The following is a 55,996-nucleotide window of genomic DNA, read 5'->3' as shown; positions in this document are numbered from 1 at the left end:
CGGCCGCGCCCAGATCGTGGACATCACGGAGACCGGTCGCCGGGCGCTTGAGGCGCACCTGCGCCAGGACGCCGAACACCTCGCCGCCCGGCTGGCCGGGCTGGACGAGGCCCGGGCGCGCCGCACCCGCGAGGACCTGTCCAGTCTCACGGACCTTCTGACGCGGTCGCTGGGCACCGGCCGGGAGAGCACACCGCCCGCTGCCCGGGAGACTGAGTCCCACACCCCACCCCCGCAACCCGCCGCACCGGTGTCCCCGGAGCGCGGAGAGGAGACCCGCTCGTGACAGCCACCCAGGACCCGGGCCGCCCCGCCCGCACCGCCCGCACCCCCGACCAGGAGCACCGCGACGTCCTGCGGGCCCTGACCGGAATCCTCGCCGCGTTCTTCATGGCGATGGTCACCCTGACCATCATCGGCACCGCCCTGCCCGTCATCATGGCGGATCTCGGCGGGGACCAGACCGCGCTGTCGTGGACGGTCACGGGCACGCTGCTCGCCAACGCCGTCACCACCCCGGTGTGGGGCAAGCTGGCCGACCTCTTCGACAAGAAGAAGCTGCTGCTGGGCGCCATCGCCATCTTCGTGGTCGGCTCGGCGGTCGCGGGTCTCGCCGGCTCGATCACCATGCTCGTGGTGGCCCGCGTGATCCAGGGCGTGGGCATGGGAGGTCTCACGGCGCTGTCCCAGACCATCCTGGGAGCGATCATCGCCCCGCGCGAGCGGGGGCGCTACGCGGGGTACATGGGGGCCGTGATGGCCGTGGCCACGTCCGTGGGGCCGCTGCTGGGCGGGCTGATCGTGGACGCCTTCGGCTGGCGCTGGTGCTTCCTGATCCCCGTGCCGCTGTCCGTCCTCGCGGCGGTGCTGATCGTGCGCACGCTGCACGTGCCGGAGGTCCGGCGCGAGCAGACACCCAAGGTGGACGTGCTGGGCATGGCCCTGCTCGCGGTGGCCACCTCCGGGCTGCTGCTGTGGGTTTCCTTTGCGGGCAAGCTCTTCGAGTGGGGGGCGTGGCAGTCGATCGCGCTGATCGTGGTGACCGTGCTCGGCACCGTGGCGTTCGTGGCCGTGGAGCGGCGCGCGAGCGAGCCCGCCATGCCGCTGAACGTGATCACGGAGCGCACCACCGTGCTCGCGATCATCGCCGCGATCGCCACCGGCGGTGCCATGTTCGCCTCCACCACCTACCTGGGCCAGTACTTCCAGCTTGGCCAGGGCTACACGCCCACCGAGTCCGGCCTGCTCATGCTCCCGCAGGTGGTCGGCTCGTTCCTGGGGTCCATGGTCGCGGGGCAGCTGATCACCCGCTTCGGCCGGTGGAAGCGCGTGCTGATCGTGGGCGGCATGGTGCTCTCCACGGGCCTGTTCCTCGCCTCGCAGCTGAACCACACCACGCCGGCGTGGCTCGTGGGGGTGTTCATCTGCCTCGTGGGCCTGGGCGTGGGCACGCTGAACCAGAACCTCGTGCTCGCGGTGCAGAACACCGTGGGGCTCAAGGACATGGGTGCGGCGTCCTCGGCCGTGGCCTTCTTTCGCACCGTGGGCGGCGCCGTGGCCGTCTCGCTCTTCGGCGCGCTGCTCACCCGTCACCTCTCCACGCAGATGACGGCCTTCGCCGCCGAGCACGGCATGGACTCCTCCGCCACGCCGGACGCCGCCTCGATGGACCTCGCGGGCCTGCCGCCCGCCGTGCTGGAAGCGATCCGCGAGGCCTACGGCACGGGCACCGGTCTGCTCTTCCTGGTGGCGGGTATCGCGTCCCTGGTCACCCTGGCGTGCGTGCTGCTCATGGTGGAGGTCCCGCTGCGGGCCACGGTGGACGTGGCCGAGGTGGACCCGGAGACCGGGCAGATCACGGTGGTCCAGCGCCGCATGGACCCGGTTGCGGCCGCCGGGCTGCGCATGCAGCACGCCGAGACGGGGCAGATCCCCGTGGTCGACGCGCGCGCCTCCGGCCTGCGCCGCTCCGCCCACGAGCGCCGGGGCGAGGAGGCCCTGTCGCCCCGCGGTTCGCACGCGGCGGCTCCTGCGACGACGGGCCCCTCGGACCCCTCGGTTTCCGCTGCGGTGGCCAGCAGTGCCGACGACGACGCCGCGCAGCCGGACGGGCAGGCGGGGTCGCCTGAGCACGGGGCGCCCGAGTACGGGTCCCCGGATCACGGGTCGCCTGAGCAGAGCTCGTCCGGGCGCGGCCGCCACCGCGCCTGACGCGGGGCCGCCAAGAGTGTCGGAGGCAGCGACTAGAGTTGCAGCCGTGTCAGAGCGAACCCCTTCATCCGATGCCCAGTCCACGTCCGTGCTCGCCGAGCGCACGGCACACGAGCACGCGCCGAAGACCCGTGCCTCCGGGGTCTCGGACCTCACGGAGATCGTGGTGCAGGGGGCGCGCGAGCACAACCTGAAGAACGTGGACCTCACCATCCCGCGGGACTCCATGGTCGTGTTCACGGGCCTGTCCGGGTCCGGGAAGTCCTCGCTCGCGTTCGACACCATCTTCGCGGAGGGTCAGCGGCGCTACGTCGAGTCCCTGTCCTCCTACGCGCGCATGTTCCTGGGGCGCGTGGACAAGCCGGACGTGGACTTCATCGAGGGGCTCTCCCCGGCGGTGTCCATCGACCAGAAGTCCACCTCCCGCAACCCGCGCTCCACGGTGGGCACCATCACCGAGATCTACGACTACATGCGTCTGCTGTGGGCGCGCATCGGCCACCCGCACTGCCCCGTGTGCGGGGAGCCCATCACCAAGCAGACCCCGCAGCAGATCGTGGACCAGCTGCTCGAGCTGCCCGACCGCACCCGTTTCATGGTGCTCGCACCCGTGGTCAAGGGCCGCAAGGGCGAGTTCCAGGACCTGTTCCAGCAGCTGAGCCAGCAGGGCTACGCGCGCGCCGTCGTGGACGGCGAGACCGTCCAGCTGGAGGACGCTCCCAAGCTGAAGAAGCAGTACAAGCACACCATCGACGTCGTGGTGGACCGCCTGACCGCCAAGCCGGACGCCCGGCAGCGGCTCACGGACTCCGTGGAGACCGCCCTGAACCTGGCCTCCGGGCGCGTGGTGGTGGAGCTCGTGACCCGAGAGGGGGAGGAGTCCCCGTGGGCGGATGCCCGGCGCACGTTCTCCGAGCACCTCGCGTGCCCCAACGAGCACCCGCTGCAGACGGACGAGATCGAACCCCGCTCCTTCTCCTTCAACGCGCCCTTCGGCGCGTGCCCCGAGTGCGACGGCATCGGCTCGCGGCTCGAGGTGGACGAGGACCTCGTGGTCCCGAACCCGGACCTCTCCCTCGTGGAGGGTGCCATTGCACCGTGGTCCCTCGGCAAGGCCACGAGCGACTACTGGAACCGGCTGCTGGCCGGGCTCGGCGAGGAGGTCGGCTTCGACCTCGTCACGCCCTGGAAGGACCTTCCGACCAAGGCGCGCAAGGCGATCCTGCACGGCAAGGACTACAAGGTCACCGTGGCCTACAAGAACAGGTGGGGCCGCGAGCGGCGCTACACCCAGGGCTTCGAGGGGGTCTTCGGCTACATCAAGCGCAAGCACGAGGAGACCGAGTCGGACCACGCCAAGGACCGCTACGAGCAGTACATGCGGCAGGTGGCCTGCCCCGAGTGCGGGGGCGCGCGGCTGAACCCCACGATCCTCGGCGTGACCGTGGGCGGGAAGAACATCGCGGAGGCCACCCGGCTGCCCATGCGGGACTCCCTGACCTTCTTCGAGCAGCTGGAGCTGGACAGCCGCGAGGCGAAGATCGGCGACCAAGTGCTCAAGGAGATCGTGGCGCGCCTGACGTTCCTGATCGACGTCGGGCTGGACTACCTCAACCTCGAGCGCGCCGCGGCCACCCTCTCCGGCGGAGAGGCGCAGCGGATCCGGCTGGCCACGCAGATCGGCGCCGGGCTCGTGGGCGTGCTCTACGTCCTGGACGAGCCCTCCATCGGCCTGCACCAGCGGGACAACCGGCGCCTGATCGACACCCTGCTGCGGCTGCGGGACATGGGCAACACGCTCATCGTGGTGGAGCACGACGAGGACACCATGCGCGAGGCCGACTGGGTCGTGGACGTGGGACCCGGCGCCGGCGTGCACGGCGGTGACGTGGTGCACTCCGGCACCTACGACGAGCTGCTGCACAACCGGGAGTCCATCACCGCGGACTACCTCACCGGGCGCAGGCTCATCGAGGTGCCCCGGAAGCGCCGCCCGATCGACCCCAAGCGCAAGCTGACGGTGGTCGGGGCGCGCGAGAACAACCTGCAGAACCTCACGGTGGACTTCCCCCTGGGGGTCTTCGTGGCCGTCACGGGTGTCTCCGGCTCCGGGAAGTCCACGCTCGTCAACGACATCCTCTACACGAGCCTGGCCAACCAGCTCAACGGTGCCAAGCAGGTGCCGGGTCGCCACCGGCGCATCGACGGGCTGGAGCACCTGGACAAGGTGGTGCACGTGGACCAGAGCCCCATCGGGCGCACCCCGCGCTCCAACCCCGCCACGTACACGGGGGTCTTCGACCGGATCCGCAAGCTCTTCGCGGAGACCCAGGAGGCCAAGGTCCGCGGCTACCAGCAGGGCCGGTTCTCCTTCAACGTCAAGGGCGGGCGCTGCGAGGCGTGCTCCGGTGACGGCACGCTGAAGATCGAGATGAACTTCCTGCCGGACGTCTACGTTCCGTGCGAGGTGTGCAAGGGGGCCCGATACAACCGCGAGACCCTCGAGGTGCACTACAAGGGCAAGAACATCGCCGAGGTGCTGGACATGCCCATCGAGGAGGCGGCCGAGTTCTTCGCCCCGTTCACCGCGATCGCGCGCTACCTCAACACCCTCGTGGAGGTGGGCCTGGGCTACGTGCGCCTGGGCCAGCCTGCCACCACCCTCTCCGGTGGCGAGGCCCAGCGCGTGAAGCTCGCCGCGGAGCTGCAGAAGCGCTCCAACGGGCGCACCATCTACGTCCTGGACGAGCCCACCACGGGTCTGCACTTCGAGGACATCCGCAAGCTGCTGATGGTGCTGCAGAGCCTCGTGGACAAGGGCAACAGCGTCATGACCATCGAGCACAACCTGGACGTCGTGAAGTCCGCGGACTGGATCGTGGACCTCGGCCCCAACGGCGGCTCGGGCGGTGGCACGGTCGTGGCCGAGGGGACCCCGGAGCAGGTGGCCCGCAACGAGGACAGCTACACGGGCCAGTTCCTGCGCGAGGTGCTCGAGAGCTCCGCCGCGAGGGAAGCCGCCCACGAGGCGGGCGAGCCGGCCACGCGGGAGATGGCGACGTCGGGGGAGCGGGCGTGAGCCCGCAGCGGCCCGTGGTGCTGTGGGACCTGGACGGCACCGTCCTGGACCCCGCCGGGGCCATCACGGACGGCATCGCGGAGGCGCTGTGGACGTGTGGGTTCGACGTCCCGGAGAACCTCGAACGCTTCGTCGGACCGCCCATCGGGGAGTCCCTGCGGCGCTACACCGACGTCCCGGAGGATCAGATCCGACAGGTGGTCTCCGTCTACCGGGCCGGCTACCTCACCGAGGGCCTCGAGCGCACGCGCCTCTACCCCGGGATCCGGGAGGTGCTCGACACCCTCGCGCAGCGGGGCGTGCGGCAGGCCGTCGCCACGCAGAAGCCCGAGCGCATCGCGACCACCGTGGTCGAGCGCTTCGACCTCGCCGGGTACTTCGAGACCGTCTCCGGCGCTGCGGACGACCTCGCCGGTCCCGGTGCGGGTGCGGGGAACGGCCCCGGTGCCGCGAACGCGCCCGGACCCCTGCACGACAAGCCCGCGATCATCGGCGAGGCCCTGCGCAGGCTCGGGGCGCTGCCCCCCGACCCCACCCGCACGGTCATGGTGGGGGACCGCAGCTACGACGCGGACGGCGCACGCAGCCACGGCATCGACTGCGTGGGCGCGCTGTGGGGCTTCGCTCAGCCCGGCGAGCTGGAGGGCGAATGTGCCGCACTCGCCCACGAGCCCGGTGATTTGGCACACTTGCTCCTGCCATACACGGAGCAGTAGGGAGCGCGAGCGATGATCACCAAGTACGACGTGACCAAGGCCACGGTGGCCCGGACCCTCAAGCTGCTTTGCCGACCGGTGATCACGGGCGTGGACCGGCTCCCCGAGACGGGGCCCGTCATCATCGCCTCCAACCACCTCACCTTCCTGGACTCGGTCATCATCTCCGCGTTCATGCCGCGCCGCGTGAAGTTCATCGCGAAGGCCGAGTACGTGAACAGCCCGGGGATCAAGGGCTGCCTGATGCGTCAGGCCTTCGAGTTCATCGACATCATCCCGGTGGCCCGCGGGCTGCAGAGCGAGTCCGTGGCCGCGCTGCAGCCGGCGGTCGAGCACCTGCAGCAGGGCCGGGTCTTCGGGATCTACCCGGAGGGCACCCGCTCCCGGGACGGCTACCTCTACCGGGGCCACTCCGGCGTCGCCTACCTCGCCCTGCTCACGGGCGCTCCCGTGGTGCCGGTGGGCATGATCGGCACCCAGCGGCTGCAGCCCCCGGGGGCCACGATGATCCGCCCCGCCAAGTTCGAGATGCACGTGGGGGAGCCCATCACCGTGCCCGCCGCCGGCATGCGCCAGACCGGGCGGATGCGCAAGGATCTCGTGGCCCAGGTGATGGACACCATCGCCGGGCTCTCGGGCCAGCCCCGCAAGGACGTCTACAACGTGTCGCCGTCGGCGCAGAGGGACCTGGGGAATGGCTGATCCGGCAAGCTACAGGCCGGCACGACAGGACATCCCCACCAATCCGGGCGTCTACCGCTTCCGGGACGAGCACGGCCGCGTCATCTACGTGGGCAAGGCCAAGAACCTGCGCAACCGCCTGTCCTCGTACTTCGCGCCGCTGAACCAGCTCGCGCCCAAGACGCGGGCCATGGTGACCACGGCCGCCGCGGTGCAGTGGACCGTGGTGGGCTCCGAGTTCGAGTCCCTGCAGCTCGAGTACACGTGGATCAAGGAGTTCGCGCCGCGGTTCAACATCGCCTACCGGGACGACAAGTCCTACCCGTACCTGGCCGTGACGATGTCCGAGGACGTCCCGCGCGCCATGGTCACCCGGGGGGAGAAGAAGCCGGGCAACCGCTACTTCGGCCCCTACTCCCAGGCGTGGGCCATCCGCGACACCCTGGACGCGCTGCTGCGGGTGTTCCCCGTGCGCACGTGCACCAAGGGCGTGTTCCAGCGGGCCGAGCGCAGCGGCCGGCCGTGCCTGCTGGGCTACATCGACAAGTGCTCCGCACCCTGCGTGGGGGAGATCTCCCGGGAGGACCACCGGGAGCTCGCTGACGACCTCTGCCGGTTCATGGCCGGGCACGCCAAGCCGTACATCCGCGAGCTGACCCGCCAGATGAACGAGGCCGCCGAGCGCATGGACTTCGAGACGGCCGCGGCCCGGCGGGACGACGTCGCCGCCCTGGAGCGCGCGTTCGAGCGCAACACGGTGGTTCTGCCGGACAGCACGGACGCGGACTTCTTCGCGATCGCCGAGGACGAGCTCGAGGCCGCCGTGCAGGTGTTCTACGTGCGCGGCGGGCGCATCCGTGGCCAGCGTGGGTGGGTCACAGAGAAGGTCGAGGACGTGACGACCGCCGAGCTGATGACCAACCTGCTGCAGCAGGTCTACGGGGAGGCGCAGTCCGGGCTCGCGCAGCCCGCCCGGACCCGGCGCAGGAGTGCCGCCCAGGGCAGCGAGGACGTGGTGGGCCAGCACCGCAGGACCTCCGAGCTCGCCTACCGCCAGGACACCATCCCGCGCACCGTCTACGTGTCCGCGGAGCCGGACGAGACGGACGAGCTGCGCGGGTGGCTGAGCGAGCTGCGCGGCTCGCACGTGAGCATCCAGCGGCCCCAGCGGGGGGAGAAGGCGCAGCTGCTGGAGACCGTGGCGGAGAACGCCCGGCAGGCGCTGGCGCTGCACAAGTCCCGCCGCGCGGGAGACCTCACCACCCGGTCCGCCTCCCTGCAGCAGCTACAGGAGGCGCTCGGGCTGCCGGACGCGCTCATGCGCATCGAGTGCTACGACATCTCCCACGTCCAGGGCACCAATGTTGTCGCGTCCATGGTCGTGTTCGAGGACGGACTGCCCCGCAAGTCCGAGTACCGCAAGTTCTCGATCACCGGTGACGCCGCCCGGGACGACACCGCCTCCATGTACGACGTGATCCACCGCCGGTTCTCCCGCCACGTGGAGCAGCAGCGCCGCGCCGAGGAGAAGGGCGTGAGCACGGGGGAGGTCGAGGCGGACACGGAGGACGCGACGTCGCGCGCGTTCGCCTACCCGCCCAACCTCGTGATCGTGGACGGCGGCCCGCCTCAGGTGGCCGCCGCCCAGCGGGCACTGGACGACCTCGGCGTCACGGACGTGCACGTGGTGGGCCTGGCCAAGCGCCTGGAGGAGGTCTGGGTGCCGGACGACGAGTTCCCCGTGATCCTGCCGCGCGCCTCCGAGGGGCTGTTCCTGATGCAGCGGGTCCGGGACGAGGCCCACCGCTTCGCGATCACGTTCCACCGCCAGAAACGCTCCAAGGCCATGACGGTTTCCGCACTGGACGAGATCCCGGGGCTGGGCCCGGCCAAGCAGAAGGCACTTCTCAAGCACTTCGGCTCGGTCAAGAAGCTGCGGGCGGCCTCCGCGGAGGAGATCCTCGAGGTCAACGGCTTCGGCCCCGCGCTGGCGGTGAAGGTCGCGGAGGCCCTGGGCGGCCGGGAGTCCGCCGTCCGCGAGCCCGTGATCGATACGGAGACCGGAGAGCTGCTCGACTGACGTGAAACTGGTCTACCCTGGGGGGAACCTTGCAGTCGGCAGATCAGGCGGTCCTTCACCCCATGAGCACCCCACCCCCGGATGCCGCACACCACGCGCTGGAGCCGGTGAAGCCTCCCACGACGGAGCTGCTCATCGTCACCGGGATGTCGGGCGCGGGCCGTTCCACGGCCGCGAACGCACTGGAGGACCTGGGCTGGTACGTGGTGGACAACCTGCCGCCACAGATGCTCGGCACTCTCGCGGACCTGGCGTGCCGCGCCCCGCAGACCCTGCCCAAGCTGGCGGTCGTGATCGACGTGCGCGGCAAGGCCCTGTTCAACGACATGAAGGAGACCTTGGCCGCGCTGGAGACCTCAGGCGTCGAGTTCTCGGTGCTCTACCTCGAGGCATCGGACGAGGTGCTGGTCTCGCGCTACGAGCACCAGCGCCGGCCCCACCCCCTGCAGGGCGGCGGGCGGATCCTGGACGGGATCAGGGCGGAGCGGGAGACGCTGAAGGACCTGCGCGAGACGGCGGACTCGGTGCTGGATACCTCCTCGTTCAACGTGCACGCCCTGACCCGGGCCGTGGCGGACATGTTCTCCACGAGCGGGCCCGTGGTGCTGCGCCTGACCGTGATGAGCTTCGGCTTCAAGTACGGGGTGCCCGCGGACGCGAACTTCGTGGCGGACGTGCGGTTCATCCCCAACCCGCACTGGGTCCCCGCGCTGCGCCCCCGTACGGGCAAGGATCCCGAGGTGCGGGACTACGTCTTCGGCAACGAGGGCGCCCAGACCTTCGTGGACCGCTTCGTGGCCATGCTCGAACCGGTCTTCGCGGGCTACCGCACCGAGAGCAAGCACTACGCGACCATCGCCATCGGCTGCACGGGCGGCAAGCACCGCTCGGTCGCGATCACCGAGGAGGTCGCCCGGAGGCTTGGCAAGTCCCCGAGGGTGACTGTGAACATCCAGCACCGGGACATGGGCCGCGAATAGTCCCGCCCCCTGACATGACGGATCCCATGAGCACATTTCCTTCGACGGGTGCGTTGCCCCGGCTGCCGCTGAGCAGCCGCCGCGACGTGGATCCCTACCACTCCCTGGACCCCTCCGCGCGAGAATCCCTCACGGACGCGGACTCCGTGGTCGCCCTGGGCGGTGGCCACGGTCTCTCCGCGAGCCTCTCGGCCCTGCGGCTGCTGGCGCCGGCTCTCACGGCGGTCGTCACGGTCGCGGACGACGGTGGATCCTCCGGCCGGCTGCGCGATGACCTCGGCGTGCTGCCCCCCGGTGACCTCCGGATGGCGCTGGCCGCCCTGTGCGACGACTCCCAGTGGGGCCGCACGTGGAGCGACGTCATGCAGCACCGCTTCAGCGTCGAGCAGCACCCCGACGAGGGGCTCGACAACCACGCCCTCGGCAATCTGCTCATCGTGACGCTGTGGGAGCTTCTCGGGGACCCCGTGGAAGGTCTGCGCTGGGCCGGCGCGCTGCTCGGCGCCCGCGGCCAGGTGCTGCCCATGAGCTGCGAGCCGCTCGTGATCGAGGGAGATGTCTCCCCGGGCAGCAGCCCGACGACGGCGTGCCCCCCTGAGAGGATCGTGCGAACCGTCACCGGCCAGTCCCGGCTGGCCAAGGAGGCGGACGTGTGCAACGTGCGGCTCAGCCCGGCGGACGCCCCGGCGTGCCCGGAGGCCGTCTCCGCGATCGAGGAGGCGGCGTGGGTGGTGCTCGGTCCCGGTTCGTGGCACACCTCGGTGCTGCCTCACCTGCTGCTGCCCGAGCTGCGGGACGCGATCTGCGCGTCCCCGGCCAAGCGTCTCGTCACGCTCAACCTCTCGCGGGACTCCGAGACCCTCAGCATGGGCTCGGGAGACCAGCTGCGCGTGCTTCAGCGCTACGCGCCCGAGCTGCGCCTCGACGTCGTCCTCGCGGACCCCTCGGCGGCCGAGTCGCCCAAGGACGTCGAGGCCGCGGCCGCCCAGCTGGGAGCGGAGGTGCACTGGGACTCCCTGCGGGAGAAGAACGGCAGCTCCGCGCACAACCCCTTCAAACTGGCGGCCGCCTACCAGCAGATCATGAACGCGCGGGGCTGACGGCCCCGTACCCCTCCGTCCACCTAGCGTCAAGGAGATCGTCCGTCATGGCATTGACCGCCTCGGTCAAGGAAGAACTCGCCCATCTGCAGGTCCGCAAGTCGGCCGTGCGCGCCGCGGAGCTCTCCGCCCTGCTGCGCTTCGCGGGTGGTCTGCACATTGTGGGCGGACGGATCGTTGTGGAGGCGGAGCTCGACACCGAGTCCGTGGCCCGGCGCACGGCCCGGACCGTGGGAGAGGTCTTCGGCCACGACTGCGAGCTCGGCGTGATCAGCGGCGGGGGGCTGCGCCGCGACCGCACCTGGGTGGTGCGGGTGGCCAAGGACGGTGAGGCCCTCGCCCGTCGCACGGGTCTGCTGGACGCCCACGGGCGCCCGGTGCGGGGACTGCCGCCCACGGTGGTCAACGGCAGCGTGGAGGAGTCCGCCGCCGTGATCCGAGGAGCGTTCCTGGCCCACGGCTCGCTCACGGAGCCGGGGCGGGCGGCCGCCATGGAGTTCACATGCCCGGGTCCAGAGGCGGCACTTGCGCTCGTGGGCTCGGCCCGGCGCCTGGACGTGCTCGCCAAGGCGCGGCAGGTCCGCGGAGTGGACCGGGTGGTCGTGCGCGACGGCGACACCATTGCGGCGCTGCTCACCCGTCTGGGTGCCCATCGGGCCCTGCTGCAGTGGGAGGACCGCCGCATGCGCAAGGAGGTGAGGGCCACGGCGAACCGGCTCGCCAACTTCGACGACGCCAACCTGCGCCGTTCCGCCCAGGCCGCCGTCACCGCGGGCGCCAAGGTCGAGCGCGCCCTCGCCATCCTGGGCGACGAGGCGCCCGAGCACCTGCGTGCCGCGGGTCGGCTGCGGGTGGCCAACAAGCAGGCGAGTTTGGACGAACTAGGCAGGCTGTCCGAGCCCCCGCTGACCAAGGACGCGATCGCGGGGCGGATCCGACGCCTGCTCGCCATGGCTGACCGCCGCGCGGAGGAGCTCGGCGTGGCCACCACGTCCGAGTTCGCGGCCCACGCGAGTGCGGAGCACGCCGAGCAGACGGACCCGGCCCGGTCCAACGCCTGACTGGCGGCCTCTTGGCGGGTCCGACCTCATGTGGGTTTGTGTGGGGTCAGGTGAATGAGACGTGAAAACTCGGTTTTGCCACTGTCGCAGCGGCCCGGATCCCGGTAGAATAGAGCCGAAAGACCAGGCGGGACCGCCCGACGGGCGGCCACCGCGGTGTGGGAATGAGACCGATTGGTTTCGATCCAACATCACGGTAGCGCGGCCATGACGACCGCGGCCTGCCGCACCACGACACAGAGGAGATCGCAGTGACAGTCAAGGTTGGCATCAACGGTTTCGGGCGCATCGGCCGCAACTTCGCGCGGGCGCTGTACAGCCACCACGGCCACGACATCGAGCTGGTCGCGGTGAACGACCTCACCGATCCCGAGACGCTCAAGCACCTCTTCGAGTTCGACTCCGTGATGGGCCGTCTCGCCACGGACGTTTCCCTGGACGGGGACGTCATGACGGTGGACGGCCACAAGGTCAAGTTCCTGGCCGAGCCTGACCCCTCCAAGCTGCCCTGGGGCGAGCTCGGCGTGGACATCGTGATCGAGTCCACCGGTCGCTTCACCACCGGTCCCAAGGCCAAGGCGCACCTGGACGCGGGCGCCAAGAAGGTCGTCCTGTCTGCCCCGGGCAAGGAGGTTGACGGCACCTTCGTCTACGGCGTGAACCAGGAATCCTACGACCCCGAGACCATGAACATCGTCTCGGCCGCCTCCTGCACCACCAACTGCCTGGCGCCGCTGGCCAAGGTTCTCAACGACGAGTTCGGCATCGAGCGCGGCCTGATGACCACCATCCACGCCTACACGGGTGACCAGCGCCTGCACGACGCCCCCCACAAGGATCTGCGCCGTGCCCGCGCGGCCGCGCTGAACCTCATTCCCACGACCACCGGTGCCGCAGCCGCTGTGGGCCTCGTGCTCCCGGAGCTCAAGGGCAAGCTGGACGGCTTCGCCGTCCGCGTGCCGGTCCCCACGGGCTCGCTCGTGGACCTCACCGTGGACGTGCGCGAGGACGTCACGGTCGAGGCCGTGAACGCCGCCGTGAAGAAGGCTGCGGAGGGCCCGTTCAAGGGCATCATCGAGTACTCGGAAGAGGCGCTGGTCTCCAAGGACATCGAGGGCTACGACGTCTCCACGGTGTTCGACGCGCCGCTGACCAAGGTCATCGACAACGAGGTCAAGGTCATCGCCTGGTACGACAACGAGTGGGGCTACACCATCCGCCTGGTGGACTTCGTCTCGTACGTGGCCGATAAGCTCTGAGTCAGACCGTTCAGTGGCGCCGGTGCCCCGAGGGTGCCGGCGCCACTGTCGTCAGATCGTGATCACCCCAGGGAAAGGATGACAGACATGGCCAAGTCGCTCGACGATCTCATTGCCGAGGGGGTCTCGGGGCGCCGAGTTCTCGTGCGCTCGGATCTCAACGTTCCGCTCGACGGCTCCACGGTGACGGACGACGGACGCGTGCGCGCGTCCCTGCCCGTCCTCAGCAAGCTCGCGGAGGCTGGTGCGCGCGTCATCGTCATGGCGCACCTGGGACGGCCCAAGGGAACCGTGGACCCGAGGTACTCCATCAAGCCCGCCGCTGACCGGCTGGCCAAGCTCTCCGAGGCACCCGTAGTCGTCGCCACTGACGTGGTCGGCGAAGACGCGAAGGCCAAGTCGGACGCGCTCGAGGACGGCCAGATCCTGGTGCTCGAGAACGTCCGCTTCGACCCGCGCGAGACCTCCAAGGACGACGCCGAGCGGCAGCAGTTCGCCAAGGAGCTCGCCGCGCTGACCGGTGAGAACGGCGCGTACGTGGACGACGCTTTCGGCGCCGTGCACCGCAAGCACGCCTCCGTGTACGACATCGCGTACGAGCTGCCGAGCTACCTGGGTGATCTGGTGAAGACGGAAGTGGACGTGCTGAGCAAGGTCATCTCGGACCCAGAGCGCCCGTTCGTGGTGGTCATGGGCGGCTCCAAGGTCTCCGACAAGCTCGCTGTGATCGACAACCTGATCGGCAAGGCGGACTCGTTGCTGATCGGCGGCGGCATGGTCTTCACCTTCCTCGCCGCGCAGGGTCACGCCGTGGGTTCGTCACTGCTGGAGAAGGACCAGATCGACACCGTCAAGGGTTACCTGGACCGGGCGGAGGCGGCCGGCACAGAGATCGTGCTGCCCGTGGACGTCGTCTACGCCGCGAACTTCTCGGAGGACGCTGAGCACGAGGTGCGCCCCGTGGCGGACATCGAGGGCGGCTCCATCGGCGACTCCGGCCTGGGCCTGGACATCGGGCCCGAGTCCGCAAAGATCTTCGCGGAGAAGATCGCCGCGGCGAAGACTGTGTTCTGGAACGGCCCGGTGGGCGTGTTCGAGATGGCCCCGTTCGCCAACGGCACCAAGGCCGTGGCGCAGGCGCTGGCCACGTCCGACGCCATGAGCGTGATCGGCGGCGGCGACTCCGCCTCCGCCGTGCGCAACCTGGGCTACCGGGACGAGCAGTTCGGCCACATCTCCACAGGCGGCGGCGCCTCCCTGGAATTCATCGAGGGCAAGCAGCTTCCGGGCGTGGTGGCCCTCGGCGCGTGAGCGCCCCACAAAGCACCAGCCATCCGAGCGAAGGAGTCTCAGCATGACCACGCAGACCAACGGAGTTTTCGACCGGACGCCCGTGATCGCGGGCAACTGGAAGATGAACATGGACCACACGCAGGGCATCGCGCTGGTCCAGAAGCTCGCGTGGACGCTCAAGGACGCCAAGCACGACTACTCCCGTGCGGAGGTGGTGGTCTTCCCGCCGTTCACGGACCTGCGATCGGTGCAGTCCCTGGTGGAGGGGGACGGCCTGCAGATCAAGTACGGGGCACAGGACCTCTCCGACCAGGACAAGGGGGCCTACACGGGCGACGTCTCCGGTGAGTTCCTCGCCAAGCTCGGCTGCAGCTACGTACTGGTGGGCCACTCCGAGCGACGCCTCATCCACCACGAGACGAACGAGCAGTGCCGGGACAAGATCCGTGCCGCGATCCGACACGGCCTCACCCCCATGCTGTGCGTGGGGGAGGGGCTCGAGGAGCGCCAGGCCGGGCGTCACGTGGAGTACACGCTTGAGCAGCTGCGCGGCAGCCTCGCGGAGCTGACCGCCGGCGAACTCGAAGGCCTCGTGGTGGCCTACGAGCCCGTGTGGGCCATTGGCACCGGTGAGGTCGCCGGCCCCGAGGACGCGCAGGAGATGGCGAAGGCCGTGCGTGCGGAGCTCGAGAGCCTCTACGGCGCGGAGTTCGCGCGCGCCACCCGTGTGCTCTACGGCGGCTCGGTGAAGTCCTCGAACGTGGCCTCCATCATGGCGGGTCCGGACGTGGACGGTGCCCTCGTGGGCGGTGCCAGCCTCGATGCGGAGGAGTTTGCTAAGATTGCACGGTTCGAGCAGCACCTGGTCACCGATCAGTGATGTCGCGTCAGCTTTCGGTCGGCGCGTTGCTCACCCCCAGTTCTATGTGAATCGAGGCATTTCGTGGAGATCCTCCTGATCGCCCTCCAGGCGGTCATCGTGGTCACGAGCATCCTGTGCATCATGTTCGTCCTGCTCAACAAGGGCAAAGGCGGTGGTCTGTCGGACATGTTCGGCGGCGGAATGACACAGTCCTTGAACACCTCCGGTGCGGCGCAGAAGAACGTCGTGCGCATCACCACCGTGCTGGCGATCATCTGGGTGCTGGCCATCGTCGGCTACGCGCTGGTCCTCCGGTTCAACCCGGTGGCCTGAGCAGGCGCTCCACGGCATCCACCACGCAGCGCCACGTCACAACCAGCAGGCACTGGCACAGAGCGAAGGCCCGGACCGTCACGGTCCGGGCCTTCGTCGTGGCCAACACGGGTCCCCTGCTCAGTCCTCGGACTGCGCGGACGATCCGTCCGGGTCCTCCGGTACCCCCGGCAGCGCGTCCTCGGTGACGAGCCACAGGGTCTCCTGAGTGCCACGGACCGCGCTGCCCGGCGCCTCCACCGGCGTGACACCGGCACGGCGGATGCTCGCCAGGGCGTCAGCCTTGGGAGCGCCGGAGACGAGCAGCCAGACCTTGTGCGCGGAGTTGATCGCGGGCAGGGACATCGTCACACGCTCGGGCGGGGGCTTGGGGGAGTCGGCGACCGCGAACACGGTCGCGTCGGTGCGCAGCACGTCCTTCCGCCCCGGGAACAGGGACGCCACGTGCGTGTCCGGACCCAGGCTCAGGAGGGCGACGTCCACGTACGGCAGGTCCCCGGTCGAGCCCTCGGCCTCCGCGGCCGCTGCAAGCTCCGCGCGATAGTCGGCCGCGGCCTCGTCGGCGGTGCTGATCTCATCCGAACCGGCCACGGGGTGCACACGGTCCCAGTCAAGCTCGAGGGTCTCGTCCCACGCGTCCGCGGCCTGGACCCCGTTGCGCTCGGGGTCCGCGCCGGGGAGGAAGCGCTCGTCGGACCACCACACGTTGACGCGCGACCAGTCGATCAGCGCGGCATCCGGGCTCGCGGCGACCTCACCGATCACACGCGTGCCCATGCCGCCGCCGGTGAGCAGCACCGTGGCCTCTCCGCGCTCGTCCTGGGCGGCCTCCAAGACCTCCAAGAGTCGGGCGGCTGTGTCCCGCGCGAGGCGGTCTTCCCCGTCGTGGGGGACCAGTCGCGGCTGGGGCGGCAGGGTCGCGCTCATGGGCGCACCGCCCCGTCGGCCTCGTCAGACCCCGACGTCGAGGTGTCCCCCTCACCGTCGCGGGCAGCAGCCCCACCCCGGTCTGCTGCTTCCGCCGTCATGTGCTCTGAACCGGTCTCGACGACGGCGTCCTCGGCCTCGACGACGTCGCCCACCTCCTGTTTGGCCTGGGCCGCCGTGCAGACCTCCGCGGCGTCGAGACCCGCGCGGATCACCTCGCCGTAGACCTCGTCCGCGTCGAGCCGCCGCAGCTCCTCGGCCAGGCAGGTCTTCAGGTCTCGCACGGGCATGGCGATCTGCTGGTCCGGCTGGTCAGGCTGGGAGAGCACGGCAACGGTGCGGCCAGGGCGGTTGATCTCCACGGCGCCCTGGTCCGTGAGCAGGGCAACGCGGTCCAGGGCCCGGCCGGAGCCGTCCGTGCGGATGGTGACCTTGGCCCCGAGCCGCTGCGAGAGCCACACGCCCAGCAGCAGCATGGACGGTGCCACGGCGTTGCCCTCGAGCACGATCTCCCTGACTGCAACGGGGCCCACCTGGTCGAGGACCGCCGCGAGCTGGACGCGCCAGTTCGTGATGCGCGTCCACGCGAGGTCCGTGTCGCCGGGGGTGTACTGCCGCGCGAGCTGCGTGAGCGAGGCGAACGGCTCGTCTGCGCGGGATGAGTCCGTGATGCGTCGGTGCGCGATCCTGCCGATCGAGCTCTCGCTGGGGTTCTGCGGGAAGTCGTGCGGCCACCACGCCACAATGGGGGCGTCAGGCAGCAGCAGCGCGGAGACGAGGGTCTCCGTGGGCTCGGCGAGGTCGCCGTAGCCGTGCATGAGGATGACCTCCGACGCGCCAGCGTCGCCGCCCACGCGCAGCTGCGCGTCCAGGCGGGTCTCGTCCGTGCGCGAGTGCGCCACGTGCACGATGATCCGGCACGGGTGCTCGTGGCTCGCGTAGTTCGCCGCCTCGACCGCCATCTCCGAGTGCCCCGCCTGCGCGAGGATCACCAGCGTGAGCACGCGCCCGAGCGTCACCACGCCGTTCTCGTCCCGCAGCTGGTTGAGCTTCTTCTCGATCTTCGCTGCGGTGGTGTTCTCCATCTGAACAATCACGGTCGCCTCCAGACCCGGCCGTCACGGGCCATCAACTCGTGGGCCGACTCCGGACCCCATGAACCGGGCGCGTACGGCTCGGGTTGCACTTGGTGCTCGGACCAGTAGTTCTCGAACGGGTCCAGGATCTTCCAGGACAGCTCCACCTCGGAGTGGTCCGGGAACAGGGGCGGCTCGCCCAGCAGCACGTCGAAGATCAGCCGCTCGTACGCCTCCGGGCTGGACTCCGTGAACGCGTGGCCGTAGCCGAAGTCCATGGTGACGTCCCGGATCTCCGACTGCGTGCCGGGGACCTTGGAGCCGAAGCGGATGGTCACGCCCTCGTCCGGCTGGATGCGGATCACGATGGCGTTCTGGCCGAACTCCTCGTTGTCCGTGTCCCGGAAGAGCAGGTTCGGGGACTTCTTGAATGCCACCGCGATCTCCGTGACCCGCCGGCCGAGCCGCTTGCCCGCGCGCAGGTAGAACGGCACGCCCGCCCAGCGGCGGTTGTTGATGTCCACGCGCAGGGCCGCGAAGGTCTCGGTGCGAGAGTCAGCGGGGATGTCCGACTCCTCGTGGAAGCCCTTGACGAACTCGCCGCCCTGCAGACCGGACGTGTACTGGCCCAGGGCCGAGTGCTCACCGAGGTCAGAGGGCAGCACCACGGACTCGAGGACCTTGGCCTTCTCCCGGCGCAGGTTGTGCGCGCTGAACGAGGCCGGCTCCTCCATGGCCGTGAACGCCAGCAGCTGCAGCAGGTGGTTCTGGATGACGTCACGGGCCGCACCCACGCCGTCGTAGTAACCGGCGCGGGAGCCGATGCCGATCTCCTCGGCCATTGTGATCTGCACGTGGTCCACGTACCGGGCGTCCCACAGGGGCTCGAACATCTGGTTGGCGAAGCGCAGCGCCAGGATGTTCTGCACCGTCTCCTTGCCCAGGTAGTGGTCGATGCGGAACACGCTGTCCGGGCGGAAGACCCGCTCCACGATCGCGTTCAGCTCCCGGGCGGAGTCGAGGTCGTGGCCGAACGGCTTCTCGATGACCACCCGCCGCCAGCCCTTGCTGTCCTGCGAGTCCGCGAGGTCGTGGTCCGCCAGCTGCTGGCACACCACCTCGAACGTCTTGGGCGGGATGGACAGGTAGAACGCGTGGTTGCCGCGGGTGCCGCGGTCGCGGTCGAGCTCGTCGAGCGTCTGCGCGAGACGCACGTAGGCGTCGTCGTCGTCGAACTCGCCGTGCACGAACCGCAGCCCCGAGGCGAACTGGTTCCAGAGGTCCTCGTTGTAGGGCGTGCGGGCGTGCTCGGCGACGTGCTCCTTGACGTACTCCGCAAACTGGGCGTCGTTCCAGTCCCGCCGGCCGAACCCCACGAGGGAGAAGGCCGGAGGGAGCAGGCTGCGGTTGGCGAGGTCGTACATGGCCGGCAGCAGCTTCTTCTTCGCGAGGTCGCCGGTGACGCCGAAGAGGACGAGGGCCGACGGCGCCGCGACGCGTGTCAGACGCCGGTCGCGTGGATCACGCAGGGGGTTGTGTTGGGTGTTCTCAGGCACAGGCTCGCCGTCCGTTCGCGGGTTGTCGGGTGGGGATCACAGCTCGGACGCCGCGCGCAGCAGCTGGGCCACCCCGGCCTCCCGGTCCAGCAGCCGCAGCCGCAGGACAGGGCGGTGGTGCTCGGCGAGCACGGTGGCGTCCCCGTCCGCCTGCGCGTTGATGAGCTCGCCGAAGGTGAAGGGGATGCCGGGGATGTCCACGTCCGTGTCCGTGGCCGCAGTGATCTGCACGTAGACACCCTGGGCGGGACCGCCCTTGTGGTACTGGCCGGTGGAGTGCAGGAAACGCGGGCCCCACCCGAAGGTCACGGGACGCCCGGTGCGCCGCGCCAGCACGTCCCGCACGGACTCCAGCTCGGTCCAGCCGAGCCGGTCGAAGTACGCCTGGACGCTCACGTAGCCGTCCTCAGGCAGCTGCTCCAGAAGCGCCGAGAGGGCCGCGGGCACGGTGGTCGCGCCGCGCAGCACGTCCTCGGCGCCGCGGATCTCGATCTCCCCGTCCGTGGCGGCCGCGGGTGAGGGCTCGGGCTTGGAGGCCAGAAGCTCGCGTGTTGCCGCCTTGGCGGACTCGACGTCCGGCTGGTCGAACGGGTCGATGCCCAGCAGCTGGCCCGCCACCGCGATCGCGACCTCGAAGGCCACCATGAGGCCGCTCAGCGAACCGGCCACGCGCACCCCCTCGGACTGCTCGGGGTCCACGTCCTCCTCAGCCACGAGCGAGACGACCAGCACGTCCGACGCGCCGGAGGTCAGCTCGGGGGCGCCGTCGTGCACGACCACGGGCAGCACGCCCGTGCCGGACTTGCCGGTGGACTCGGCGATCAGCTGCTCCGCCCAGTCCGCGAAGCCCACGAACGGCGCGCCCTGGTTCACGAGCACGATCTTGTCGCGCAGCGGTGAGGTACCGCCCAGGGCGGCACCGAGCTGCAGGCCGATGTTGTTCTCGTCGTCCTCGCGCAGCATCTCGACGGCCTCCTCGGCGTCGTCGAGCAGCGCCGCGACGTCCACGCCGGCGAGTCCGGAGGGCACGAGTCCGAACGCCGTGAGCGCGGAGAAGCGCCCGCCCACGTTCGGGTCCGCGTTGAAGGTCTTGCGGTAGCCCGCCTCACGCGAGGCCGAGTCCATGGGGGAGCCCGGGTCCGTGACCACCACGATCCGCGAAGGGGCGTCCAACCCGGCGCGCTGGAAAGCGTCGATGAACACTCGGCGCGCGGAGTCCGTCTCCACCGTGGAGCCGGACTTGGAGGAGACGATCAGCGCGGTGTGCTCGAGGTCCTCGAGCGCCTTGGTGACCATCTCGGGGTCGGTGGAGTCCAGCACGAACAGCTCCACGCCGGCGCTGCGGGTGATCACCTCGGGAGCCAGGGAGGAACCGCCCATGCCCGCGAGCACGAAACGCGTGACACCTTCGCGGGCGAAGTCGTCCCGCAACTCCTCGATCTCCGGTACGAGCGGACGGGAGACGCTCACGGCGTCCGTCCACCCGAGGCGGACTGCCGCCTCCTGCTCCGCGGCGGCGCCCCAGAGGGCGGGGTCCTGCGCAAAAAGCTTGGACGCGAAATTCTCGGCGACCAGGCGGGGGACGTTCGTGTCGATCGCCTCTCGCGCGGCACCGGCGGCCTGCAATGACAATGAGCTCACGGGGAGCCTCCTCAAACGTGGTGGGTGGGCGGTGCAGCGGCTGGGCCGCACCGCCCGGAAGTGGTGCTGCAACGGGACCGCCACCCGCGGTCGTGGGGCACCGGGTGCTCCTGCACAGCCGCGGGCGGCGAGACGAGGTCAGCTCGCGGCGTCGAGCGCCGTGCGCACGGTCTCGAGCAGCTCCTCCCAGGACTTGTCGAACTTCTCGAGGCCCTCGGTCTCGAGCAGCTCCACGACCTCCCGGTAGGACACGCCCTGACGGGCAACCGCGTCGAGGACCTCGGCGGACTCCTCGTAGGTGCCGCTCACGGTGTCACCTGTGACGTCCGCGTGGTCGTACGTGGCGTCCAGCGTCTTCTCCGGCATGGTGTTCACGGTGTTGGGGGCCACCAGCTCGGTCACGTACAGGGTGTCCGGCAGGTTGGGGTCCTTCACACCGGTGGAGGCCCACAGCGGACGCTGCGGGTTGGCGCCGGCGGAGGCAAGACGCTTCCAGCGCTCGGTCTGGAGCGACTGCTCGTAGACCTGGTAGGCGAGACGCGCGTTGGCCAGGCCGGCCTTGCCCTTGAGGGACACGGCCTCCGCGGAACCGACGGCGTCCAGGCGCTTGTCGACCTCGGTGTCCACGCGGGAAACGAAGAAGGACGCCACGGAGTGGATCGTGGAGAGGTCCTTGCCGTTCTCCAGCGCACGCTCGAGACCCTCCATGTAGGCGTTGATGACGCCGCGGTAACGCTCGAGCGAGAAGATCAGCGTGACGTTCACGGAGATGCCCTCCGCGATCGTGGCCGCGATCGAGGGCAGGCCCTTCTCGGTCGCGGGGATCTTGATCAGCGCGTTCGGGCGGTCGATTGTCTGGGAGAGCTTCTGCGCCATCGAGGCAGTGGCGTCGGCGTCCTGCGCCAGGCGGGGGTCCACCTCGATGGACACGCGCCCGTCCACACCCTGCGTGGCCTCCGCCACGGGGGCGAAGAGGTCGCACGCCTCACGGACGTCGTCCGTGGTGATGCGGAACACGGCGTCGTCGACCGAGACCCCTTCGGCGGCGAGCGCCGCGACCTGCTCGCGGTATGACTCGCCGTTGGCGAGCGCCGCGGCGAAGATCGTGGGGTTGGTCGTCACGCCGACGACGTTCTTGGTGTCGATGAGCTCCTGCAGGTTGCCGCTGGTGAGGCGCTGGCGGGAGAGGTCGTCGAGCCAGATGGAGACGCCGGCGTCGGAGAGCTTCTGGGTGGGGGTGGTCATGTTCTCTGTCCTCGATTCGTGAGAGAAGAGCATCTGGGGTGTGGTGGGCGGGGCCGGAGCCCCGCCCACGACTGCTGCTGTGCTGAGCTGCGGGGTCACCTCGCGGCGGCGATGGACTCCTCGGCTGCCTGTGCCACGGCCTCGGACGTGATGCCGAACTCGCGGTAGAGCGTCTGGTAGTCGGCGGACTCGCCGAAGTGCTCCAAGGACACGGCGCGGCCGGCGTCGCCGAGCAGGTCGTTCCACGACATGCGGATCCCAGCTTCAACGCTCACGCGGGCCTTGACGGCCTTCGGGATGACCGATTCGCGGTACTGCTCGTCCTGTGAGTCGAACCACTCGCGGCAGGGCATGGAGACCACGCGGGCCGCAACGCCCTTCGCCGCGAGCTGCTCCCGGGCCTCGAGGGCCAGCTGGACCTCAGAACCCGTGCCGATAAGCACCACGTCAGGGGTGCCCTCGGTGTCCGCGAGCACGTAGCCGCCGCGGGCCACGCCCTCGGCGGAGGCGAACTTCTCACCGTCGTACTCCGGGTGCAGATCCTCACGGGGAACCGTGGGCAGATCCTGGCGCGTCAGCGCCAGCCCTGCCGGGTGCTCGTGGTTCTCGAGAATCGTGCGCCAGGCCACGGCGGTCTCGTTGGCGTCCGCGGGCCGGACGACGTCGAGCCCCGGGATCGCACGCAGCGCCGAGAGCTGCTCCACGGGCTGGTGCGTGGGGCCGTCCTCGCCGAGGCCGATCGAGTCGTGGGTCCACACGTAGATGGACGGCACCTTCATGAGCGCACCCAGGCGCACCGCCGGACGCTGGTAGTCCGAGAAGATGAGGAACGTGCCCGAGAAGGCCCGGGTCTGGCTGCTCATCACGATGCCGTTGACGATCGCCGCGGCCGCGTGCTCACGGATGCCGAAGTGCAGCACCCGGCCGTACGGGGAGCCCTTCCACTTGGCCGTGGAGCGGCTCTGCGGAATGAAGGAGTCCGCACCCTCGATCGTGGTGTTGTTGGAGCCCGCGAGGTCCGCGGAGCCCCCCCACAGCTCGGGGAAGGTCCCGGCGATGGCGTTGATGACCTCGCCGGAGGCCTTGCGGGAGGCCACGGCCTTGCCCGCGGGGAAGGTGGGGAACGCGGCCGCGTAGTTCTCGGGCAGCTCCTCGTTCTTGATCCGGTCGTAGAGCTCGGCCTTCTCCGGGTTGGCCTCGCGCCACGCCTGGAAGGACTTCTCCCACTCGGCGCGCTCCTGCTTGCCCCGCTCGGCCACCTCGCGCACGTGCGCGAGGATCTCCGGCTCAATCTGGAAGGACTTCTCGGGGTCGAAGCCCAGAATCTTCTTGGTTGCCGCGACCTCCTCCGCGCCCAGGGCGGAGCCGTGCACGCCGCCGGTGTTCTGCTTGGTGGGGGAGGGCCAGCCGATGATCGTGCTCAGGGCGATGATCGAGGGCTTGTCCTTGACTTTGGTGGCCGCCACCACGGCGTCGTACAGGGCCTCGACGTCCTCCTTGTACTCACCGCCGTTGCGCCAGTCCACGCGAGCGGTGTCCCAGCCGTACGCGGCGTAGCGCGCCAGGACGTCCTCGTTGAACGCCACGTTGGTGTCGTCCTCGATCGAGATCTTGTTGTCGTCGTAGATCACCACGAGGTTGCCGAGCTGCTGGGTCCCGGCCAGGGAGGACGCCTCGGAGGTGATGCCCTCCTCGAGGTCTCCGTCGGAGGCGATCACGAAGATGTTGTGGTCGAACGGCGACTCACCGGCGGGGGCGTCCGCGTCGAAGAGACCGCGGGTGTAGCGCTGCGCGTAGCCGAAGCCCACGGAGGAGGCCAGGCCCTGGCCCAGCGGACCGGTGGTGATCTCCACGCCCGTGGTGTGGCGGTACTCCGGGTGGCCCGGAACCTTGGAGCCCCACGTGCGCAGCGACTCGAGGTCCTCCATCTCCAGGCCGTAGCCGGAGAAGAACAGCTGCAGGTACAGGGTGAGGGAGGTGTGCCCGGGGGAGAGGATGAAGCGGTCGCGCCCGGTCCAGCGGTCGTCCGAGGGATCGTGCCGCATCACCTTCTGGAAGAGCATGTACGCCACGGGGGCCAGGGACATGGCGGTGCCCGGGTGGCCGTTGCCGACCTTCTGCACGGCATCGGCGGCGAGGACACGGGCGGTGTCCACCGCGCGGGCGTCCTGCTCGGTCCAGTTCAACGGTTGATCAAGGTTCGGCACGGTGGCGAGCCCCTTTCGTGGGAGTGGATGGTGCGCGGCGCTGCCCGGTCCCGTTCCGTGGCCACGGTGGTCCGGCCGCAACGCCTGTTCCGCGCTCAACCTTAGTCCGGCGGGACCGCGAGCGTCAGGGACGTGGCCCCGGGTGATCGCTCACGGCTCACCGTGGGCCTCGTCACCGCGCCCCTGAGCGGCGCAGGCGGCTATACTGGCGACCGGGTGTCGGTGCGAGCCCGTCTCGCCCCGCCCGTTCAACGCCGCCCCCGGGCCGGCCACCAACGTTCTTTGGAGCATCGATTCCGTGAATCACCTCGACACCGCGACGCACCCGGACTCCTCGGGATCCCCCGCGTCGCACGGCCACGGAGCCACCGGGAGTCGCATCTCGGAGGTCGCGCCCGTCGGGTACGAGGGCCCCATGACGGCCGGTCGCAAGATCAAGGCCTACGTGGCACTGACGAAGCCCCGGATCATCGAGCTGCTGCTGGTGGCCACCATCCCCACCATGTTCTTCGCCCAGCAGGGTGTGCCGAACCTGTGGCTCGTGCTCAACACCCTTGTGGGCGGCACACTCGCGGCCGGGGCCGCAGGCGCGTTCAACTGCTACATCGACCGCAACGAGGACCGGCTCATGCGCCGCACGGCCAAGCGGCCGCTCGTGACGGGTGAGGTCAGCGACCGCGAGGCCCTCGTTTTCGCCTGGGTGCTCTCCGCCGTGGCCGTGGCCTGGCTGACTCTGGGCGTGAGCGTGCTGTGCGGCGTGCTCGGTGTGGTGGCGATCGCCCTGTACGCGGTGTTCTACTCGATCGTCCTCAAGCGCCGCACCGCCCAGAACATCGTCTGGGGCGGCATCGCGGGGTGCATGCCCGTGCTGATCGGGTGGGCGGCGGTGCGCGGCACCCTCGAGTGGCCGGCTCTGGTGCTCTTCGCGTTCATCTTCCTGTGGACGCCCCCTCACTACTGGCCGCTGTCCATGAAGTACGCGGAGGACTACTCCCGTGCGGGCGTCCCCATGCTCGGCGCCGTGGACACCGCGCGCACCGTCGGCGCCCAGGTGGTCCTCTACGCGTGGGCCACCGTGATCTGCTCGCTACTGCTCATCCCCGTGGGCGGGGCAGGCTGGGTGTACGGCATCATTGCGCTGGTCTCCGGGGGCTGGTTCACGTACCACTGCCACAAGCTCTACGGCCTGGCCACCGCGGGCAAGCCGACCCTGAAGCAGGCCATGTACGTCTTCCACGGCTCCATCGCCTACATCACGTTCGTGTTCGTGGGTGTGGCGCTGGACCCGTTCGTCGGCGGCCCCATCTTCTAGTCGCTGCGCGGACACCCTCGTGTCCGCAGAAGCCGCGCGGGCCACGGCTCAGACTACGGGTTGCACCCGCCGTAGGGCGCTCGCCCTGAACGGCCACGGTCGGATCATCCGACCGGTCGATGCCCGGTACCGGTAAGGCTCACCTAAACTTGTCCCATGCTCTCCATGACGTTCTCAGGCGTGACCGCCTATCCCGTGACCCCCCTGCACCCCGGCGGCGCCCTGGACCTCGACTCCCTGGAATGCACAGTGGCGCGGCTCGCGCACAGCGGCGTCTCCGGCATCGTCGTCCTCGGAACGTCCGGGCTCTTTGCCTACCTCGACGCGCAGGAGCGCGCCGACGTCGTGCGCACGGCCGTGAGGGCCGCCTCCGGCTCGGGTGTTCCGGTGGGGGTGGGTATCTCGGCCATCACCACGCGGGAGGTGCTTCAGCTCGCCTACTCCGCGGAGAACAACGGTGCGGACGGGCTCGTGCTGAGCCCCGTGAGCTACATTCCCCTGGTGTCGCAGGAGATCGCGGACCAGGTGGAAACGGTCGCCTCGGCCGTCTCGCTGCCGCTGTGCCTGTACAACAACCCCTCCACCACGGGTTTCACGTACCCGGTCGAGCTCGCGGCGGAGCTGTCCTGGCTGGACAACGTGGTCGCGTTCAAGGACACCGCCGCATCCGGCAGGCTCTTCCACTCGCGGCAGCTGCTCTTCGCCCAGCAGTCGGAGCCCGGCACCGTGCACGGTGCAAGTCGTGACCAGCTGATCGTGGACGAGCACCCGGATGCGGCGTGGCACAGCGGCATGGCGGCGCTGCTGGCTCCCGAGTTCGTTGCCTTCCACGAGGCAGTGACCCAGGGCAGGACCGAGGACGCCGCCGCGTGGAGCCGGGCCCTGCGGCCGCTGATGCAGCTGATGGGCCACGAACGCCCGCTGTCGGTGCTCTACGCCTTGGCGGAGGTCTGCGGTGTGCGCACGAGCGCCCCGCGCCGGCCCCTGCTGCCCATTCCGTCCCACAGCCGGGACGCCCTCGCCACGGCAGTGGCGCGCCTGCGTGAGACGGCGCCGTCGACGACGTCGCGCTGAGCGTGCGAGGGCCCGTCACCGGGCCCGGGGGTGCCCCGGGTCGAGTGACGGGGCGCCCACGTTCTGGACCCCCGGGAACGGGACCCGCCCGAGCGATCCTGCTCCGGCGATGTCGCGCCGGGACGAGAACTGCCCTGGCACCCGGTCCGCAACCCCCGCGGCAGGACGCCGGGCTCAGCCGACGGGCTGCGCCGCGGCGTCGTTCTTCTCCCCGAGGTCGACGGGGGCCGCGTGGGCGTGCTCGGGTTGAGCGAGGTACACGGAGAACGAGACCACGCGCGTGGCAGCCCAGATCACCACGGCGGAGAGGACCATGTGCAGGGCCACCGCGGGGATCGGCACGTGGTTGAAGTACTGGTAGTAGCCCACCAGGCCCTGGGCCACGATGATCGCAGCCATGATCAGGTACGCGTTGCGCAGCACCGTGGGCAGTCCCTTGACCGTGCACAGCACGATCCCGGCCAGGACCGTGAAGGTCAGCAGGTACACGGGAACGGCGTGGGCGCGCGTGATGGCCACGGAGTCGAAGGCCAGGCGGGCGCTGGAGTCGTCCCCGGCGTGCACGCCGGTGCCCGTGACGAGAGTGCCCACGTAGAGGATCACTGCGCTCAGCAGCCCCGTGAGGATGCCGAGCACGAGCACGGCGGTGCGGGAGGAGTGCAGCTGACCCGGACGCTGGTCGTGCGCCACGGCGGAGAGCCCCTCGCGGCGCGTGTTCAGCACGAGCAGCGTGGACAGCGAGATCATGGCCGCGGAGATCAGGTAGTGCACGCCCACCATCAGCGGGTGCAGGCCCACCAGCACGGTGATCCCGCCCACGACCGCCTGCAGCGGGATACCGATGCCCAGGGCGAGGGCGAGCCAGAAGAGCTTCGGGTGCGTGCGGACCATCCGCATCACGGAGAGGAACATCAGCACCGCGACCACCGCCAGCACGAATGTGAGCAGTCGGTTGCCGAACTCGATGATCCCGTGGATGCCCATCTCCTGGGTGTTCGTCCAGGACTCCGCCGAGCAGCGCGGCCATGTGGGGCATCCCAGCCCCGATCCCGTGAGCCGCACGAGCCCACCGGTGAGGATCAGCAGCGAGTTGGTGAGCAGGGAGGCGACGGCGAGTCGCCGCACCCACGGGGTCACGGTGCTGGGCCACCAGAAGGAGTCGGTGGCGGTACGGGCGGCGGCGTCAGACATGAGCGGTGCATCCAGGGGCAGTGGGAACGAAGACGCTCCCAGTGTAGCCAGCGCGGCCTGGGAACCCCCGAGGACCCAGGGATGTCTCAGGCACGCCGGACGGTCCCCGGAGTGCCCGGACCCGGCGGGGACATCAGGTGCCTCCCTGCGATCAGACCCAGCGGAACCACTTGACGGTGGCGGCCCAGCTGAGGACCGCCCACACGCCCAGCACGAGCAGCGGCGCCAGGGTGGCCGGTGTCCCCAGGAAGCACTCGCGCACCAGCTCACCCGCCGCCGAGGACGGCAGCAGCGCCACGAGCCGGGAGAGCCAGCCGGGCAGAGCGGTGAGCGGGAAGAGGACGCCACCTCCCGCGGCAAGGGCCACCCACACCACGTTGAGGACGGCGAGGGTGGCCTCGGCCCGCAGCGTGCCGGCGATGAGCATCCCCAGGCCTGTGAACGTGACGGCCACCAGGACGAGCAGGGGGATCGAACCCAGCACCGCGAGACCGGAGGGTCGCCACCCGAGCCACGCGGCCACGGCGGCGATCACGAGGTACTGGAGGACGAGCACGGCCAGGATGGCCAGCAGCTTGCCCGCGATGAGCCCCGACCGTCCCAGCGGGGTCGTGGAGAGGTGGCGCAGCACCCCGTAGCGGCGGTCGAAACCGGTTTGGATGCCCTGCCCGGAGAATGCGCTGGAGATCACGCACAGCACGAGGATGCCCGGAACGGCCACGTCCACGCGGGAGGCACCGTCCACGCGGTAGGGGTCCAGAAGATCGGTGAACGTCAGCCCCACCAGCGCCATGACGGGCAGGATCACGAGCAGCAGCAGCTGCTCGCCGTTGCGGACCATGGTCATGGTCTCGAAGAGGGCCTGGGCCAGCACGCGCCGGGACAGCGACGCCGCCCGGGGACGCTGCGAGGCGCTGCCGGTCAGCTGGTGGGACTGCGGTGCAGTGCCCGCAGTGGGGAGGTGCTGCGTTCTGCTCATCGGACATCACCGCCGGAGACCTCCAGGAACACGTCCTCCAGGGATCGGGGTTGCACGCTCAGCGCCTCCGGCAGTCGGTCGTCCAGTGTGGCCCACCCCGTGACCTCGCGCACGCGAGCGCCGTCGAGGGGGCCGGTGAGGGTCACGGTGCGGTCCTTGACGCTCCAGGTCACGTCCGTGAACCGTGGCGTGCGCCAGGGCGGATCCTCCCGCAGCCTGTGCGCGTCCTGCGGCGCGAGGGTCACGGTCATCACGAGAGGTGCCTCCCGCTCGGCGCTCACGAGTTCGGACACCGTTCCCTGCACAGCCACGGTGCCGCGGTTGACGATGTAGACGTAGTCGGCCAGGCGGGCGGCGTCGTCCATGAGGTGGGTCGTGAGGATGATGCAGACGCCGGAGTCGCGCAGCTGCTGCACGAGGTCGAAGACGATGTTGCGCGAGCGCGGGTCGAGCCCGGCGGAGGGCTCGTCCAGGAACAGCACGTCCGGGCGGCCCACGAGCGCGGCGGCCAGTGCCACGCGCTGCTTCTGGCCCCCGGAGAGGCGCCGGATGCCGGTGCCGAGGAACGGGCCGATGCCCAGCCGCTCCACGAGCTCATCCAGGGGCACCGGGTCCGCGTAGAGCCGGCTCACGTGCCGCAGCAGCTCTCCCGGGCGCACCGACTGGGGCAGTCCGCCGTCCTGGAGCATGACGCCCACGCGGGCGCGCAACTGGGCCGAGGCCTGCCACGGGTCCTCACCGAGCAGCCGGACGCTGCCGGAGGTGGGCCGCTGCAGCCCCTGGGCGCACTGCAGGGTGGTGGTCTTGCCAGCGCCGTTGGCCCCGAGCAGGGCGGTGATCCTGCCCTGGTGCGCCGCCATGCTCAGTCCGCGCACGGCACGGACGGGTTCTCCCCGGCCCTCGAAGGTCTTCACGAGACCGTCCACCTGCAGGGCCACGGGGGCGGGGCGGGAGGTCTGGTCCAGGCTGGCGGGAGCTGGGTGGGGCGGGGTCTGCACCCGGTCAGTCTAGGACCTCGGCCGGACCCGCGGCAGCACCCGCGGCCACGGCGGCCGGGAACGACGTCGCGGCGCGCGGGGGTGCCGGACGGCCGCTCCCGGGCGCGGCGCGGAGCACCGGGAGCGTTTTGACGGGAATGGAATAAGGCATACGCTCGTTGTGTATTGCGTGTTCAGCGCGCGGTGCCGTCCCCGGGACGGACAGGTGCGCCGAACGCACCCCACTCACCTCTCTCCCGTAAGGATGTTGCACGGAGCATGAGTTCACCGGCCACGGACCGCGCACCCGCGGTCCGCTCGGAGCAGGACGACACCACCCGTTCGCGGGTGCTCTCCCTGGTGCTCGCCCACGGCCCCATCTCGGCGGCGCAGATCGCCAAGGACCTCGGCCTCACCCCGGCCGCCGTGCGCCGCCACCTGGACGCGCTCGAGGCCGAACTGATCATCGAGGTCTCCCCGGTGCGCAGTACGCGCTCCGGCGCGGGGCGCCCCGCCCGGCGCTACGTCGTCGCCCCCGGGGGCCACGAGCAGCTCGGCCACGACTACCTGGGACTGGCCCGGGAAGCCATCGACACGATGCAGCGGGTGGGCGGGGACGAGCTTCTCCGCGCGTTCGTCGTAAGCCACATGGACCAGATGCGCGAGCGCTACCGCCCGCAAGTCGAAGCGGCCGGGGACGACGTCGAGGACCGCCTCAGCGCCCTCACCGCAGCCATGAGCCGCGACGGTTTCGTGGCCTCCCACACCACGGTCACGCCGCGGGGCCCCAAGGGCGTGGCGCTGCGCTCCGCCCAGCTGTGCCAGGGCCACTGTCCCATCCAGGAGATCGCGAACGAGCACCCCGAGTTCTGCGAGCAGGAGACGGAGCTGATCTCCGAGCTGCTGGACGTGGACGTCCGCAGGCTGTCCACCATGGCGGCCGGGGCCCACGTCTGCACCACACACGTCCCGCTGCAGCTTCGCAGCGCGGGATCCACACACTCCACCAACCACACAACCGCACGACAGGGAGGGTTGTCATGACCGAGCGCATCGTGCCCGCGGAGACCGCGGGCGACATGACAGGCGACACCACGATTTCCGAGATCCTGGAGATGAACCCGGAGCTCGAGGGGATCGGGCAGTACCAGTACGGATGGTCCGACAAGAACGATGCCGGCGCCTCCGCGCGCCGCGGCATCAACGAAGAGGTGGTCCGGGACATCTCGGCCAAGAAGAGCGAGCCGGACTGGATGACGCAGCTGCGTCTGAAGGGCCTGAAGTTCTTCGACCGCAAGCCCATGCCCACGTGGGGCGCGGACCTCTCGGGGATCGACTTCGACAACATCAAGTACTTCGTGCGCTCCACCGAGCAGCAGGCCGGCTCCTGGGAGGAGCTGCCGGACGACATCCGCAATACGTACGAGAAGCTCGGCATCCCGGAGGCGGAGCGCAACCGCCTGGTGGCCGGTGTGGCCGCCCAGTACGAGTCCGAGGTGGTGTACCACCAGATCCGCGAGGATCTCGAGGCGCAGGGAGTGATCTTCCTGGACACGGACACCGCGCTGAAGGAGCACCCGGAGTTCTTCGAGGAGTACTTCGGCACGGTGATCCCGGTGGGCGACAACAAGTTCGCCGCGCTGAACACCGCCGTGTGGTCAGGTGGCTCGTTCGTGTACGTGCCCAAGGGCGTGCACGTGGACATTCCCCTGCAGGCCTACTTCCGCATCAACACGGAGAACATGGGCCAGTTCGAGCGCACGCTGATCATTGCGGACGAGGACTCCTACGTCCACTACATCGAGGGCTGCACGGCGCCGATCTACAAGACGGACTCGCTGCACTCCGCCGTGGTGGAGATCATCTGCAAGAAGAACGCACGCGTGCGGTACACGACCATCCAGAACTGGTCCAACAACGTGTACAACCTGGTGACCAAGCGCGCGATCGCCCACGAGGGCGCCACCATGGAGTGGATCGACGGCAACATCGGCTCCAAGGTCACGCAGAAGTACCCGGCGGTCTACATGACCGGTGAGCACGCTCGCGGCGAGACCCTGTCGATCGCTTTCGCGGGCGAGGGCCAGCACCAGGACACGGGTTCCAAGATGGTGCACATCGCCCCGAACACGTCCTCCTCGATCGTCTCCAAGTCCGTGGCCCGCAACGGCGGCCGCTCGGCCTACCGCGGACTGGTGCAGGTGCGCGAGGGCGCCACCCACTCGAAGTCCAACGTGGTCTGCGACGCCCTGCTGGTGGACACGATCTCCCGCTCGGACACGTACCCGTACGTGGACATCCGTGAGGACGACGTCACCATGGGCCACGAGGCCACGGTCTCGCGAGTCTCCGAGGAGCAGCTGTTCTACCTGATGCAGCGCGGCATGCCGGAGGAGGAGGCCATGGCGATGATCGTCCGCGGCTTCGTCGAGCCGATCGCCCGCGAGCTGCCCATGGAGTACGCCCTCGAGCTCAACCGTCTCATCGAACTGCAAATGGAAGGATCCGTTGGCTGATATGTCCACCACTGATCAGACCGCCCGCGACACCCAGGACACGAGCGAGGAGGTGGGCGGGGTCCCCACCGGTGAGGACCGCGTGGCCATCCCCGGCATGAGCCAGGAGGGCGAGACCCTGCAGGAGGGCCGCAACCAGGCTGGTGAGCCCGAGATCAGGCACACGCAGCACGGTGACATCTCGGGTGTGCCCGACTCCTCGCGCGCCGGGCGCTTCACGTCCTACGACGTCGCGGACTTCCCGCCGCTGACCAGCACGCTCGAGGACTGGCGCTTCACGCCCCTGAAGCGGCTGCGCGGTCTCGACGACGCCGCCCTGGACGGTCCAGCCCCCGCGGTCTCCGTCACCGGGGGCGACGCCGTGGAGGTCACCTCGGTGCCCCGCGACGACGCCCGCATCGGCTCGGCCGGCATCCCCGAGGACCGGGTCTCCGCAAACGCGTGGTCCTCCTTCCGCGAGGCCACCGTCATCTCGATCCCCCGTGACGCGGAGGTCCAGGAGCCCCTGATCGTCACGTTCACCGGCGAGTCGGACCGCCCGGCGGCCCAGCACGTGGTGATCGACGCGGGGGAGAACTCCCGCGCGCTCGTGGTGCTGCGCCACGTGGGCACGGCCGTGCTGTCCCAGAACGTGGAGTTCTCCGTCTCCGACGGCGCCTCCCTCACCGTGGTCTCGCTGCAGGAGTGGACGGACGACTCCGTCCACGCGTCCTCGCAGCAGGCCCGCCTGGGCAAGGACGCCACGTTCAAGCACGTGCTCGTGAGCCTCGGAGGGGACCTCGTGCGCGTCACGCCGTCCACCCGCTTCACCGCAACCGGCGGCGACGTGGCCATGTACGGTCTCACGTTCGTGGACGAGGGCCAGCACCTTGAGTCCCGCCTGTTCGTGGATCACTCGGTGCCGCGCTGCAAGTCCCGCGTGAACTACAAGTCCGCGCTGCAGGGTGAGAACGCCCACGGCGTGTGGGTCGGGGACGTCCTGATCCGCGCGGAGGCCGAGGGCACGGACACCTACGAGCTCAACCGCAACCTGATCCTCAACGACGGCCCCCGTATGGACTCGGTGCCGAACCTGGAGATCGAGACCGGCTTGATCGCCGGCGCAGGCCACGCCTCCACCACGGGCCAGCTGGACGACGAGCACCTGTACTACCTGATGTCCCGCGGCATCCCGGAGGACCAGGCACGCCGCCTGGTCGTGCGCGGATTCCTCTTCGAGATCATCCAGCAGGTGGGCGTCGAGGCCCTCGAGGAGCAGCTGCGCGCGTCCCTCGAGGACGAGCTCGCCCGCACCGAGAGCTGAGACCGGCCCCGCGCCGCAGCCCTCGCCCACGTACGTCGCACCCGAGCCCGTGACCGGGCCTGTGCCCACGACCACAAGGAGAATCACCCCATGTCAACTCTGGAGATCAAGGACCTCCACGCGTCCGTCATCCTGGACGACGAGACCACCAAGCCCATCCTCAAGGGCGTGAACCTGACCATCAACTCCGGTGAGGTGCACGCGATCATGGGCCCCAACGGCTCGGGCAAGTCCACGCTGGCCTCCACCATCGCCGGTCACCCCAAGTACCAGGTGGACTCCGGCTCCGTGACCCTGGACGGCCAGGACGTGCTGGCCATGTCCGTCGACGAGCGGGCGCGCGCCGGGCTCTTCCTGGCCATGCAGTACCCCGTGGAGATCCCGGGCGTGACCACCTCCAACTTCCTGCGCTCGGCCAAGACGGCCGTCGACGGCGAGGCCCCCTCCCTGCGCACGTGGACCAAGGACGTCCGCGCCGCCATGGAGAAGCTGAAGATCGACACGGACATGCTGCTGCGCAACGTGAACGAGGGCTTCTCCGGCGGTGAGAAGAAGCGTCACGAGATCCTGCAGCTCGAGATCCTCAAGCCGAAGATCGCGCTGCTTGACGAGACCGACTCCGGTCTGGACGTCGACGCCCTGAAGATCGTCTCCGAGGGCGTCAACCGCGCCCTTGAGCAGGACAACACCGGCATCATGCTGATCACGCACTACACCCGGATCCTGCGCTACATCAAGCCGCAGTTCGTCCACGTGTTCTCGGACGGCCGCGTGGTGGACCAGGGCGGGCCCGAGCTCGCGGAGCAGCTCGAGAACGAGGGCTACGACCGCTACGTGCAGGCCGCCGCCAAGTAGGCGCGGCGCACACGAGACCGGAGGAGGATTCCGTGAGTGATTCCACCGAGACCGCCGCGGCGGAGCAGGGCCCCAAGGGCCAGGCCTCGCTCGCGGAGATCGAGGACCTGCTGAAGAACGTGATCGACCCGGAGCTGGGCGTGAACGTCGTGGACCTGGGCCTGCTGTACGGCCTGCAGTACCAGGACGATGACTCCCTGCGCCTCGACATGACCCTAACCACGGCGGCCTGCCCGCTGCAGGACGTCATCGAGGAGCAGGTTGCCCAGAACCTCTCGCCCACCGTGGACGAGTGGCACGTGAACTGGATCTGGATGCCCCCGTGGGGTCCGGAGCGGATCACCGAGGACGGCCGGGACCAGATGCGGGCGCTGGGCTTCAACATCTGAGGTCCGAACCACCGCCACGGTACGGAAGGACATGACCGCCACCAGGGCACGACCACCACGGTCGTGCCCTGTTCCGTATCCGGGGTCTCGCTGGAAAATGTCCGGGTCCTCCACAAGCCGTCCGGTCCGCCCGGAGCGGGACCGCCACCGGGCACGGTGCTAGATTCGGAACCGACCACCCGCGACCGTGAGGACTCATGTGCAACGCCACCTGCCCCAGCTCTCGGAGCTCAAGCCACTCATGCGGTTCGGCTCCTTCAACCCGGACCGCCGTGCTGCCCGGCTCGCCAAGGCGGCGGACGTGGAGGCGCTGCGGCGGATCGCGCGGCGTCGCACCCCGAAACCCGCGTTCGACTACGTGGACGGCGCTGCCGGCCAAGAACTGACCTACCGGCGCAGCCGCAAGGCGTTCGAGTCCGTGGAGCTGCTGCCGAAGATCCTGCACGGCACTGACACGGCAGATCTCAGCACGGAGATCGCGGGCTTCCGCAGCGCGCTGCCGTTCGGGATCGCGCCCACCGGGTTCACGCGTTTCATGCACGCAGAGGGTGAGATCGGGGGAGTGCGGGCCGCCGAGAAGGCCGGGATCCCGTTCTCACTGTCGACCATGGGCACGCGCTCCATCGAGGAGGTGCGGGATGCCGCCCCGGACGCCGAGCGCTGGTTCCAGCTCTACCTGTGGCGCGACCACGCGGCGTCGCTGGACCTGCTGCAGCGCGCGGAGGCCGCCGGTGTGGGCACGCTGCTCGTCACCGTGGACACGCCAGTTCCCGGTCAGCGGCTGCGGGACGTCCGCAACGGCATGGTCATCCCGCCGCGCCTGACGCCCGGCACCGTGCTGGACGCCTCCTACCGGCCCGAGTGGTGGTTCAATTTCCTGACCACGGACTCGCTGAAGTTCGCGTCCCTCTCGAACACGTCCTCCACGCTGGCGGACCTGATCTCCTCGATGTTCGACCCCGGCCTGGACCTGGACGACCTCGCCTGGATCCGCGAGCAGTGGGACGGCCAGCTGTTCGTGAAGGGTGTCCTCACTCGCGACGACGCCCGGCGGGCCATGAGCGTGGGCGCGGACGGGCTCGTGGTCTCCAACCACGGCGGCCGCCAGCTGGACCGGGCACCCGTGGCGCTGACCTCTCTGCCGGGCGTGCGCGAGGAGGTGGGCCCGGGCGTCCCCCTGATCCTGGACTCCGGAGTCCTCTCCGGCGCGGACGTGGTGACCGCGCTGTGCGCCGGCGCGGACTTCGTGCTGATCGGGCGGGCGTACCTGTACGGACTCATGGCCGGCGGCGAGCAGGGTGTCTCGCGGGTGATCGAGCTGCTGGAGGCGCAGATCCGCACGGACATGATGCTCATGGGAGCCGGGTCGATCGCGGACCTGGGCCCCACGTCGATGCGCGCACCGTGGCTGGAGCGGGCGGGGAACACGGACCGGGTCTGAACCGCGCCAGGATCCCGGAGCAGAGGTCGGCCGAGGGCGGTGGCCGGTCTCGTCTGAGCTGCAGGCACGGGGAACGGTCCGTTTGTACGGAGCCCCGCCCCTCCGTCCTAGCTCAGCGCGTCCGGGTGGTTCAGGTTGCGCGCGGAGAACGTGTTGCAGGCCGTGAGATCGCCGGTCTGGTACCCGGTGAGGAACCAGGCCTGGCGCTGCGCAGCGGTGCCGTGCGTGAAGGACTCCGGGTTGGCACGACCGCGGGCGGCCTCCTGGATGCGGTCGTCACCGATGGCTCCGGCGGCCTCGATCGCGTCCGAGAGTTGCGCGCGTGTGATCGGCTGCAGCTGCACCGCACCGCCGGACTCGGTGGCGTGGTGGGCCCACATCCCCGCGTAGCAGTCGGCCTGCAGCTCGGTGCGCACCGCGCCGGAATTGGCACCACTGGGGTCCTGCTGGGCCCTGCCCAGGGTGCCCTGCAGGTCCTGGATGTGGTGGCCCACCTCGTGCGCCATCACATACTCCTGGGCGAGGGCATCCGCATCCGCGCCGAACTGGGTGCGCATCTCCTCGAAGAATCCGGTGTCCAGGTAGACGGTCGAGTCCGACGGGCAGTAGAACGGGCCGGTGGCCGAGGACGCCTGGCCGCACGACGTGTTGTCCGTGCCGGTGAACAGCACGACTCCCGGTTCCGTGTACTGCTTCCCCGTGGCCCGGGGAAGGTAGTCGCCCCAGAACTGGTCGAGGGACTGCACCGTGGCCACCATGCGGCAGGAGGTGTCAGTGTTGGCGTCCGCGCCGGTGCGGCAGCGGTCCGCGAGTCCGGAGTCCACCTGCTGGGTCCCGGTCGTGTCCTGGGTGCCACCGCCGGTGAGGGCGTCGATGCCGTCCTGACCGAAGAACAGGCCCGCGATCAGCAGCAGGACCACACCGCCCAGCCCTCCACCCACGGCGATGCCGCGTCCACCACCGCCGCCGGAGCTGACCCGCCCGGAGTTCAGCTGGGAGTTGTCGTTGAAGCTCATGGGGGAAGCATAGGGCCACTGTGCGGGCACCGGGGCGATTGGGCGGGGACGACGCCGTGGCGCGGCTACTCGAGTCCTCTCGCCGCGAGCGCCTCCCCGGTGCGGTGGGCGTAGTCGACCGTGGCGATGACTGCGGGGGTGACCAGCTGCACGGGGTGCGGGCGCACGGTGCGGGCAGCGGCGGCATCGCGCAGGGAGGTGAGGACTCCGAACAGCCAGGGGACCGAGCGGATCATCAGGGACACCGCAAGTCCAATGCGCTCGGGATCCACGCCCGCGAGGCACAGGGGTGAGCACAGCAGCACGAGCCCGTCGATGAGTCGGGGGAGGGGCGTGGTCGAGATGAGCAGGCGCGTGAGGGTGACCACGGCGAGCAGGGACAGCACGACGTCGGCGGCGCGCGCCGGGCCATTGGCGACGAGGTGGTAGGCCGTCAGCAGGATGACGAGCAGCAGCAGCGGGCGCAGCGAGCGCACCCACCGGCGCACGCCCAGACCGCAGGCGGCAGCGGCCGCCGCCGTGAGTGCGAGGGCACCCAGGGAGACCCGCCAGTCCCGCGCGGTCATGACGACCAGGCATGCTCCAAGAACCAGGAGCGCCTTGAGCCACAGCGGGCAGCGGTGCAGTGGGGACGTGCCGGGAACGTAGGTGCCGAGCAGGTCGTCACCCCGGGGGCGGGCGCGACGTCTCACGCCGCGGTCTTCCCGGGGAAGCCGTTCTCGCACCAGTGCCGGTAGAGGTGCAGCATCCGCTCGGGCGGGCCCTGGTCGATCAGGCGTGCCTCGTGGACGACCGCCACGTGGTCCGCGGAGGCCGCGAGGTCGAGGTCGTGGGTGCTGAGCAGCTGCTGCTGGGGGAGGCCGTCCAGGAGCTGGCGCAGGCGCAGCCGGTTGCGCAGGTCCAGCAGAGTGGTGGGCTCGTCCAGCACGAGCACGCGGGGCTCCACGGCCAGCACGGCGGCCAGGGCAACGAGCTGCCGCTCACCCCCGGAGAGGTCGAAGACGCTGTGGTGCGCGCGGTCCTCGAGGCCCAGCCGCCGCAGCCAGGCCATCGCCTGCTCGGTGCGCTCGGCGCGGTCCCGAACGCCACGCCGGAGGGACAGTTCGATGTCCTCGAGCGGGGTGGGCATGAGGATCTGGGATGCGGGGTCCGTGAAGACGAAGCCCACCAGGGAGCGGGCGTGCCGGGGGAATGCCGCCGGGTCCACATTGCCCGTCCGCACCACTCCCGAGGACGGCGTGACGAGCCCGTTGAACAGCCGCAGCAGCGTGGACTTGCCGGAGCCGTTGAGCCCCACCACCGCGGTGCGCCGTGCGGTGAACTCGCAGTCCACGCCCTCCAGCACGGTCACGGGTCCGCGAGGTCCCTCCACGGTCACGGTCACGTCCGCGCAGTACAGGGACTCCCGGTGCGGGGGCTCCAAGTCTGGGATTTCCCCGTGCGGCGTCTCCCCGCCCGGCTGCTGGGATGGGGCGGCACGCGGCTCGTCAGCCACTCAGAGAACCGCCCCGGCCATGCGGGGGAACGCGCGGTGCACCGCCACGGCGATCAGTGCGGCGACAACCACCTTGACGATGTCCCCGGGGACGAAGGCGAGGTCCGTGACAACGGCTGCCCCGAGTCCGAGCCCCGCGTTGATCATCAGGCCCGCGGTGCCCACCACGTGGGAGAGCACGAGACCGGCGAGGCCCGCGCCGATCAGTTTGACGGTGAGACCCCCGCGCCGTTCCGGAGCCACGGAGGTGGCGCCGTCGCGTCGTCGTACCCGCTCACCGCGCACGCTGCGGTGGGCGAGCGCGCCAACGAGCGCGGCCGCGAACGGGAAGGAGAGCAGGTACCCGGCGGAGGGTCCGGCCAGCACTGCCGGTCCGCCAACGAATCCGGCAAAGACCGGCACGCCCAGCAGACCCACCACCACGTAGAGCAGCAGCGCCAGGAAACCGCGCCAGCCTCCCAGGATCATGCCCGTGAGGAACACGGCGAGCGTCTGCAGCGTGATGGGCACACCGACGGCACCCACGGGTATCGCCGGCGCCAGTGCCAGCACGCACGTCAGGGCGGCGAACACGGCAATGTTGGCGAGGTCGAAGGACGTGAGGGAGCGGGTTTCCCGCGCGGGAGAAGTCATGGCAGGCAGTCTAGTTGTCGCCTCGCGCGCGGCGGCGCCATGGGGCGGGGACGACGCCGCGGCGCCGATTTGCGGCCCCGGGTAGACTGGGCAGTGCCCCGGATCCACGGGGTTTCTGTCTGCCCCGGGAGGCCCGCACCCCGTGACCGTGTCACGGGCCCGCGCAGCGCACGAGCGCACCGGCCCGGGAGCAGCCCCGAGCGAGACCGCCCACGAAAGGCCCTGCACCCTTGATCACCGTCACGAACCTCGAACTGCGCGCCGGAGCACGCCTGCTCATGGACGAGGTGAGCTTCCGGGTGGACAAGGGCGACAAGGTGGGCCTGGTGGGCCGCAACGGAGCCGGGAAGACCACCATGACCAAGGTGCTGGCCGGGCTCACGCTGCCCGCCGCCGGCGAGGTCACGCGTTCCGGGTCCATCGGCTACCTGCCGCAGGACCCCAAGGTGGACGACATGGACCAGCTGGCCCGGGACCGCATCCTCTCCGCGCGCAACCTCGCCGGCGTGATCTCCCGGCTGCGCCGCACCGAGGAGGAGATGGCCTCGGAGGACGAGACCGTGCGCGCCAAGGCGATGCGCCGCTACGACCGGCTGGAGTCCGAGTTCCTCGCGGGCGGCGGCTACGCGGCGGAGTCCGAGGCCGCCACGATCACGAACAACCTGAATCTTCCCGGCCGTGTGCTGGACCAGCCGCTGCACACGCTCTCCGGCGGCCAGCGCCGCCGCGTGGAGCTCGCGCGGATCCTGTTCTCGGACGCGGACACCATGCTCCTGGACGAGCCCACCAACCACCTGGACCACGACTCCATCGTGTGGCTGCGCGAGTTCCTGCGCGGCTTCCAGGGCGGGCTGCTGATGATCTCCCACGACGTGGAGCTCATGGAGATGGTCGTGAACAAGGTGCTCTACCTGGACGCCAACCGCTGCGTGGTGGACGTCTACAACATGACGTGGAAGAACTACCTGCAGCAGCGCGAGCAGGACCAGGCCCGGCGAAAGCGCGAGCGCGCGAACGCCGAGAAGAAGGCTGGCGTGCTGATGGACCAGGCCAACAAGATGCGCGCGAAGGCCACCAAGGCCTCCGCCGCCCAGCAGATGATCCGCCGCGCCGAGCGGCTCATGGCGGGCATCGAGGGCGAGCGCGTGCAGGACAAGGTGGCCGCAATCCGCTTCCCCAAGCCGGCGGACTGCGGCAAGACCCCCCTGACCGCACAGGGGCTGTCCAAGTCCTACGGGTCCCTGGAGATCTTCACGGACGTGGACCTCGCGATCGACCGCGGCTCCCGAGTGGTGGTCTTGGGCCTCAACGGCGCAGGCAAGACCACCCTGCTGCGGATGCTCGCCGGGCAGTCCGAGCCGGACACCGGTGAGGTGATCCCCGGCCACGGCCTGAAGCTCGGGTACTTCGCCCAGGAGCACGACACCCTGGACACGGACCGCACCGTGCTGGAGAACATGAAGTCCGCCGCACCGGACCTCGCAGACACCCAGGTCCGCACGATCCTCGGCTCCTTTCTGTTCCAGGGCGACGACGTCGACAAGCCCGCCGGGGTGCTCTCCGGCGGCGAGAAGACGCGCCTGGCGCTGGCCACCCTGGTGGCGTCGTCGGCGAACGTGCTCCTGCTCGACGAGCCCACCAACAACCTTGACCCGGCGTCGCGCCGCGAGATCCTCAACGCGCTGCGCACCTACGAGGGCGCCGTGGTCCTGGTCTCCCACGACGAAGGCGCGGTGGAGGCCCTTGAGCCCGAGCGCGTAGTCATGCTCCCGGACGGCGTGGAGGACCTGTGGAGTCAGGAGTACCAGGACCTCATCAGCCTGGCCTGATCCCCGGGGCACCGACGACGCCGCGGGGCCGCGCGGGTGCTCAGTCCCGCGGCGCGGCGTGGCCGTGACAGTGCAACGCGCCGGTCCACCCCGAGGCTGGGGACAGGACTCCGCTCGTCGCCCTGGTGGGGCCGTGGTGGTGCGCGTGTCCGCGGGCGTCAGTCCTCGAAGAGGATGACCTGACGCACCGCGCGGCCGTCCGCGAGCTGGTCGAAACTCTCGTTGATGTCCGCGAGGGCCACCCGCTCGGTGATCAGCTCCTCGATGGGAAGCCTGCCAGCGCGCCACAGGTCCAGGTAGACGGGGATGTCCCGCGACGGCACGGCGGAGCCCAGGTAGGAGCCCACGATGGTCCGCGCCTCGGCGGTGAGTCCGAGCGGGGCGATGGTGGAGCGCGCATCGGGGGAGGGCAGGCCCACGGTGACCGTGGTTCCGCCCGGAGCGGTGGCCGCCACGGCGCTCTCGAAGGCGCGGGGGTGCCCGGCGGCCTCGACGACCACGTCCGCGCGCACACCGTTGTCGGCGAGCTCGTCGGGGGTGTACACGGCAGAGGCGCCCAGCTCCCTGGCCCTCGCGAGCTTCTCGGGGTTGGCGTCCACGCCGATCACGGGGCCCTTCTGCAAGGACAGCGCAGTTAGGAGGGCGGCCATGCCCACTCCGCCGAGCCCCACGACGATGACCGTGTCCCCGTCCGAGGGGCGCCCCGCGTTGAGCACGGCCCCGCCACCCGTGAGCACGGCGCACCCCACCACGGCAGCGATCTCCGGGGGCACGTCGGCACCCACTGGTACCACCGACTGGCGGCTCACCACGGCGTGGGACGCGAAACCGGAGACCCCCAGATGGTGGTGGACGTCCTGCCCGTCGCGGTGCAGCCGCAGGGTGGAGCCGGGCAGCAGCCCGGCGTTGTTGGTCTCGGTGCCCGGGGTGCAGGGCAGCTTCCCGTTGGTGGCGCAGTTGGCGCAGTCCTCGCAGCGCGGCAGGAACACGGTGGTGACCTGGTCCCCGGGGGAGACGTCCGTGACGCCCTCGCCCACCTGCTCCACGACGCCGGACGCCTCGTGGCCGAGCACCATGGGCAGGGGGCGGGGCCGGTTGCCGTCCACCACGGAGAGGTCCGAGTGGCACACCCCGGCCGCGCGGATCCGCACGAGCAGCTCGCCCGGTCCCGGCTCGTCCAGTTCCAGCTCCTGCACGGACAGCGGGCGGGACTCGGCGAACGGCCGGGGCACCCCGATCTCGTCCAGCACGGCAGCTCTGATCTTCACGGCGACTCCTTCGTCACGGGTGGGCCGGCGCGGGCGGGCGGTGCCGCTCCGGGCCGGTTACTGGCGGTGCTGCGTCTCGAGGGCGTCCAGCAGGGCGTCCTCCTCGTACTCGTCCGTGATGCCCGTGGTGGCCCGCGTGCGCTTGGGGCGGTACAGGGACTTCAGGTGCGCGGGCATGTCGTCGGCCATCTGCAGCTGGCGGATCACCAGGTCCTCGTCCATCTCGCCGATGTAGTTGCCCTCGGCGTCGTAGTAGCGGGCGAGCCGGCGCTCGACCTCGGCCGCGTAGGCACGGTCCCACTCCTCGTTCTTCACGTGCTGGCGCGCCGAGTAGCCGTAGGCCACGAACACGAGCACCGCGAACGCGTACCACTGCAGCGAGTAGGACAGGTGCGGGCCATAGGAGACTTCCGGGCGCTCGGGCGCCTGCGGGGTGGCGGCCGCGGCGGGCTCCTCGGAGACGAGCTCACCGTAGCCTCCGGTGGCGAGGTCCCCGCCCCAGCGGGAGGACAGCTCGGGCAAGTCGATCGAGGCCACCTGACCGTCCGGCGCCCCGCGGTCCAGCGCGCCCTCGGAGGGGCGCAGCCTGGCGGTGACCGTCACGGTGCCGCTCGGGGGAGCGGGAACTGTCGAGGGCATTCCGTTCGCGGAGTCGTCCGTGGGGATCCAGCCCCGGTCAACGGCCACCACTGTGCCCTCCGTGGTGCGGAACGGGACGAGCACGTCGTAGCCCACCCGACCGTCGTGGGGCCGGTTGCGCACCAGCACGGTGTCCTGGGCCAGGTAGCTGCCGCGCAGCTGCACGGGGTGCCACGTGCGGGAGTCGTCGTAGTCCTCGAACAGGGGCAGGCCCGTCCCGGAGTTGTACGCGGCGGCGTCGTAGTTCTCAGTGATCTTCGCGTTCTCGGCCACCAGGTGGTCGTTGCGGGACATCTGCCACTGGGCGAGGTACAGGCACAGCGCGGCCGCTACGCACGTGAGGGCGAACCAGCCGAGCCACGTGCTCGAGCGCAGGAACGAGTACTTGCGCATCAGCGACCGCCCTGCGCTGAGGTCGGGTCGGTGCCGGGACCCGGGGAGCCGACGTCGCCGCGCCCTGCGGGTGCTTTGCGCAACCCGGGCGTCTCTCGCGGCCCGAGCGCCGGGGCGTCGTCACGGCCTTCCTGGAACCGCTCCACGGACTTGAGGAAACCGCGCTGTCCCAGGAAGTCTGTCAGGTGCTCGCGGTGCTCGTCGCACGCGAGCCAGGCCTTGCGGCGCTCGGGCGTGTGCACCCGCGGGTTGTTCCACAGCAGGGCCCACCGGGCGGGGGACTGGCAGCCGCGGCGCGAGCACACCGCACCCGGGGCGCTCTCCGCGGGCCGAGGGGGTGCCGCGTCTGCCGCTGGGTGTTGGGGGTCGAGTGAACCGAGGAGATCGAATTCCACCGTGTGCGTGTCCTCCCGAGGTGACGGTGTGGGGGTCGTGCGGGGCGCTCAGTTGCGGCGCGTGGCCGTGTGGGGCGGGCGGGGCAGCTCCGGGCGGGGGCTGTGGACGGTGTACTCCGCGTCCACCACCACGTTCTCCGGATCCGGTGCCCGTTCGCACGCCTCCGCGGCGGTGGGCAGCTCGGTGCGCTGCGGCGGGGCGTACGCCGAGCCGGCGCGCTGCGAGCGGTCCGCGCCCTTGTTGGCGAGCATCACCGCGAACCAGGGCAGCAGCGCGGCGCCCAGCAGCAGCACGATGCGCGCCACCAGGTTGTCGATGAGCACCATTCCGATGATGCACACCACCCGCAGGCCCATCTGGATGGAGTACACCTTCATGCGCTGGCTCATGTCCGAGGTGTGCGGATCCGCCGCCGTGGTGATGGAGTGCACCTCGGTGGAGCCGTTCGTCTGCGGGTGGGAGCGTGTGATGGTGAACGTCCTTCGGCGAGTTCGTCCGCGGGGCCTGCCCCGGCGCACCCGGAGCAGCCGGGAGCGTGCTGACCATTCTCTCACCGTTGCGGTGCGCCCCCAAGTGCGCGCCACCTGGGAGAGCGTCGCAGGTGAGAGGGCGGTTAGGATGCTGGAGGTTCTGATCCACGGTCGCGGTGGGAGCACGGCGACCACCCGTCCACGGAAGGCTTCCCCATGACCGAACAGACCTCGACCGCGCGCACCGTGCTCGTCACGGGAGGCAACCGCGGCATCGGCCGTGCCATCGCCGAGGCCTTCGTGGCCGCCGGCGACAACGTGGTGGTCACGTCCCGTTCGGGAGGCGACGGTCCCGACGGCGCACACACCGTCCGCGCGGACGTCACCGACTCCGCCTCGGTGGACGCCGCGTTCAAGGAGATCGAGGCGCAGTTCGGCCCCGTGGAGGTCCTCGTGGCCAACGCGGGCGTCACCAAGGACGCGCTGCTCGTGCGCATGAAGGAAGCGGACTTCCAGGACGTGATCGACACCAACCTCACCGGCGCGTTCCGCGTGGTGCAGCGAGCCACCAAGGGGTTCATGCGTCTGAAGCGCGGCCGCGTGGTGTTCATCTCCTCCGTGGTGGGCTACACCGGTGCCCCCGGCCAGGTGAACTACGCCTCGTCCAAGGCCGGGCTGGTGGGCATGGCGCGCGCGATCACCCGGGAGCTCGGCTCCCGCGGTGTCACGGCCAACGTGGTGGCGCCCGGCTACATCGACACCGCCATGACGCAGGAGCTGCCGGAGGAGGTCAAGGAGAACTACCGCTCCATGATCCCCGTGAACCGTTTCGGCCACGCCTCCGAGGTCGCCGCGGCCGTGACGTACTTGGTGTCCGAGGGGGCCGCGTACGTGTCCGGCGCTATCATCCCCGTAGACGGCGGGCTGGGCGTGGGGCACTGACGCCCCTCCCGGTCCACAGAAGTTTCCCCTCGAAGGAGTAAGCGCATGAGCTCAGTGGCAGGCAAGACCGTGATCATCACCGGATCCTCGCGCGGGGTCGGCGCGGACACTGCAAAGATCCTCGCGGGCGAGGGCGCCAACGTGGTGATCAACTTCCGGCAGAAGGCGCCGCGCGCCAACAAGGTGGTCAAGGAGATCACGGAGGCCGGCGGCCGGGCCGTTGCCGTCCAGGCGGACATCACCGATCCCGAGTCCCGCGCCAACCTGTTCCAGGCGGCCACGGACGAGTTCGGCGGTCTGGACGTGCTGGTCCTCAACGCCTCCGGCGGCATGGAGACGGACCTCGGCGAGGACTACGCGCTGAAGCTCAACAGGGACGCGCAGAACGACGCCCTCACGGACGCCCTCGAACTGCTGCCGCGCAGTGGCCGCGTGGTGTTCGTCACGAGCCACCAGGCGCACTTCATCAACCAGGTGGAGACGATGCCCGAGTACGACGCCGTGGCCCGCTCCAAGCGAGCGGGGGAGGACACTCTCACCGCCCGCGTCCCCGAACTCGCAGAGAAGGGCGTGGACCTCGTGGTTGTCTCCGCGGACATGATCGAGGGCACCGTCACCGCCACCCTGCTCAACCGCGCCCGCCCCGGAGCCCTGGACGAGCGTCGTGAAGCGGCCGGAAAGCTGTACACGGTCAACGAATTCGCGCAGGAGATCGCGAAGATGGTCACCGCGGACGTCGAGAACGGGCACGTGGAGCTCGTGGGCGGCGCCGAGGACTTCCTGGCGAAGGCGGGCAAGTAGCCGCTTGTCGCGTTTCGCCCCCACCCGCGGGCGACGCCGCTCGGCAGGATCTGGGCGCTGTCGCCCGCGCTCGGTTCGAACGGGCCGGGCAACTGTGGTAGGTTTCTTGTCGTTGCCCAGGGCCACGGAGGTTTTCGAGAGAAGACCGAAACGCCCTGCGACACCTGCGCGGGTGGCGGAATAGGCAGACGCGCTAGCTTGAGGTGCTAGTCCTCGTATTAGAGGGTGGGGGTTCAAGTCCCCCCTCGCGCACAGTAAGGCCCCTAGTCAGGGGCAGGAGAAAGGCCCCGGTGTTGACACCGGGGCCTTTCTCGTTGACACAGACCCTACGATTCAGGACATGGCCAGCATCCGAGAGCGCACCCGCAAGGACGGCACCACCTCCTGGGCGGTCCTGTGGCGCGACGCCGACACCGGCAAGCAAACCTCCCGCACACTGGCCACCCGCGCCGACGCCCAGTCCCTCACGGACTTCCTCAACGCCAACGGCCAGTCCTTCGTGCTCGCTGCCCAGGCCGCATCCAAGATGCGCTCCACCGCCCCGCCTGTGGCCACGGTCGTCTCCGAGCACATCGAGGGCCTCACCGGCGTCTCGGCTGGCACCCGGGAGAAGTACCGCAGGATCGCGGCCCGCCACATCACCCCCACACTCGGCGCAGTCCCGGTGGACACGCTCACCCGCACGGACGTCAACAGGTGGGTCAACGCGATGACCGTGGCCGCGAAGACGAAGAAGAACGTGCACTCCCTGCTCTCGGCCGCGCTCACCGAGGCCACCTCCCGCGGACTGGTGGACGCCAACGTCGCCAAGGGCGTGAAGCTCCCCACGGGGGAGGCCCGCCGCGAGCCCGTCTTCCTCACCGCCGAGGAGCTGGACCTGATCGTGGCCACGATCCCCGAGGCCCGACACAAGCTGCTCGTGGAGTTCCTCGCCGGCACGGGCCTGCGCTGGTCCGAAGCCACCGCCCTGCAGGTGGCAGACCTGGATCTAGCCCAGGAGCACGGCGTGGTGGCCGTCTCCAGGGCTTGGAAGCGCGCGGGCGGGGAATGGGTCACCGGGGCGCCCAAGACCGCCAGAGGCCGCCGCAGCGTCGTTCTCCCCAAAACCCTCACCGCCCAGCTGCGCGAACACATCGCCGACAAGACCCCCGCCGACCTCGTGTTCCCCTCCCGTGAAGGCCCCCTGCACAACGTCGTCTTCCACCGCCTCGTCTGGGAACCCGCCATGCGCGCGCTCGCCGGCCAGCTCCGCGCCCGTCCGCGCGTCCACGACCTGCGCCACACCCACGCCTCCCGGCTCATCGCCGCCGGCGTCCCGCTCACGGTCATCCAGCGGCGCCTGGGCCACGAGTCCATCAAGACGACCTCCGACACCTACGGCCATCTCGCAGCCGACGCCGACGTCGCCGCAGCCGCGGCCCTGGACTAGCCCGCCGCGCCCCGCAGCTCCTCGAGCTCCTCCGCGCTCGCGTGCTGCAGGCGGTCGGCGAGCACACGCTCCGTCACGCCGAGTTCGTGGGCGAGGTGCCAGGGGCTCAGCTGGGACCCGGCATGCGTGGTGATGGCCGCCCAGGGGACAAGCAGGCGCGCGGTGTCCGCGCGTACGCGGTCCTCGACGGCAGGCGGCTGGTGTTGGTCGTGGCCGCGGCTCATGTGGATGAGCTCGTGCGTGAGTGTGCAGTACGCCTCGACGTCGGTCAGGTGTGCGTCCAGCCAGATGCGCCGGCCGTCGGTGTATCCGCTGAGGTGCCGCAGGGGGATGCGGGTGACCTCGATGCCGCGCTCATGCGTGATTGCCCAGGGATCGAACATGCGTTCGAATGTAGTTGTGGGCGGGGACACGCATAAGGCGGGGCCCGGGATGACCCGGGCCCCGCCTCGCGTGTAGTGCTGGTGGTGTGTTCTGGTTACGGCGTGTCCGTGCAGGTGGCGATGGAGTAGGCACCCGTCGCGGACTTCTCCTGGACTGTCTTGCCGTCGCGCGTGAGCTTGCAGGTCACCTTGGCGTCGGAGGCGCCGGACTTGTCCTGCACGGTGACGGTGAAGAAGTCCGTGGTCTTGGCGGTCACGGTCTCGGTCCAGGTCGTGCCCATCTCGGCGGTGCTCATGGATCCGCCGGCACCGTAGGAGGCGGTGGCCGACTCCGATGCTGTGGCGTCGACCTGCAGCTGGTCCTTCCCGCTCGCGGCCCCGTCGCTGCTCCCGCCCTCGGCTGACTCGCTCGGCGCGCTGGACTGGATGGAGTCGTTCACCGACTTCGCCGCCCCACCGATCAGCGCGGCGCAACCGGCGAAGAGCAGGATCAGCAGGAGGACGATGGCGCCCACGATCCACGGCCACTTCTTCCGCTTCTTCTTCGGCGGCTCCTGGTAGTAGCTCTGCTGGCCGTAGGGCTGGCCGCCCTGCTGCTGGTAGCCCTGCTGGCCACCATCCTGCGGGCGGTGGTTCTCGGGTTGACCCTCGGGGCCCGGGCCGTTGACGGGGGTGCTCATGTGGTTCTCCCTGGTGTGACGTGCGCGGTGGATCGCTCATGCGATAGCAAACGAGTGCGTGCGCATAAACCTACCGGGACATGGACCCGCCGTTGTCATCCGTCACAACGTGTCGCGGGATCAGGCCCCGCCGTCCCACCCACCGCCAGCGTCTGGTGCCTCGGCGGCATCATCCTGCGCCTCACGCATCGATCGGCCCACGCTCGGCGAGTCATCCGCCGCCACCGCGAGCTCACGATCTACCGGAGCCGGCCGCGTGCGACGCCTGGCCGCGAGGCCGTCTTCTGCCGGGCTCACCCCGGCGCGGTTCATGGGGGACGGTTGCGTCGGCTGCGCGCCGCTCGCTTCCGCCCGCGGTTCCTGCTCTTGGCCCTCGGTGTCGTGCTCATGGGTTTCTGCTCCTTCAGTGGCTGCGCGGATCACGTGCAGGATGGCGTCCTGCATCCTCGGATCCAGCGTCGAGACGGTGGCTGGCAGGCGAACCTCGAATGGGCTACGGGTCTCGCGAACGTCGATGCCGAACGATGCCGCGTAGGCCAGCACCACCGTCCGCTCGGGGACGTCCAGAGCGATCGACAGGGCTTTCACCATGTCCGCGCTCTTGGGCCACCCCTTGGGGCGGTTGTTCGCAAGATCCGACAGCTGCTGCTTCGTGAGACCAAGACCTGCACTCTGCGCTCGCTGGGCGAGGGCTTCGTAGGAGAGGTCGCTGGCCGCCTTCTGGGCCTTCACGAGTTCGCTGATCGTCTGCACGGATCCAATATCTCCACTGCCGGGGGAGCGGTCTAGCGGGCCGCAACACATACCGTCTACCACTGATTGACGCCCCCACCCTATCTAGGCGGCTACTAGAAAAACGTCACCGGAGGGGCGTGCCGCGCTATAACGGCGCGGATTGGGGGTGTCCCGCCCTCTTGCACCGTCTACCAGTAGGCACTACTGTGTCCATCAGTAGTTGACAGATATACGCCTACTAGGAGACACTCAGATGCACAAGGTGACGAGACTGAAGCACCGTTGGCCGAAAGGAACTTGGATGCGACTCAAGAGCGCAGACACCTTGCGGGCATTGATGGATCAGGACGGGTTCTCCCACGGTCGACTCGCGCGCTACGCCGGATGCAGCAAGGGGTTCATCTCCCATCTGCTGGCCGGCCGCCGCAGCTCATGCACTCCCGAGCTCGGAGCTCGTATTGCGGAGGCGCTGAACGTACCCGTCAAGGTCCTTTTCGACGTCCACAAGTCCACCAGCAGCAGTACGAACGACATTCACGAGAGGACAGCAGCATGAGCCAGGAACTCACTTCGTTCGCCTACGACGGGCAGACAGTGCGCGTGATCGATGTCGCCGGCGAGCCCTGGTTCGTGGCCCGTGACATCGCGACTGTCCTCGGCGCGCGCACGTCCTCTGACATCAGCCGCATGGCGGACTCCGAGGACAAGGGGTCGCACCGAGTGCGAACCCTTGGCGGCGAGCAGAGCATGCAGGTTCTCAACGAGTCCGGCCTGTTCACGGTGCTGATCCGGAGCAACGCACCCATGGCCAAGCCGTTTCGTAGGTGGGTTACTGCCGAGGTGCTTCCGCAGATCCGGAAGACGGGCACCTACACCGTCGGCCAGACCCCGCAGTTGCCGAAGACCCAGGACGAGCTGGTGCTCGAGGCGATGCAGATCCTCAGCACCCGGGTGCAGGAGGCGCAGGCGAAGGTCCTCGAGCTCACGCCGAAGGCCAACGCCTGGGACGAGTTCCTCTCCGCTGAGGGCGACGTCTCCGTCAACGAGGCAAGCAAGGCCCTCTCGCGCAAGACCGCGTGGGAGATCGGCGAGAACGGCCTGTGGGACCTGCTCTTCACCGCGAAGTGGCTCTACCGCGACGGACGGGGCCGCCCCCGCGCGTACCAGTCCCAGGTCCACCGCGGTCGTCTCGCTGAGCGCGGCCAAACCTTCCGCGACCCACACACCGGAGCTCTTCGCCACGCCACCCCGCAGGTCCGCATCCAGTCCAAGGGCCTCGAGGACCTCCGCCGGCTTCTCGCCGAGCAGCACGAAAGGAAGGCCATCGCATGATGAAGGATCCCGAGCTCTCGTACTTCGAGAACCTCAACCGCTCCGGCAACCCGTTCGATGACCTCCTCGCGGAGGACGAGTCCCGTGTGCTGGGCCGCAGCCTGGCCGTGCTGTTGGACCTCGAGCACTCCTGGGAGGTCCTGGCCACTGCGGCCCGCGACGCCTCCACCATCCTCAACGGCGAAGGAATCCAGCCCATCGTCTGGCAGGACCGCACCCCCGAGGAACGCGACGACTTCCTGATCACCACGCGTGAGGCGCTCTACATGACCGTCGCCATGATCGGCGACGCGAACCCCGCCGCCCGCGCCGGCCTCCGCCGCATCATCGCCACCGCGGCCACCGCCGACTCCTTCCAGCGCCTCATCACCGGGCAAGGGGCAGAACGATGAGCACCCCCACGGACTTCACCGGCTGGCTGCCATCGGAGGTGGCCGAGATGACCCGGGGCCTGTACTCGGAGTCGGAGCTTAAGCGCATGGCCGGCCGAGGCGAGATCGCTCACCACCGCGGCGCCCGCGGCAAGGTCATCTTCTTCCGCGACGACGTCCGCGCCTTGCTGCGCCACACCGCGGTGCACCCTGCCCAGGCCGAGAAGACCACCCAGGCGCCCGCGACCGCGGAATTCACCGCGCCGGTGGTATCCCCGTTCCGCACGACGTCGCGCTCGCGTGCGGCGCACAACGAGAAGGCGGCGTCATGAGCACGGCACGCAAGGTCAGCTACGAGCAGGTCACGTACACGGATCTGCGTTCGGATTCCTTCCGGGAGGTGGTGGGTCTTGTCCGGCACACGGATACCCGCTCTCGGCGGGTGGCAGTGGGGATGTTCGTCCAGCGCTGCCTGTCTCAACCGGTGCGCAACAGCGCCCCGTTTGAGATCGCGTGGGGGAACTCGGGGTCAGCCCCAGCACAAGTGCTCTTGGGGGGCATATGTGCCGGCGACCTCGAGTTCGCCCCCGCCACTTTCGATCAGGCCCATGCGGCCGCAGACCACGACGTCGACCGCCCGGTCGTTGTCGGACATGCAAGGGGAGACCAATGAGCACCATCCTCAACACGCTGTGCGCAATCATCCCGGACCCGCTCGAGGCGTGGCTGGCCGGTGGCGGGAACATGACCGTTCTGGTCCTCGGCCTGGTCGGCCTGGGCCTGTACACCTGGGTGCGCCCGGCCGGGGGTGAGCGTCGTGGTTGAGACGACCCTGTCCCGCCGCCTGGCTGCGTTCGCTGACGCGGTGACCACGGCGATGACGGGCGCTACCGCGGTCATGCAGGCCCGCGAGGTGGAGCAACAGGCACGGGCCTCCCGTGCGCGGCGTCGCGACCTGGACCGTCCCCGGGTGCACGTGCACAAGGGCGGGGCGAACCTGTTCAGCAGGCTCCCGCAGGGCGACCCCCGCAACCTGATGCCCGCAGGCGGGCGGCTGTCCCAGGACAGCTGGCACGTGTGGACCCTGCAGCCCGAGGCCGCAACCGAGGGCATCACGGGATCCTTCGTCGGGTCCTTCGACACGTGGGACGAGGCCATGCTCGTCGCCCACCACGTTGCCGAGCACGGACGTGTCCCGGCCCAGTGGGTCGCCAACGTCTCCGACCTGATCGAGGGCCTGCTCGACGAGACCACCGAGGACGTTTTCTGCGGGGTGGGTGAGGTCCCATGCTGACTGCGCCCACCATCCTCCTTGTCGTGCTCCCCGGGTGCATCGCCGTCATCGCCGCGGGTGCCCTCGGCGCGCACTGGTCCGCGGCCCAGCGCGCCCGCCAGCAGCGCGACCTCCTCGCACGCATGCAGGGCCGGGGTGATCGCTCATGAGCGGGTACGTGTACCGCGGCGCCCGCCCCGAAGCCCAGACAGCGCTGACCCAGCGCAACCAGGCCCTGGCCGCTGAACTGGAGACCGCGCGCAAGCGCATCGCCACGCTCAGCTCCACAGTCGGCAAGATCTCCGAGGCCCGGGACAAGGCCCGCGCAGAAGTGCGCGACGCTACCCGGCAGCTGGAGGAGGCCCGCGCCGAAGCCACCGTCGCGGCGTCGTCCGCCCCGTCCCAGGACGTGGCGGTCCACCGGGCCCGCGTTCGCTCGCTCCTGGTCGCTGTACGCATCGAACGCGACGAAGCCGTACGCGCTACCCAGAGCCAAGCGGCCGAGCGTTCCCGCCGCACTCACGCCGAGGCCGAGCTCGCCCGTGCGGAGGACACCCTCGCCCAGCTGCGCGCCGAAGTCGCCGAGGACCACCACGCCCGGGCGAAGAACGTCATCACCGAATCCACCACCGCCCGCGAGAACACCCGCCTCACCCACCGCGTCACCGAACTCCAGGGAGCGCTCACCGACTGCCAGCAGATGCACACCGAGGCGCTCGCGGAACGTGACCGGGCGCTGGCAGAGGCGCTGACCATGCAGGCGGTCCTGGACGAGACGTACACGAACATCAACGGTGCTCTGCCGTCCATGTGGGCGGTCCGCCGGCACCACAACGAGATCAAGAAGAAGGAGGTCGCCTGATGTCTGGCGAGACTCTCATCACCGTGATCGGGAACCTGACCGCGGATCCTGAGCTGCGCTTCACCCCGTCTGGTGCCGCCGTGGCCAACTTCACCGTGGCCTCGACCCCGCGGGCGTTCGACCGGCAAGCCAACGAGTGGAAGGACCAGGAGACGCTGTTCATGCGCTGCACCCTGTGGCGTGACGCCGCGGAGAACCTGGCGGACTCGCTGGCCAAGGGCACCCGGGTGATCGTCACCGGTCGCCTCAAGGCCCGCTCCTACGAGACCCGCGAGGGCGACCGCCGGACCTCCATCGAACTCGAGGTGGAGGAGGTGGGCCCGTCGCTGAAGTACGCGACCGCCAAGGTGCAGCGCACCACGAAGGGCTCGGGGAACTCTTCACAGAACTTCGGCAGCGGCCAGGGCGGCGGGTACGCCCCCGCCGGCGGGTATGGCGCAGGGCAGGGCCAGGGCTTCAACAGCCCCCAGAGCCGCCAGCCCGGTCCCGGCACCCAGCAGGGCGGCAGCGCGTGGGACGTCGCCACCCCGCCCGCACAGGACGCCTTCGACGGCACGCCCGCCGACGGTGACGAGCAGGAACCCCCGTTCTGATGGACACCCGACAGCCGTACACGGCCACCTTCCGCGTCTACTTCCACCGCGCCGGCCACGTCCGCGACATCGCCTGCGAGGTCGACCTCGACATCAACCCGTCGCTCGCTGACCCGGACGACGTCATGCCGGCCCTGCACACCGCAGTCGCCCCGTGGCTGATCCAGCAGGCCCCCGGGATGCGCGGCCAGGACCTCGAGCTCATCCAGGAGCGCGTGGACCCGCCCGCCGGGTTCATGCGCATCAACGGCGGCCTCTACGGCGGCGGCACCTGGGAGCAGATCAGCGCGACACTCACCACACCCACACAGGAGACGGCATGAGCACGACCACCACCCCCGCACCCAGCACGGCCCAGATCCTCGCCAACCCGACCGCGTACCCGCCCCCGCCGCCGGACCCGTGGTGGCGGTTCACCGGCCGCGCCGTCGAGCACAAGACCGGCCAAGCCCCGGGCTTCTACCCCTGGGCCCGCGTGCACTCCATCAGCGTCGCCGCCCCGGACGAAACCGCAGCCACCCGCCGCGCCCGCGCACTGCTCGGAGAACCCACCCGCCACGACCACTGGCACATCGAATGGACGGACGTCACCCGATGCAAAAACTGACCCCACGCCCCATGCCCAACAGCCAGTGGGAGGACTACCTGAACGCGCTCCGCCGCCTCACCTCCCAACCCCACACAGACGGCATGGTCGAGCTCTGCCGCACCCGCTACGGAGCCACCCCAGCCGAGACCACCGCCGCGCTCGCGGCGATCCGAGACACCGAGGAGACCTGATGAGCCCGCTCATCTACACCCGCCACTGCTGCGACCCGGCCAAGGATCCCGAGGTCTCGGCCATGAGTGACGAGTACCTGGAGGGCGCCACATGGCAGTGCCCCGAGTGTGACGCCTACTGGGAGGCCGAGGCGGGCCAGAGGTACGCCGCCGGTACAAGGGTCCGTAACCTCACCTGGACGTGCACGGGCCGCCCCCGCGAGCAGGCCCACGTCCGCGAGGTCGAAGCCGCTCTCGAAGGCGCGGCCACGGCCACCGCGTCCGCCCCCACGGTGACGCCGCGCATGGTGCAGATCGTGCTCGACACCATCACGGCACACGAGGAGATAGTGGCGCGTGACGGCATCTTCTACTGCGAAAAGTGTGACGCTGCGCTCGTGCACGGGCTCACCCTCGCGGCGCACGCCCTCAACGCCGGCGCCGCCGTCCTCGAAAACGAGCTCGCGGCGGGGGAGCAGCGATGAGCGCCCGGCGGATGGAGCGCGTCGAAGCCTTGGCTCAGGTCATTGTGGACTTGGCCCCCGGTGTGGCCCGCATCTGCGTCGACGTCGCACATCTGGTGGACATGGCGAGGCCGATGGTGCGTGAAGCCTGGCAGACGAGCGAGTCCCCAGCGGGGGCGCCCGCTCGGCACTGGGTTCCCCGGACACTGGACAGCTGGCCCATCGCCGATAAGCACCTCCGTGACCATGCGTGGGCGGACAGCAGCGGCCTGGTCTGGCGGTGGGAACAGAGACTGCACTGCTGGAACCGCGGGGATGTGATCGCGCCGACTCCCGGGGACGGCCCATGGACGCGTGTCCCATGAGCGCCTACACACCCCGCCCGGGGGAGCGCGCCGTGCTCCACACCGCCAGCACGGGCCAGCTGTGGCTACTGGTCATGAACCCGATCGGGAAGTGGCAGCACATCGGCGCATTCGACCCGGATGGACCCCACGTCTCCTGGTACCCGCACGTCACCTACGAGGAGGACTGGTGCCGGTCCCGGCCCACGGACCACGCCACCCAGGAGTGGGCGTGGAACCTGCTCGACTTCGCGAGGAACCGAGCGCGCCTCGGGTACTCCCTCGCCGACCTGGCAACCCACGAGGTGACCGTGATGCCGCAGGCGCCGCGCCATGTCCTGCAGCTGGGACCACTGGACCGGCCCGCCGAGACCACACCCGCCCACCAGCCCGCGGAGACGGAGGAACTGTGCCTGTTCTGATCACCCACCGCGCTCGCCGCGCCACGAAGGAGGCGCTGTGATCGTCCCCGTCCTCCTAGCTGTACTGACCGGGGACGTTGATCAATCGTGAGAAGGGCGGTTGGTTGCCGCACGCCGTGTGGG

General features: G+C 69.9%; 59 protein-coding genes and 1 tRNA gene (1 of these 60 cut by a window edge). 40 read left to right on the top strand and 20 right to left on the bottom strand.

Annotated features, from left to right (window positions below; all coding sequences use genetic code 11):
• From FS770_RS00285 to secG, 13 genes are all read left to right on the top strand, one after another.
• Positions 1–286 carry the end of a MarR family winged helix-turn-helix transcriptional regulator gene (locus tag FS770_RS00285; RefSeq protein WP_244944654.1) on the top strand. The gene continues 359 nt to the left of window position 1, outside the view, so the window shows 286 of its 645 coding nt (coding positions 360–645); the start codon falls outside the window, past its left edge; it ends in the stop codon at positions 284–286.
• Complete coding sequence (locus FS770_RS00280) at positions 283–2,211, top strand: MDR family MFS transporter (protein ID WP_244944653.1); 1,929 nt, start codon at positions 283–285, stop codon at positions 2,209–2,211. Before FS770_RS00285 ends, FS770_RS00280 begins: the two co-directional genes overlap by 4 nt.
• A gap of 88 nt (positions 2,212–2,299) precedes the next feature.
• The gene (gene uvrA, locus FS770_RS00275; protein ID WP_144942722.1) at positions 2,300–5,290 is read left to right on the top strand and encodes an excinuclease ABC subunit UvrA; all 2,991 of its coding nucleotides are present in this window, start codon (positions 2,300–2,302) and stop codon (positions 5,288–5,290) included.
• On the top strand, positions 5,287–6,006 hold the full coding sequence (locus FS770_RS00270; RefSeq protein WP_244944652.1) for an HAD hydrolase-like protein: 720 nt from the start codon (positions 5,287–5,289) through the stop codon (positions 6,004–6,006). Before uvrA ends, FS770_RS00270 begins: the two co-directional genes overlap by 4 nt.
• A 12-nt stretch (positions 6,007–6,018) precedes the next feature.
• The gene (locus FS770_RS00265) at positions 6,019–6,708 is read left to right on the top strand and encodes a lysophospholipid acyltransferase family protein (RefSeq protein WP_145009186.1); all 690 of its coding nucleotides are present in this window, start codon (positions 6,019–6,021) and stop codon (positions 6,706–6,708) included.
• Complete coding sequence (gene uvrC / locus FS770_RS00260) at positions 6,701–8,767, top strand: excinuclease ABC subunit UvrC (RefSeq protein ID WP_144942650.1); 2,067 nt, start codon at positions 6,701–6,703, stop codon at positions 8,765–8,767. The genes FS770_RS00265 and uvrC overlap by 8 nt, the downstream gene beginning before the upstream one ends.
• A gap of 62 nt (positions 8,768–8,829) precedes the next feature.
• A complete protein-coding gene (gene rapZ / locus FS770_RS00255) occupies positions 8,830–9,747 on the top strand; it encodes an RNase adapter RapZ (RefSeq protein WP_144942651.1) in 918 nt (305 codons plus the stop codon).
• Positions 9,748–9,773: 26 nt separating this feature from the next.
• Entirely contained in the window at positions 9,774–10,847 is a 1,074-nt protein-coding gene (locus FS770_RS00250) for a gluconeogenesis factor YvcK family protein (RefSeq protein ID WP_145009185.1), read from the top strand.
• 47 nt (positions 10,848–10,894) lie between these two features.
• On the top strand, positions 10,895–11,908 hold the full coding sequence (gene whiA, locus FS770_RS00245; RefSeq protein WP_144942653.1) for a DNA-binding protein WhiA: 1,014 nt from the start codon (positions 10,895–10,897) through the stop codon (positions 11,906–11,908).
• 251 nt (positions 11,909–12,159) lie between these two features.
• Positions 12,160–13,167, top strand: a complete 1,008-nt coding sequence (gene gap, locus FS770_RS00240) for a type I glyceraldehyde-3-phosphate dehydrogenase (protein ID WP_145009183.1) — start codon at positions 12,160–12,162, stop codon at positions 13,165–13,167.
• Positions 13,168–13,254: 87 nt separating this feature from the next.
• Complete coding sequence (locus tag FS770_RS00235) at positions 13,255–14,478, top strand: phosphoglycerate kinase (RefSeq protein WP_144942655.1); 1,224 nt, start codon at positions 13,255–13,257, stop codon at positions 14,476–14,478.
• A 43-nt stretch (positions 14,479–14,521) separates the two neighbouring features.
• Positions 14,522–15,340, top strand: a complete 819-nt coding sequence (gene tpiA / locus FS770_RS00230) for a triose-phosphate isomerase (RefSeq protein ID WP_094394033.1) — start codon at positions 14,522–14,524, stop codon at positions 15,338–15,340.
• 63 nt (positions 15,341–15,403) lie between these two features.
• On the top strand, positions 15,404–15,655 hold the full coding sequence (secG, locus tag FS770_RS00225) for a preprotein translocase subunit SecG (RefSeq protein WP_144942656.1): 252 nt from the start codon (positions 15,404–15,406) through the stop codon (positions 15,653–15,655).
• Positions 15,656–15,775: 120 nt separating this feature from the next.
• Here the strand turns inward: secG and pgl are convergent, their stop codons facing one another.
• The 6 genes from pgl to tkt all read right to left on the bottom strand — a co-directional run bounded on the left by pgl (position 15,776) and on the right by tkt (position 24,307).
• Positions 15,776–16,582, bottom strand: a complete 807-nt coding sequence (pgl, locus tag FS770_RS00220; protein WP_145009181.1) for a 6-phosphogluconolactonase — start codon at positions 16,580–16,582, stop codon at positions 15,776–15,778.
• The gene (locus tag FS770_RS00215) at positions 16,579–17,679 is read right to left on the bottom strand and encodes a glucose-6-phosphate dehydrogenase assembly protein OpcA (RefSeq protein WP_313960153.1); all 1,101 of its coding nucleotides are present in this window, start codon (positions 17,677–17,679) and stop codon (positions 16,579–16,581) included. Before FS770_RS00215 ends, pgl begins: the two co-directional genes overlap by 4 nt.
• On the bottom strand, positions 17,676–19,214 hold the full coding sequence (gene zwf, locus FS770_RS00210; RefSeq protein WP_144942658.1) for a glucose-6-phosphate dehydrogenase: 1,539 nt from the start codon (positions 19,212–19,214) through the stop codon (positions 17,676–17,678). Before zwf ends, FS770_RS00215 begins: the two co-directional genes overlap by 4 nt.
• 36 nt (positions 19,215–19,250) lie before the next feature.
• Entirely contained in the window at positions 19,251–20,855 is a 1,605-nt protein-coding gene (locus FS770_RS00205; RefSeq protein ID WP_145009179.1) for a glucose-6-phosphate isomerase, read from the bottom strand.
• A gap of 138 nt (positions 20,856–20,993) precedes the next feature.
• Positions 20,994–22,100: a transaldolase gene (tal, locus tag FS770_RS00200; protein WP_126874270.1), complete on the bottom strand. Its 1,107-nt coding sequence runs from the start codon at positions 22,098–22,100 to the stop codon at positions 20,994–20,996.
• Between the two features lie 95 nt (positions 22,101–22,195).
• Positions 22,196–24,307: a transketolase gene (gene tkt / locus FS770_RS00195; protein WP_094394023.1), complete on the bottom strand. Its 2,112-nt coding sequence runs from the start codon at positions 24,305–24,307 to the stop codon at positions 22,196–22,198.
• Between the two features lie 415 nt (positions 24,308–24,722).
• On the opposite strand from tkt, the gene FS770_RS00190 reads away from it, so the two are divergent.
• Together FS770_RS00190 and FS770_RS00185 are read left to right on the top strand one after the other, a co-directional pair.
• The gene (locus tag FS770_RS00190) at positions 24,723–25,619 is read left to right on the top strand and encodes a heme o synthase (RefSeq protein ID WP_094394788.1); all 897 of its coding nucleotides are present in this window, start codon (positions 24,723–24,725) and stop codon (positions 25,617–25,619) included.
• Positions 25,620–25,775: 156 nt separating this feature from the next.
• Entirely contained in the window at positions 25,776–26,693 is a 918-nt protein-coding gene (locus FS770_RS00185) for a dihydrodipicolinate synthase family protein (protein WP_144942660.1), read from the top strand.
• A 174-nt stretch (positions 26,694–26,867) separates the two neighbouring features.
• Here FS770_RS00185 and FS770_RS00180 read toward each other — a convergent pair whose 3' ends face one another.
• From FS770_RS00180 to FS770_RS00170, 3 genes are all read right to left on the bottom strand, one after another.
• Entirely contained in the window at positions 26,868–27,884 is a 1,017-nt protein-coding gene (locus tag FS770_RS00180) for a COX15/CtaA family protein (protein ID WP_144942661.1), read from the bottom strand.
• A 151-nt stretch (positions 27,885–28,035) separates the two neighbouring features.
• Complete coding sequence (locus tag FS770_RS00175; RefSeq protein ID WP_145009177.1) at positions 28,036–28,863, bottom strand: ABC transporter permease; 828 nt, start codon at positions 28,861–28,863, stop codon at positions 28,036–28,038.
• Positions 28,860–29,861 (bottom strand): ABC transporter ATP-binding protein, encoded by a 1,002-nt coding sequence (locus FS770_RS00170; protein ID WP_244944651.1) that lies wholly within the window; start codon positions 29,859–29,861, stop codon positions 28,860–28,862. The genes FS770_RS00175 and FS770_RS00170 overlap by 4 nt, the downstream gene beginning before the upstream one ends.
• Before the next feature lie 258 nt (positions 29,862–30,119).
• Here FS770_RS00170 and FS770_RS00165 point away from each other — a divergent pair, with 258 nt between their 5' ends.
• From FS770_RS00165 to FS770_RS00140, 6 genes are all read left to right on the top strand, one after another.
• On the top strand, positions 30,120–30,884 hold the full coding sequence (locus tag FS770_RS00165; protein WP_094394014.1) for a helix-turn-helix transcriptional regulator: 765 nt from the start codon (positions 30,120–30,122) through the stop codon (positions 30,882–30,884).
• Complete coding sequence (gene sufB / locus FS770_RS00160; protein ID WP_094394012.1) at positions 30,881–32,356, top strand: Fe-S cluster assembly protein SufB; 1,476 nt, start codon at positions 30,881–30,883, stop codon at positions 32,354–32,356. The genes FS770_RS00165 and sufB overlap by 4 nt, the downstream gene beginning before the upstream one ends.
• A 1-nt stretch (position 32,357) precedes the next feature.
• Positions 32,358–33,659 (top strand): Fe-S cluster assembly protein SufD, encoded by a 1,302-nt coding sequence (sufD, locus tag FS770_RS00155; protein WP_145009175.1) that lies wholly within the window; start codon positions 32,358–32,360, stop codon positions 33,657–33,659.
• A 90-nt stretch (positions 33,660–33,749) separates the two neighbouring features.
• Entirely contained in the window at positions 33,750–34,514 is a 765-nt protein-coding gene (gene sufC, locus FS770_RS00150) for a Fe-S cluster assembly ATPase SufC (RefSeq protein WP_094394010.1), read from the top strand.
• A 32-nt stretch (positions 34,515–34,546) separates the two neighbouring features.
• Positions 34,547–34,903 carry a metal-sulfur cluster assembly factor gene (locus FS770_RS00145; protein ID WP_396350887.1) on the top strand — a complete coding sequence of 119 codons (357 nt, stop codon included), beginning with the start codon at positions 34,547–34,549 and terminating at the stop codon, positions 34,901–34,903.
• Between the two features lie 199 nt (positions 34,904–35,102).
• Entirely contained in the window at positions 35,103–36,344 is a 1,242-nt protein-coding gene (locus FS770_RS00140; RefSeq protein WP_145009173.1) for an alpha-hydroxy acid oxidase, read from the top strand.
• Between the two features lie 107 nt (positions 36,345–36,451).
• On the opposite strand, the gene ypfJ is transcribed toward FS770_RS00140, so the two are convergent.
• From ypfJ to FS770_RS00120, 4 genes are all read right to left on the bottom strand, one after another.
• A complete protein-coding gene (gene ypfJ / locus FS770_RS00135) occupies positions 36,452–37,360 on the bottom strand; it encodes a KPN_02809 family neutral zinc metallopeptidase (protein WP_145009172.1) in 909 nt (302 codons plus the stop codon).
• Positions 37,361–37,425: 65 nt separating this feature from the next.
• Positions 37,426–38,052 carry a CbiQ family ECF transporter T component gene (locus FS770_RS00130; RefSeq protein ID WP_244944650.1) on the bottom strand — a complete coding sequence of 209 codons (627 nt, stop codon included), beginning with the start codon at positions 38,050–38,052 and terminating at the stop codon, positions 37,426–37,428.
• Positions 38,049–38,783, bottom strand: coding sequence for an energy-coupling factor ABC transporter ATP-binding protein (locus FS770_RS00125; RefSeq protein WP_145010271.1), 735 nt, complete (start codon positions 38,781–38,783; stop codon positions 38,049–38,051). The genes FS770_RS00130 and FS770_RS00125 overlap by 4 nt, the downstream gene beginning before the upstream one ends.
• 72 nt (positions 38,784–38,855) lie before the next feature.
• On the bottom strand, positions 38,856–39,488 hold the full coding sequence (locus FS770_RS00120; RefSeq protein WP_055086228.1) for a biotin transporter BioY: 633 nt from the start codon (positions 39,486–39,488) through the stop codon (positions 38,856–38,858).
• 230 nt (positions 39,489–39,718) lie between these two features.
• Between FS770_RS00120 and abc-f the strand changes: the two genes are divergently transcribed.
• A complete protein-coding gene (gene abc-f, locus FS770_RS00115; RefSeq protein WP_055086230.1) occupies positions 39,719–41,317 on the top strand; it encodes a ribosomal protection-like ABC-F family protein in 1,599 nt (532 codons plus the stop codon).
• Between the two features lie 158 nt (positions 41,318–41,475).
• Here abc-f and FS770_RS00110 read toward each other — a convergent pair whose 3' ends face one another.
• Genes FS770_RS00110 through FS770_RS00095 form a run of 4 tightly spaced genes read right to left on the bottom strand, consistent with a single transcriptional unit; the run spans position 41,476 to position 44,444 of the window.
• On the bottom strand, positions 41,476–42,585 hold the full coding sequence (locus FS770_RS00110) for an alcohol dehydrogenase catalytic domain-containing protein (RefSeq protein ID WP_094394000.1): 1,110 nt from the start codon (positions 42,583–42,585) through the stop codon (positions 41,476–41,478).
• 57 nt (positions 42,586–42,642) lie between these two features.
• On the bottom strand, positions 42,643–43,617 hold the full coding sequence (locus FS770_RS00105) for an SURF1 family cytochrome oxidase biogenesis protein (RefSeq protein ID WP_145009168.1): 975 nt from the start codon (positions 43,615–43,617) through the stop codon (positions 42,643–42,645).
• Entirely contained in the window at positions 43,617–44,012 is a 396-nt protein-coding gene (locus tag FS770_RS13935; protein ID WP_145009166.1) for a hypothetical protein, read from the bottom strand. Before FS770_RS13935 ends, FS770_RS00105 begins: the two co-directional genes overlap by 1 nt.
• Positions 44,013–44,060: 48 nt before the next feature.
• Positions 44,061–44,444 (bottom strand): DUF3099 domain-containing protein, encoded by a 384-nt coding sequence (locus FS770_RS00095; RefSeq protein ID WP_244944649.1) that lies wholly within the window; start codon positions 44,442–44,444, stop codon positions 44,061–44,063.
• Positions 44,445–44,699: 255 nt separating this feature from the next.
• On the opposite strand from FS770_RS00095, the gene fabG reads away from it, so the two are divergent.
• From fabG to FS770_RS00075, 4 genes are all read left to right on the top strand, one after another.
• Positions 44,700–45,425, top strand: a complete 726-nt coding sequence (gene fabG / locus FS770_RS00090) for a 3-oxoacyl-ACP reductase FabG (RefSeq protein WP_094393993.1) — start codon at positions 44,700–44,702, stop codon at positions 45,423–45,425.
• 45 nt (positions 45,426–45,470) lie between these two features.
• A complete protein-coding gene (locus tag FS770_RS00085; RefSeq protein WP_145009164.1) occupies positions 45,471–46,226 on the top strand; it encodes an SDR family oxidoreductase in 756 nt (251 codons plus the stop codon).
• Between the two features lie 166 nt (positions 46,227–46,392).
• Positions 46,393–46,478: transfer RNA gene (locus FS770_RS00080), tRNA-Leu, on the top strand.
• Positions 46,479–46,566: 88 nt separating this feature from the next.
• On the top strand, positions 46,567–47,655 hold the full coding sequence (locus FS770_RS00075) for a tyrosine-type recombinase/integrase (protein WP_145009162.1): 1,089 nt from the start codon (positions 46,567–46,569) through the stop codon (positions 47,653–47,655).
• Here the strand turns inward: FS770_RS00075 and FS770_RS00070 are convergent.
• The 3 genes from FS770_RS00070 to FS770_RS00060 form a co-directional block, all read right to left on the bottom strand.
• Positions 47,652–48,038 (bottom strand): ImmA/IrrE family metallo-endopeptidase, encoded by a 387-nt coding sequence (locus FS770_RS00070; protein WP_145009160.1) that lies wholly within the window; start codon positions 48,036–48,038, stop codon positions 47,652–47,654. The two genes, FS770_RS00075 and FS770_RS00070, sit on opposite strands and share 4 nt — an antisense overlap.
• A gap of 95 nt (positions 48,039–48,133) precedes the next feature.
• Positions 48,134–48,718 (bottom strand): hypothetical protein, encoded by a 585-nt coding sequence (locus FS770_RS00065; protein WP_145009158.1) that lies wholly within the window; start codon positions 48,716–48,718, stop codon positions 48,134–48,136.
• A gap of 120 nt (positions 48,719–48,838) precedes the next feature.
• The gene (locus tag FS770_RS00060) at positions 48,839–49,471 is read right to left on the bottom strand and encodes a hypothetical protein (RefSeq protein ID WP_145009156.1); all 633 of its coding nucleotides are present in this window, start codon (positions 49,469–49,471) and stop codon (positions 48,839–48,841) included.
• A gap of 283 nt (positions 49,472–49,754) precedes the next feature.
• Between FS770_RS00060 and FS770_RS00055 the strand changes: the two genes are divergently transcribed.
• The 14 genes from FS770_RS00055 to FS770_RS00005 all read left to right on the top strand — a co-directional run bounded on the left by FS770_RS00055 (position 49,755) and on the right by FS770_RS00005 (position 55,873).
• Complete coding sequence (locus tag FS770_RS00055; protein WP_145010265.1) at positions 49,755–50,009, top strand: helix-turn-helix domain-containing protein; 255 nt, start codon at positions 49,755–49,757, stop codon at positions 50,007–50,009.
• A complete protein-coding gene (locus FS770_RS00050) occupies positions 50,006–50,785 on the top strand; it encodes a phage antirepressor KilAC domain-containing protein (RefSeq protein WP_186366651.1) in 780 nt (259 codons plus the stop codon). The genes FS770_RS00055 and FS770_RS00050 overlap by 4 nt, the downstream gene beginning before the upstream one ends.
• Positions 50,782–51,177 (top strand): hypothetical protein, encoded by a 396-nt coding sequence (locus FS770_RS00045; RefSeq protein ID WP_145009152.1) that lies wholly within the window; start codon positions 50,782–50,784, stop codon positions 51,175–51,177. The genes FS770_RS00050 and FS770_RS00045 overlap by 4 nt, the downstream gene beginning before the upstream one ends.
• On the top strand, positions 51,174–51,488 hold the full coding sequence (locus tag FS770_RS00040; RefSeq protein WP_145009150.1) for a hypothetical protein: 315 nt from the start codon (positions 51,174–51,176) through the stop codon (positions 51,486–51,488). Before FS770_RS00045 ends, FS770_RS00040 begins: the two co-directional genes overlap by 4 nt.
• 337 nt (positions 51,489–51,825) lie before the next feature.
• Positions 51,826–51,981 (top strand): hypothetical protein, encoded by a 156-nt coding sequence (locus tag FS770_RS13640; RefSeq protein ID WP_186366650.1) that lies wholly within the window; start codon positions 51,826–51,828, stop codon positions 51,979–51,981.
• Positions 51,974–52,450, top strand: a complete 477-nt coding sequence (locus FS770_RS00035; protein ID WP_145009148.1) for a hypothetical protein — start codon at positions 51,974–51,976, stop codon at positions 52,448–52,450. The genes FS770_RS13640 and FS770_RS00035 overlap by 8 nt, the downstream gene beginning before the upstream one ends.
• Positions 52,444–52,599: a hypothetical protein gene (locus FS770_RS13635; protein WP_186366649.1), complete on the top strand. Its 156-nt coding sequence runs from the start codon at positions 52,444–52,446 to the stop codon at positions 52,597–52,599. Before FS770_RS00035 ends, FS770_RS13635 begins: the two co-directional genes overlap by 7 nt.
• The gene (locus FS770_RS00030) at positions 52,596–53,291 is read left to right on the top strand and encodes a hypothetical protein (RefSeq protein WP_145009146.1); all 696 of its coding nucleotides are present in this window, start codon (positions 52,596–52,598) and stop codon (positions 53,289–53,291) included. The genes FS770_RS13635 and FS770_RS00030 overlap by 4 nt, the downstream gene beginning before the upstream one ends.
• Positions 53,291–53,884, top strand: a complete 594-nt coding sequence (locus FS770_RS00025) for a single-stranded DNA-binding protein (RefSeq protein WP_145009144.1) — start codon at positions 53,291–53,293, stop codon at positions 53,882–53,884. The genes FS770_RS00030 and FS770_RS00025 overlap by 1 nt, the downstream gene beginning before the upstream one ends.
• Positions 53,884–54,207, top strand: coding sequence for a hypothetical protein (locus tag FS770_RS00020; RefSeq protein WP_145009142.1), 324 nt, complete (start codon positions 53,884–53,886; stop codon positions 54,205–54,207). The genes FS770_RS00025 and FS770_RS00020 overlap by 1 nt, the downstream gene beginning before the upstream one ends.
• The gene (locus tag FS770_RS00015) at positions 54,204–54,491 is read left to right on the top strand and encodes a hypothetical protein (RefSeq protein ID WP_145009140.1); all 288 of its coding nucleotides are present in this window, start codon (positions 54,204–54,206) and stop codon (positions 54,489–54,491) included. Before FS770_RS00020 ends, FS770_RS00015 begins: the two co-directional genes overlap by 4 nt.
• Before the next feature lie 11 nt (positions 54,492–54,502).
• Positions 54,503–54,664: a hypothetical protein gene (locus tag FS770_RS13630; protein WP_186366648.1), complete on the top strand. Its 162-nt coding sequence runs from the start codon at positions 54,503–54,505 to the stop codon at positions 54,662–54,664.
• A complete protein-coding gene (locus FS770_RS00010) occupies positions 54,664–55,128 on the top strand; it encodes a hypothetical protein (RefSeq protein WP_145009138.1) in 465 nt (154 codons plus the stop codon). Before FS770_RS13630 ends, FS770_RS00010 begins: the two co-directional genes overlap by 1 nt.
• A gap of 340 nt (positions 55,129–55,468) precedes the next feature.
• Positions 55,469–55,873 (top strand): hypothetical protein, encoded by a 405-nt coding sequence (locus FS770_RS00005; protein ID WP_145009135.1) that lies wholly within the window; start codon positions 55,469–55,471, stop codon positions 55,871–55,873.
• Positions 55,874–55,996: the final 123 nt, after the last annotated feature.

Source organism: Kocuria salsicia (genome assembly GCF_007681555.1).
GTDB lineage: Bacteria > Actinomycetota > Actinomycetes > Actinomycetales > Micrococcaceae > Kocuria > Kocuria salsicia.
The sequence above is the reverse complement of the archived record's forward strand: the minus strand, read 5'-3'. Positions and strand labels throughout refer to the sequence as shown.

What these genes read in the sequence shown, in the direction of transcription:
- FS770_RS00265 (WP_145009186.1), top strand. Translation starts at nt 6,019, where the DNA reads ATGATCACCAAGTACGACGTGACCAAGGCCACGGTGGCCCGGACCCTC.
- uvrC (WP_144942650.1), top strand. Translation starts at nt 6,701, where the DNA reads ATGGCTGATCCGGCAAGCTACAGGCCGGCACGACAGGACATCCCCACC.
- rapZ (WP_144942651.1), top strand. Translation starts at nt 8,830, where the DNA reads ATGAGCACCCCACCCCCGGATGCCGCACACCACGCGCTGGAGCCGGTG.
- FS770_RS00250 (WP_145009185.1), top strand. Translation starts at nt 9,774, where the DNA reads ATGAGCACATTTCCTTCGACGGGTGCGTTGCCCCGGCTGCCGCTGAGC.
- whiA (WP_144942653.1), top strand. Translation starts at nt 10,895, where the DNA reads ATGGCATTGACCGCCTCGGTCAAGGAAGAACTCGCCCATCTGCAGGTC.
- FS770_RS00235 (WP_144942655.1), top strand. Translation starts at nt 13,255, where the DNA reads ATGGCCAAGTCGCTCGACGATCTCATTGCCGAGGGGGTCTCGGGGCGC.
- tpiA (WP_094394033.1), top strand. Translation starts at nt 14,522, where the DNA reads ATGACCACGCAGACCAACGGAGTTTTCGACCGGACGCCCGTGATCGCG.
- pgl (WP_145009181.1), bottom strand. Translation starts at nt 16,582, where the DNA reads ATGAGCGCGACCCTGCCGCCCCAGCCGCGACTGGTCCCCCACGACGGG.
- tal (WP_126874270.1), bottom strand. Translation starts at nt 22,100, where the DNA reads ATGACCACCCCCACCCAGAAGCTCTCCGACGCCGGCGTCTCCATCTGG.
- FS770_RS00190 (WP_094394788.1), top strand. Translation starts at nt 24,723, where the DNA reads ATGACGGCCGGTCGCAAGATCAAGGCCTACGTGGCACTGACGAAGCCC.
- FS770_RS00185 (WP_144942660.1), top strand. Translation starts at nt 25,776, where the DNA reads ATGCTCTCCATGACGTTCTCAGGCGTGACCGCCTATCCCGTGACCCCC.
- FS770_RS00180 (WP_144942661.1), bottom strand. Translation starts at nt 27,884, where the DNA reads ATGTCTGACGCCGCCGCCCGTACCGCCACCGACTCCTTCTGGTGGCCC.
- FS770_RS00175 (WP_145009177.1), bottom strand. Translation starts at nt 28,863, where the DNA reads ATGAGCAGAACGCAGCACCTCCCCACTGCGGGCACTGCACCGCAGTCC.
- FS770_RS00165 (WP_094394014.1), top strand. Translation starts at nt 30,120, where the DNA reads ATGAGTTCACCGGCCACGGACCGCGCACCCGCGGTCCGCTCGGAGCAG.
- sufB (WP_094394012.1), top strand. Translation starts at nt 30,881, where the DNA reads ATGACCGAGCGCATCGTGCCCGCGGAGACCGCGGGCGACATGACAGGC.
- sufD (WP_145009175.1), top strand. Translation starts at nt 32,358, where the DNA reads ATGTCCACCACTGATCAGACCGCCCGCGACACCCAGGACACGAGCGAG.
- sufC (WP_094394010.1), top strand. Translation starts at nt 33,750, where the DNA reads ATGTCAACTCTGGAGATCAAGGACCTCCACGCGTCCGTCATCCTGGAC.
- ypfJ (WP_145009172.1), bottom strand. Translation starts at nt 37,360, where the DNA reads ATGAGCTTCAACGACAACTCCCAGCTGAACTCCGGGCGGGTCAGCTCC.
- FS770_RS00120 (WP_055086228.1), bottom strand. Translation starts at nt 39,488, where the DNA reads ATGACTTCTCCCGCGCGGGAAACCCGCTCCCTCACGTCCTTCGACCTC.
- FS770_RS00105 (WP_145009168.1), bottom strand. Translation starts at nt 43,617, where the DNA reads ATGCGCAAGTACTCGTTCCTGCGCTCGAGCACGTGGCTCGGCTGGTTC.
- fabG (WP_094393993.1), top strand. Translation starts at nt 44,700, where the DNA reads ATGACCGAACAGACCTCGACCGCGCGCACCGTGCTCGTCACGGGAGGC.
- FS770_RS00085 (WP_145009164.1), top strand. Translation starts at nt 45,471, where the DNA reads ATGAGCTCAGTGGCAGGCAAGACCGTGATCATCACCGGATCCTCGCGC.
- FS770_RS00075 (WP_145009162.1), top strand. Translation starts at nt 46,567, where the DNA reads ATGGCCAGCATCCGAGAGCGCACCCGCAAGGACGGCACCACCTCCTGG.
- FS770_RS00070 (WP_145009160.1), bottom strand. Translation starts at nt 48,038, where the DNA reads ATGTTCGATCCCTGGGCAATCACGCATGAGCGCGGCATCGAGGTCACC.
- FS770_RS00065 (WP_145009158.1), bottom strand. Translation starts at nt 48,718, where the DNA reads ATGAGCACCCCCGTCAACGGCCCGGGCCCCGAGGGTCAACCCGAGAAC.
- FS770_RS00055 (WP_145010265.1), top strand. Translation starts at nt 49,755, where the DNA reads ATGCGACTCAAGAGCGCAGACACCTTGCGGGCATTGATGGATCAGGAC.
- FS770_RS00050 (WP_186366651.1), top strand. Translation starts at nt 50,006, where the DNA reads ATGAGCCAGGAACTCACTTCGTTCGCCTACGACGGGCAGACAGTGCGC.
- FS770_RS00045 (WP_145009152.1), top strand. Translation starts at nt 50,782, where the DNA reads ATGATGAAGGATCCCGAGCTCTCGTACTTCGAGAACCTCAACCGCTCC.
- FS770_RS00040 (WP_145009150.1), top strand. Translation starts at nt 51,174, where the DNA reads ATGAGCACCCCCACGGACTTCACCGGCTGGCTGCCATCGGAGGTGGCC.
- FS770_RS13640 (WP_186366650.1), top strand. Translation starts at nt 51,826, where the DNA reads ATGAGCACCATCCTCAACACGCTGTGCGCAATCATCCCGGACCCGCTC.
- FS770_RS13635 (WP_186366649.1), top strand. Translation starts at nt 52,444, where the DNA reads ATGCTGACTGCGCCCACCATCCTCCTTGTCGTGCTCCCCGGGTGCATC.
- FS770_RS00030 (WP_145009146.1), top strand. Translation starts at nt 52,596, where the DNA reads ATGAGCGGGTACGTGTACCGCGGCGCCCGCCCCGAAGCCCAGACAGCG.
- FS770_RS00025 (WP_145009144.1), top strand. Translation starts at nt 53,291, where the DNA reads ATGTCTGGCGAGACTCTCATCACCGTGATCGGGAACCTGACCGCGGAT.
- FS770_RS00020 (WP_145009142.1), top strand. Translation starts at nt 53,884, where the DNA reads ATGGACACCCGACAGCCGTACACGGCCACCTTCCGCGTCTACTTCCAC.
- FS770_RS00015 (WP_145009140.1), top strand. Translation starts at nt 54,204, where the DNA reads ATGAGCACGACCACCACCCCCGCACCCAGCACGGCCCAGATCCTCGCC.
- FS770_RS13630 (WP_186366648.1), top strand. Translation starts at nt 54,503, where the DNA reads ATGCCCAACAGCCAGTGGGAGGACTACCTGAACGCGCTCCGCCGCCTC.
- FS770_RS00010 (WP_145009138.1), top strand. Translation starts at nt 54,664, where the DNA reads ATGAGCCCGCTCATCTACACCCGCCACTGCTGCGACCCGGCCAAGGAT.
- FS770_RS00005 (WP_145009135.1), top strand. Translation starts at nt 55,469, where the DNA reads ATGAGCGCCTACACACCCCGCCCGGGGGAGCGCGCCGTGCTCCACACC.